Source organism: Lacrimispora amygdalina (assembly GCF_900205965.1).
GTDB lineage: Bacteria > Bacillota > Clostridia > Lachnospirales > Lachnospiraceae > Lacrimispora > Lacrimispora amygdalina_A.
On sequence record NZ_OAOF01000001.1, the window covers coordinates 519,043 to 575,428 of the forward strand.

Annotated in this window: 65 protein-coding genes, 2 pseudogenes and 1 other annotated feature (2 of these 68 running past the window's edge); of the genes and pseudogenes, 6 read left to right on the forward strand and 61 right to left on the reverse strand. The window is 41.0% G+C overall.

Annotated elements, in window-relative coordinates; all coding sequences use genetic code 11:
• On the forward strand, window positions 1-257 hold the final stretch of the coding sequence (locus tag CRO04_RS02460) for a GntR family transcriptional regulator (protein ID WP_097002635.1). The gene continues 421 nt to the left of window position 1, outside the view; only the last 257 of its 678 coding nucleotides appear in the window; its start codon lies off the left edge, out of view; it ends in the stop codon at window positions 255-257.
• 435 nt (window positions 258-692) lie between these two features.
• Here the strand turns inward: CRO04_RS02460 and prfA are convergent, their stop codons facing one another.
• The 6 genes from prfA to CRO04_RS02490 all read right to left on the reverse strand — a co-directional run bounded on the left by prfA (window position 693) and on the right by CRO04_RS02490 (window position 7,138).
• The gene (gene prfA, locus CRO04_RS02465; protein ID WP_097002636.1) at window positions 693-1,766 is read right to left on the reverse strand and encodes a peptide chain release factor 1; all 1,074 of its coding nucleotides are present in this window, start codon (window positions 1,764-1,766) and stop codon (window positions 693-695) included.
• 38 nt (window positions 1,767-1,804) lie between these two features.
• Window positions 1,805-2,668: a peptide chain release factor N(5)-glutamine methyltransferase gene (prmC, locus tag CRO04_RS02470; protein WP_097002637.1), complete on the reverse strand. Its 864-nt coding sequence runs from the start codon at window positions 2,666-2,668 to the stop codon at window positions 1,805-1,807.
• Window positions 2,665-3,609 (reverse strand): DUF1385 domain-containing protein, encoded by a 945-nt coding sequence (locus tag CRO04_RS02475; RefSeq protein WP_097002638.1) that lies wholly within the window; start codon window positions 3,607-3,609, stop codon window positions 2,665-2,667. Before CRO04_RS02475 ends, prmC begins: the two co-directional genes overlap by 4 nt.
• Window positions 3,610-3,690: 81 nt before the next feature.
• Window positions 3,691-3,897: a 50S ribosomal protein L31 gene (gene rpmE, locus CRO04_RS02480; RefSeq protein WP_097002639.1), complete on the reverse strand. Its 207-nt coding sequence runs from the start codon at window positions 3,895-3,897 to the stop codon at window positions 3,691-3,693.
• Between the two features lie 134 nt (window positions 3,898-4,031).
• Window positions 4,032-5,654, reverse strand: a complete 1,623-nt coding sequence (rho, locus tag CRO04_RS02485; RefSeq protein ID WP_097002640.1) for a transcription termination factor Rho — start codon at window positions 5,652-5,654, stop codon at window positions 4,032-4,034.
• Between the two features lie 164 nt (window positions 5,655-5,818).
• On the reverse strand, window positions 5,819-7,138 hold the full coding sequence (locus CRO04_RS02490; RefSeq protein ID WP_097002641.1) for a replication-associated recombination protein A: 1,320 nt from the start codon (window positions 7,136-7,138) through the stop codon (window positions 5,819-5,821).
• A 227-nt stretch (window positions 7,139-7,365) separates the two neighbouring features.
• On the opposite strand from CRO04_RS02490, the gene CRO04_RS02495 reads away from it, so the two are divergent.
• The gene (locus CRO04_RS02495; protein ID WP_097002642.1) at window positions 7,366-8,484 is read left to right on the forward strand and encodes a glycoside hydrolase family 5 protein; all 1,119 of its coding nucleotides are present in this window, start codon (window positions 7,366-7,368) and stop codon (window positions 8,482-8,484) included.
• A gap of 76 nt (window positions 8,485-8,560) precedes the next feature.
• On the opposite strand, the gene CRO04_RS02500 is transcribed toward CRO04_RS02495, so the two are convergent.
• Together CRO04_RS02500 and CRO04_RS27235 are read right to left on the reverse strand one after the other, a co-directional pair.
• On the reverse strand, window positions 8,561-8,917 hold the full coding sequence (locus CRO04_RS02500; protein WP_097002643.1) for a heavy-metal-associated domain-containing protein: 357 nt from the start codon (window positions 8,915-8,917) through the stop codon (window positions 8,561-8,563).
• 85 nt (window positions 8,918-9,002) lie between these two features.
• Window positions 9,003-9,197: pseudogene (locus CRO04_RS27235) on the reverse strand (peptidoglycan N-acetylglucosamine deacetylase); the annotation flags it as partial.
• Between the two features lie 231 nt (window positions 9,198-9,428).
• Here CRO04_RS27235 and CRO04_RS02510 point away from each other — a divergent pair.
• Window positions 9,429-11,426: a methyl-accepting chemotaxis protein gene (locus tag CRO04_RS02510; protein ID WP_097002644.1), complete on the forward strand. Its 1,998-nt coding sequence runs from the start codon at window positions 9,429-9,431 to the stop codon at window positions 11,424-11,426.
• A gap of 229 nt (window positions 11,427-11,655) precedes the next feature.
• Here the strand turns inward: CRO04_RS02510 and CRO04_RS02515 are convergent, their stop codons facing one another.
• From CRO04_RS02515 to CRO04_RS02610, 20 genes and pseudogenes are all read right to left on the reverse strand, one after another.
• Window positions 11,656-12,159: a pyridoxamine 5'-phosphate oxidase family protein gene (locus CRO04_RS02515; protein ID WP_097002645.1), complete on the reverse strand. Its 504-nt coding sequence runs from the start codon at window positions 12,157-12,159 to the stop codon at window positions 11,656-11,658.
• 42 nt (window positions 12,160-12,201) lie between these two features.
• Entirely contained in the window at window positions 12,202-13,173 is a 972-nt protein-coding gene (gene pta / locus CRO04_RS02520) for a phosphate acetyltransferase (RefSeq protein WP_097002646.1), read from the reverse strand.
• A 103-nt stretch (window positions 13,174-13,276) separates the two neighbouring features.
• Window positions 13,277-13,771: a YcxB family protein gene (locus CRO04_RS02525; protein ID WP_097002647.1), complete on the reverse strand. Its 495-nt coding sequence runs from the start codon at window positions 13,769-13,771 to the stop codon at window positions 13,277-13,279.
• 64 nt (window positions 13,772-13,835) lie between these two features.
• On the reverse strand, window positions 13,836-14,294 hold the full coding sequence (locus CRO04_RS02530) for a SufBD protein (RefSeq protein ID WP_242974312.1): 459 nt from the start codon (window positions 14,292-14,294) through the stop codon (window positions 13,836-13,838).
• Entirely contained in the window at window positions 14,278-14,745 is a 468-nt protein-coding gene (locus CRO04_RS02535) for a VOC family protein (protein ID WP_097002648.1), read from the reverse strand. The genes CRO04_RS02530 and CRO04_RS02535 overlap by 17 nt, the downstream gene beginning before the upstream one ends.
• 84 nt (window positions 14,746-14,829) lie before the next feature.
• Window positions 14,830-15,297, reverse strand: a complete 468-nt coding sequence (locus tag CRO04_RS02540; protein WP_097002649.1) for a hypothetical protein — start codon at window positions 15,295-15,297, stop codon at window positions 14,830-14,832.
• Window positions 15,298-15,313: 16 nt separating this feature from the next.
• Entirely contained in the window at window positions 15,314-15,625 is a 312-nt protein-coding gene (locus CRO04_RS02545; protein ID WP_097002650.1) for a hypothetical protein, read from the reverse strand.
• A gap of 43 nt (window positions 15,626-15,668) precedes the next feature.
• Window positions 15,669-16,097, reverse strand: coding sequence for a GNAT family N-acetyltransferase (locus CRO04_RS02550; protein ID WP_097002651.1), 429 nt, complete (start codon window positions 16,095-16,097; stop codon window positions 15,669-15,671).
• A complete protein-coding gene (locus tag CRO04_RS02555) occupies window positions 16,087-16,608 on the reverse strand; it encodes a GNAT family N-acetyltransferase (protein ID WP_097002652.1) in 522 nt (173 codons plus the stop codon). Before CRO04_RS02555 ends, CRO04_RS02550 begins: the two co-directional genes overlap by 11 nt.
• Before the next feature lie 44 nt (window positions 16,609-16,652).
• On the reverse strand, window positions 16,653-17,198 hold the full coding sequence (locus tag CRO04_RS02560) for a dTDP-4-dehydrorhamnose 3,5-epimerase family protein (protein ID WP_097002653.1): 546 nt from the start codon (window positions 17,196-17,198) through the stop codon (window positions 16,653-16,655).
• Window positions 17,199-17,231: 33 nt separating this feature from the next.
• Entirely contained in the window at window positions 17,232-17,468 is a 237-nt protein-coding gene (locus tag CRO04_RS02565; RefSeq protein WP_097002654.1) for a DUF3781 domain-containing protein, read from the reverse strand.
• 19 nt (window positions 17,469-17,487) lie between these two features.
• Window positions 17,488-18,240, reverse strand: a pseudogene (locus CRO04_RS02570) (class I SAM-dependent methyltransferase).
• Between the two features lie 27 nt (window positions 18,241-18,267).
• Complete coding sequence (locus CRO04_RS02575) at window positions 18,268-18,771, reverse strand: DsbA family protein (protein ID WP_097002655.1); 504 nt, start codon at window positions 18,769-18,771, stop codon at window positions 18,268-18,270.
• Window positions 18,772-18,792: 21 nt separating this feature from the next.
• Window positions 18,793-19,242 carry a GNAT family N-acetyltransferase gene (locus CRO04_RS02580; protein ID WP_097002656.1) on the reverse strand — a complete coding sequence of 150 codons (450 nt, stop codon included), beginning with the start codon at window positions 19,240-19,242 and terminating at the stop codon, window positions 18,793-18,795.
• Between the two features lie 106 nt (window positions 19,243-19,348).
• Window positions 19,349-19,936, reverse strand: a complete 588-nt coding sequence (locus CRO04_RS02585; RefSeq protein ID WP_097002657.1) for an NAD(P)H-dependent oxidoreductase — start codon at window positions 19,934-19,936, stop codon at window positions 19,349-19,351.
• A 19-nt stretch (window positions 19,937-19,955) separates the two neighbouring features.
• Window positions 19,956-20,732: a GNAT family N-acetyltransferase gene (locus tag CRO04_RS02590; RefSeq protein ID WP_097002658.1), complete on the reverse strand. Its 777-nt coding sequence runs from the start codon at window positions 20,730-20,732 to the stop codon at window positions 19,956-19,958.
• A gap of 10 nt (window positions 20,733-20,742) precedes the next feature.
• The gene (locus CRO04_RS02595) at window positions 20,743-21,132 is read right to left on the reverse strand and encodes a hypothetical protein (protein ID WP_097002659.1); all 390 of its coding nucleotides are present in this window, start codon (window positions 21,130-21,132) and stop codon (window positions 20,743-20,745) included.
• Window positions 21,133-21,145: 13 nt separating this feature from the next.
• Window positions 21,146-21,985, reverse strand: a complete 840-nt coding sequence (locus CRO04_RS02600) for a GNAT family N-acetyltransferase (RefSeq protein WP_097002660.1) — start codon at window positions 21,983-21,985, stop codon at window positions 21,146-21,148.
• A 129-nt stretch (window positions 21,986-22,114) separates the two neighbouring features.
• Window positions 22,115-25,204: an efflux RND transporter permease subunit gene (locus CRO04_RS02605; RefSeq protein WP_097002661.1), complete on the reverse strand. Its 3,090-nt coding sequence runs from the start codon at window positions 25,202-25,204 to the stop codon at window positions 22,115-22,117.
• Window positions 25,201-26,412, reverse strand: a complete 1,212-nt coding sequence (locus CRO04_RS02610; RefSeq protein WP_097002662.1) for an efflux RND transporter periplasmic adaptor subunit — start codon at window positions 26,410-26,412, stop codon at window positions 25,201-25,203. The genes CRO04_RS02605 and CRO04_RS02610 overlap by 4 nt, the downstream gene beginning before the upstream one ends.
• A gap of 160 nt (window positions 26,413-26,572) precedes the next feature.
• On the opposite strand from CRO04_RS02610, the gene CRO04_RS02615 reads away from it, so the two are divergent.
• Window positions 26,573-27,136: a TetR/AcrR family transcriptional regulator gene (locus tag CRO04_RS02615; protein ID WP_097002663.1), complete on the forward strand. Its 564-nt coding sequence runs from the start codon at window positions 26,573-26,575 to the stop codon at window positions 27,134-27,136.
• A gap of 41 nt (window positions 27,137-27,177) precedes the next feature.
• Here CRO04_RS02615 and CRO04_RS02620 read toward each other — a convergent pair whose 3' ends face one another.
• From CRO04_RS02620 to CRO04_RS02640, 5 genes are all read right to left on the reverse strand, one after another.
• The gene (locus CRO04_RS02620) at window positions 27,178-28,182 is read right to left on the reverse strand and encodes a recombinase family protein (protein ID WP_330400761.1); all 1,005 of its coding nucleotides are present in this window, start codon (window positions 28,180-28,182) and stop codon (window positions 27,178-27,180) included.
• On the reverse strand, window positions 28,149-28,655 hold the full coding sequence (locus CRO04_RS02625) for a recombinase family protein (RefSeq protein ID WP_097002665.1): 507 nt from the start codon (window positions 28,653-28,655) through the stop codon (window positions 28,149-28,151). The genes CRO04_RS02620 and CRO04_RS02625 overlap by 34 nt, the downstream gene beginning before the upstream one ends.
• 218 nt (window positions 28,656-28,873) lie before the next feature.
• Complete coding sequence (locus tag CRO04_RS02630) at window positions 28,874-29,902, reverse strand: hypothetical protein (RefSeq protein ID WP_097002666.1); 1,029 nt, start codon at window positions 29,900-29,902, stop codon at window positions 28,874-28,876.
• Window positions 29,903-29,929: 27 nt separating this feature from the next.
• The gene (locus CRO04_RS02635; protein ID WP_097002721.1) at window positions 29,930-30,373 is read right to left on the reverse strand and encodes a single-stranded DNA-binding protein; all 444 of its coding nucleotides are present in this window, start codon (window positions 30,371-30,373) and stop codon (window positions 29,930-29,932) included.
• A gap of 353 nt (window positions 30,374-30,726) precedes the next feature.
• Window positions 30,727-31,347: a polysaccharide deacetylase family protein gene (locus tag CRO04_RS02640; protein WP_097002667.1), complete on the reverse strand. Its 621-nt coding sequence runs from the start codon at window positions 31,345-31,347 to the stop codon at window positions 30,727-30,729.
• Window positions 31,348-31,526: 179 nt separating this feature from the next.
• Here CRO04_RS02640 and CRO04_RS02645 point away from each other — a divergent pair, with 179 nt between their 5' ends.
• On the forward strand, window positions 31,527-32,123 hold the full coding sequence (locus CRO04_RS02645; RefSeq protein ID WP_097002668.1) for an AAA family ATPase: 597 nt from the start codon (window positions 31,527-31,529) through the stop codon (window positions 32,121-32,123).
• A gap of 97 nt (window positions 32,124-32,220) precedes the next feature.
• On the opposite strand, the gene CRO04_RS02650 is transcribed toward CRO04_RS02645, so the two are convergent.
• The 20 genes from CRO04_RS02650 to CRO04_RS02745 all read right to left on the reverse strand — a co-directional run bounded on the left by CRO04_RS02650 (window position 32,221) and on the right by CRO04_RS02745 (window position 49,270).
• Complete coding sequence (locus CRO04_RS02650) at window positions 32,221-32,424, reverse strand: cold-shock protein (RefSeq protein ID WP_013271149.1); 204 nt, start codon at window positions 32,422-32,424, stop codon at window positions 32,221-32,223.
• A 258-nt stretch (window positions 32,425-32,682) separates the two neighbouring features.
• Entirely contained in the window at window positions 32,683-33,054 is a 372-nt protein-coding gene (gene rplL, locus CRO04_RS02655; protein ID WP_097002669.1) for a 50S ribosomal protein L7/L12, read from the reverse strand.
• A 119-nt stretch (window positions 33,055-33,173) separates the two neighbouring features.
• Window positions 33,174-33,668 carry a 50S ribosomal protein L10 gene (gene rplJ, locus CRO04_RS02660; RefSeq protein WP_097002670.1) on the reverse strand — a complete coding sequence of 165 codons (495 nt, stop codon included), beginning with the start codon at window positions 33,666-33,668 and terminating at the stop codon, window positions 33,174-33,176.
• Window positions 33,669-33,756: 88 nt separating this feature from the next.
• Window positions 33,757-33,900: a sequence feature (ribosomal protein L10 leader region), on the reverse strand.
• Between the two features lie 40 nt (window positions 33,901-33,940).
• Window positions 33,941-34,636 carry a 50S ribosomal protein L1 gene (gene rplA, locus CRO04_RS02665; protein ID WP_097002671.1) on the reverse strand — a complete coding sequence of 232 codons (696 nt, stop codon included), beginning with the start codon at window positions 34,634-34,636 and terminating at the stop codon, window positions 33,941-33,943.
• Between the two features lie 72 nt (window positions 34,637-34,708).
• On the reverse strand, window positions 34,709-35,134 hold the full coding sequence (gene rplK, locus CRO04_RS02670) for a 50S ribosomal protein L11 (RefSeq protein WP_097002672.1): 426 nt from the start codon (window positions 35,132-35,134) through the stop codon (window positions 34,709-34,711).
• Window positions 35,135-35,218: 84 nt separating this feature from the next.
• On the reverse strand, window positions 35,219-35,734 hold the full coding sequence (gene nusG / locus CRO04_RS02675; protein ID WP_097002673.1) for a transcription termination/antitermination protein NusG: 516 nt from the start codon (window positions 35,732-35,734) through the stop codon (window positions 35,219-35,221).
• A gap of 23 nt (window positions 35,735-35,757) precedes the next feature.
• Window positions 35,758-35,961 (reverse strand): preprotein translocase subunit SecE, encoded by a 204-nt coding sequence (gene secE, locus CRO04_RS02680; protein WP_097002674.1) that lies wholly within the window; start codon window positions 35,959-35,961, stop codon window positions 35,758-35,760.
• 19 nt (window positions 35,962-35,980) lie between these two features.
• Entirely contained in the window at window positions 35,981-36,130 is a 150-nt protein-coding gene (gene rpmG, locus CRO04_RS02685) for a 50S ribosomal protein L33 (RefSeq protein WP_013271142.1), read from the reverse strand.
• Between the two features lie 231 nt (window positions 36,131-36,361).
• Complete coding sequence (gene rfbD, locus CRO04_RS02690) at window positions 36,362-37,207, reverse strand: dTDP-4-dehydrorhamnose reductase (RefSeq protein WP_097002675.1); 846 nt, start codon at window positions 37,205-37,207, stop codon at window positions 36,362-36,364.
• A 25-nt stretch (window positions 37,208-37,232) separates the two neighbouring features.
• A complete protein-coding gene (gene rfbB / locus CRO04_RS02695) occupies window positions 37,233-38,255 on the reverse strand; it encodes a dTDP-glucose 4,6-dehydratase (protein ID WP_097002676.1) in 1,023 nt (340 codons plus the stop codon).
• Window positions 38,256-38,267: 12 nt separating this feature from the next.
• Window positions 38,268-39,149: a glucose-1-phosphate thymidylyltransferase RfbA gene (gene rfbA / locus CRO04_RS02700; RefSeq protein ID WP_097002677.1), complete on the reverse strand. Its 882-nt coding sequence runs from the start codon at window positions 39,147-39,149 to the stop codon at window positions 38,268-38,270.
• An 85-nt stretch (window positions 39,150-39,234) separates the two neighbouring features.
• A complete protein-coding gene (locus CRO04_RS02705) occupies window positions 39,235-40,425 on the reverse strand; it encodes a MerR family transcriptional regulator (RefSeq protein ID WP_097002678.1) in 1,191 nt (396 codons plus the stop codon).
• A 29-nt stretch (window positions 40,426-40,454) separates the two neighbouring features.
• Complete coding sequence (locus CRO04_RS02710; RefSeq protein WP_097002679.1) at window positions 40,455-40,946, reverse strand: GNAT family N-acetyltransferase; 492 nt, start codon at window positions 40,944-40,946, stop codon at window positions 40,455-40,457.
• 53 nt (window positions 40,947-40,999) lie between these two features.
• Entirely contained in the window at window positions 41,000-41,710 is a 711-nt protein-coding gene (locus CRO04_RS02715) for a ComF family protein (RefSeq protein WP_097002680.1), read from the reverse strand.
• A gap of 69 nt (window positions 41,711-41,779) precedes the next feature.
• Window positions 41,780-44,005 carry an ATP-dependent RecD-like DNA helicase gene (locus tag CRO04_RS02720; protein WP_097002681.1) on the reverse strand — a complete coding sequence of 742 codons (2,226 nt, stop codon included), beginning with the start codon at window positions 44,003-44,005 and terminating at the stop codon, window positions 41,780-41,782.
• 121 nt (window positions 44,006-44,126) lie between these two features.
• The gene (locus tag CRO04_RS02725) at window positions 44,127-45,128 is read right to left on the reverse strand and encodes a rod shape-determining protein (RefSeq protein WP_097002682.1); all 1,002 of its coding nucleotides are present in this window, start codon (window positions 45,126-45,128) and stop codon (window positions 44,127-44,129) included.
• Window positions 45,129-45,539: 411 nt separating this feature from the next.
• Window positions 45,540-47,096, reverse strand: coding sequence for an ABC-F family ATP-binding cassette domain-containing protein (locus CRO04_RS02730; protein ID WP_097002683.1), 1,557 nt, complete (start codon window positions 47,094-47,096; stop codon window positions 45,540-45,542).
• Between the two features lie 160 nt (window positions 47,097-47,256).
• Window positions 47,257-48,354, reverse strand: a complete 1,098-nt coding sequence (locus CRO04_RS02735; protein ID WP_166432448.1) for a tyrosine-type recombinase/integrase — start codon at window positions 48,352-48,354, stop codon at window positions 47,257-47,259.
• 200 nt (window positions 48,355-48,554) lie between these two features.
• Entirely contained in the window at window positions 48,555-48,776 is a 222-nt protein-coding gene (locus CRO04_RS02740) for a hypothetical protein (protein ID WP_097002685.1), read from the reverse strand.
• 218 nt (window positions 48,777-48,994) lie between these two features.
• Entirely contained in the window at window positions 48,995-49,270 is a 276-nt protein-coding gene (locus tag CRO04_RS02745; protein WP_097002686.1) for a hypothetical protein, read from the reverse strand.
• Window positions 49,271-49,651: 381 nt separating this feature from the next.
• Between CRO04_RS02745 and CRO04_RS02750 the strand changes: the two genes are divergently transcribed.
• Entirely contained in the window at window positions 49,652-49,867 is a 216-nt protein-coding gene (locus CRO04_RS02750) for a helix-turn-helix domain-containing protein (protein ID WP_097002687.1), read from the forward strand.
• A gap of 489 nt (window positions 49,868-50,356) precedes the next feature.
• Here CRO04_RS02750 and CRO04_RS02755 read toward each other — a convergent pair whose 3' ends face one another.
• The 8 genes from CRO04_RS02755 to CRO04_RS02785 all read right to left on the reverse strand — a co-directional run.
• The gene (locus tag CRO04_RS02755) at window positions 50,357-50,641 is read right to left on the reverse strand and encodes a hypothetical protein (RefSeq protein ID WP_242974313.1); all 285 of its coding nucleotides are present in this window, start codon (window positions 50,639-50,641) and stop codon (window positions 50,357-50,359) included.
• A 1-nt stretch (window position 50,642) separates the two neighbouring features.
• Window positions 50,643-50,906, reverse strand: a complete 264-nt coding sequence (locus tag CRO04_RS02760) for a hypothetical protein (RefSeq protein WP_097002688.1) — start codon at window positions 50,904-50,906, stop codon at window positions 50,643-50,645.
• Between the two features lie 687 nt (window positions 50,907-51,593).
• A complete protein-coding gene (locus CRO04_RS02765; protein ID WP_097002689.1) occupies window positions 51,594-52,472 on the reverse strand; it encodes a sigma-70 family RNA polymerase sigma factor in 879 nt (292 codons plus the stop codon).
• A gap of 24 nt (window positions 52,473-52,496) precedes the next feature.
• A complete protein-coding gene (locus CRO04_RS02770) occupies window positions 52,497-52,796 on the reverse strand; it encodes a hypothetical protein (protein ID WP_330400754.1) in 300 nt (99 codons plus the stop codon).
• Between the two features lie 98 nt (window positions 52,797-52,894).
• The gene (locus CRO04_RS02775) at window positions 52,895-53,107 is read right to left on the reverse strand and encodes a helix-turn-helix domain-containing protein (protein ID WP_097002690.1); all 213 of its coding nucleotides are present in this window, start codon (window positions 53,105-53,107) and stop codon (window positions 52,895-52,897) included.
• A 99-nt stretch (window positions 53,108-53,206) separates the two neighbouring features.
• Window positions 53,207-55,906, reverse strand: a complete 2,700-nt coding sequence (locus CRO04_RS02780; RefSeq protein WP_097002691.1) for a phage tail protein — start codon at window positions 55,904-55,906, stop codon at window positions 53,207-53,209.
• Between the two features lie 97 nt (window positions 55,907-56,003).
• Window positions 56,004-56,141, reverse strand: coding sequence for a hypothetical protein (locus CRO04_RS26065; RefSeq protein ID WP_166432449.1), 138 nt, complete (start codon window positions 56,139-56,141; stop codon window positions 56,004-56,006).
• A 1-nt stretch (window position 56,142) separates the two neighbouring features.
• A protein-coding gene (locus CRO04_RS02785; RefSeq protein ID WP_097002692.1) for a hypothetical protein crosses the window boundary here: on the reverse strand, window positions 56,143-56,386 show its final stretch. Its footprint extends 260 nt past the window's final position; the window shows 244 of its 504 coding nt (coding positions 261-504); its start codon lies off the right edge, out of view; the stop codon is at window positions 56,143-56,145.

The window sequence follows — 56,386 nt, forward strand, 5'->3', positions numbered from 1 at the left end:
TTTTGTTTCAGTCTGTGAACAAAACCAAAACTTTTGAAGTGATTAAATCTCAGATGGTTCATTTTGACCGGATCCGCACCCTTTCCTTAAAATCAACCAAGCCTACCAGGATTGTGGAAGATCATGAAAATATTTTATATGCCATAGAGCGCAGAGATTCGGAGCTGGCAGAGATTCTCATGACCAGGCATATCAACAGACATCAGATGGAAAAGTCCGAACTTATAGCGTCATTCCCCGATTATTTCATCCATTAACCCAAAATCCCTCTCAGACAACGACTATGTCCGAGAGGGATTTTTCAGATTTTTTGATTTTTTATTGGTATATTTACAAGTTGAATCATATAATTATACTGGCAGGTACAAACTGCTGGCAATCGTGTATAGGGTGGTAGGCCTCGATTCTACATAGAATGGAGGTGTTGCTTATGAAGAATTATGACTTCAAGGACTTAATGTCTTTTGGTATGTTCCTTCTGGCACTGCTGACATTCGTCTTTATGACGTGTCATTAACCGCAAAAAGCCTTCCCTGTACTTTGGTCGGTCGGGAAGGTTTTTGCATTACTTTTCTTATCAGCCAACCACCCTGTGGCGATTGCCCTTCTTTATTATATTATAACTGCCATTTAAAATATTACAAGTACAGGCATTTATTTTAAAATATTTCCAGAAATTTCTAGCAATCTCCTTAATTTTCATTCAGCCTGGCAAGTTTCTCGGCCTGGTCTGCAGCAATCAGGGAATCTAAAAGTTCATAAATGTCTCCATTCATGATGGAATCGATCTTATAAAGTGTCAGCTTAATCCGGTGATCTGTTACACGGCCCTGGGGGAAATTATAGGTTCTGATCTTCTCAGACCGGTCACCAGTACCAATCTGGCTTCTGCGCTCCTCTGCCTCAGAATTCTGTCTCTTTTCCAGCTCAATATCATAAAGCTTGGAACGAAGCAGGCGGAATGCCTTTTCTTTGTTCTGAAGCTGGGACTTCTCCGTCTGAGAGTAAATCACAATCCCTGTAGGCATATGAGTCAGACGAACTGCTGAATCGGTGGTATTAACACACTGTCCGCCGTTACCGGAAGCACGCATGACATCGATTCTCACATCCTTATCCTCAATCACTACATCCACTTCCTCCGCTTCTGGCATAACTGCCACAGTGGCTGTTGAAGTGTGGATTCTTCCGCCGCTCTCTGTCTCCGGTACACGCTGGACACGGTGAACGCCGCTTTCGTATTTCATTTTGGAATAAGCACCTTTTCCGGTGATCATGGCAACTACTTCCTTGAACCCGCCGATACCGTTCTCATTCACGCTGATTAACTCTACCTTCCATCTCTGGGCTTCTGCATAATTCACATACATACGATACAGCTCAGAAGCAAAAAGCGCGGCCTCATCTCCGCCAGCTCCTGCGCGGATTTCCAGAATAATGTTCTTATCATCGTTGGGGTCTTTGGGTAAAAGAAGTATTTTCAGCTCCTGTTCCAGCTGTTCAATTTTCTTTTTGGCATCGGATAATTCTTCCTTTGCCATCTCCCGCATCTCCTCATCACTCTCTTCTTCCAGAATTGCCAGACTTTCCTCTACCGTCTGTTTTTCTTTCTTATACTGGGTATAAGCCTCTACCAGATCTGCCAGATCCGCCTGCTCCTTCATCAGCTTCCGAAACCGGTTCTGATCCTCTGCAACAGACGGATTGTTAAGCTCCAGCATCAGTTCTTCATAATGAATTAATATATCATCTAATCGATCAAACATTGGTATCCTCCAAAATCTCACCAAAAGGGCCATGCCCATTATTTTTCATAAACACCACTTACTACCCGGTCCAGCCCCGCCGCATCACACCATGACCGGATCTTCGTAAAACCAGCTTCCACAAGCAGTTTGCTGACTGCCTCTTTCTGATCATAACCTGTTTCAAAATATACTGTACCGCCAGGATTTAAAAACTTCCTGCTCTCTTCTGCCAGTCTCCTGTAAAAATAAAGACCGTCTTTTTTTCCGTCAAGGGCCAGCATAGGCTCATGGTCCCGCACCTCCGGCTGCAGCTTACGGATCTCTTCTGTCGGAATGTAGGGCGGGTTGGAAACGATCACATCAAACCTTTCATCTGTCTCAAAAGCATTAAATAAATCGCTTAACAGAAACGTGATATGATCTTTGCCTAAAATTGCCTCCCCATTCCGTTGTGCCACTTTTAGTGCTTCCGAAGAAATGTCTGCTGCTGCCACCGATTGGAAACCGCCAAGCTTTGCAAGACTTATGGCAATACATCCGCTTCCTGTGCACAGATCAAGAACTCTGGGATTCTTTCCTTTGTAATCCTTTAAAACCTGTTCAGCCAGAGTCTCCGTATCCTGCCTGGGAATCAAAACATGCTCATTGATGAAAAAGTTCAGACCCATAAATTCCATGTTTCCAGTTATCTGCTGAAGGGGAATTCTGGCTGATCGAAGCTCAAGCATCCGGTAAAACTCACGGACAGATCCGTCGGATTGTGCTTTTAACTCTCTGTTCCGTTCTATGAGAAAATGAGTCAGGTCTGTATGAAATGCCTCAAGCAGCAGATATCTGGCATCAAGAGCCGCTTCATCCACTCCGGCTTTCAACAGCCTGTCAGTTCCTTCCTCCAATAACTGATTTAACGTTAAACTCATGATTTCTTCCCCGGAAAGCTTTTTTCAAGAAATTCTCTCCAGTCAAACACAGCTTCTACGGAAGCGATCCCAACTTCAATCATGGAATCATCCGGTTCACTGGTTGTCAGTCCCTGCATCCACATACCCGGTCTGCTTAAAATATCTACCAGCTTTGACTCACTTCTGCCTGCAATGCGAAGAAACTCGTAAGACACTCCTGCGATCACCGGGATCAGAACAATACGGCTTAAAATCCGAAGGGGAAGAGTCTTTACCTGTATTACCATAAAAAACAGGATACTGATAATCATAACAATCAAAAGAAAACTGGTTCCGCAGCGCTTATGTTCCTTAGAGCTGTTTCTTACGTTCTCTACATTCAGCTCCAGTCCGTGTTCCAGACAGTTAATACATTTATGTTCTGCTCCGTGGTACATGAAGGTACGTCTTATGTCCTCCATGCGGGAAACAAGCTTAATATAAGCAATAAAGATACCAATACGTATGATACCTTCCAATACAGCCATCACAGTCTGCGATTTTATAAAATAGTGAAATATATTAGCCAGAAACATGGGAAGTACCATAAAAATGCAGATAGCCATAATTACGGAAAATACCATTACCATGCTCATCAGAGCTTTTTCCATCTTTTCACCAAATATCCGCTCCAAAAGCTTCTCAAATTTCGAGGGTTCCATATCCTCCTCATCATCTTCAAAAAAGCTGGCAGAAAAGGTGAGGGACCTCATACCCAGTATCATGGAATCAGCAAAGCTGAAAATACCTCTGAAAAACGGAAGAGAAAACAGCTTCACTTTCTCCCCCAGGCTGACATACGTATCTTTTTTCACTTCAATGGTTCCGTCCGGTTTCCGTACTGCTGTGGCATACTCATCCCTGTTTTTCATCATAACGCCTTCAATCACGGCCTGACCGCCGATTCCTGAATACTTCATACGCCAACCACCTCTCTCTAATCTCAAAAAAGGTTGAGCTAAAGTGTTTCCACTAAACTCAACCTTTTCTTTGCTCCAAACTTATTCAGCCTTAACGCCATATTTACGATTGAATTTATCAATACGTCCACGAGCGGAAGCAGCTCTCTGCTGACCGGTGTAGAATGGATGGCATTTAGAACAAATTTCTACGTGGATGTCATCCTTTGTAGAACCAGTTACGAATTCATTACCACAGTTGCAAACAACCTTTGCCTGGTAGTAATTTGGATGGATTCCCTCTTTCATTATTTTCACCTCGCATACTTTGATTTCTATTAAATCGCGGTTTGTAAACCGACTTTGTCTAATAAACAGCTTGTATAGTATAACATAGAAAAAATCTTAATGCAAGCATTTATTTATATAAAAGATCACAGCCATTAGAAAAAGCGCATCTTTTTGGATGTTTCTACAAATTCCCGATTGCTCCTTGTTTTTGAAAACAGGTCCAGAATTTTTTCAACTGCATCTTCCGGTTTTAATGTATTGGTTGCCTTACGTACAACATCCACAGCCTCTGCTTCTTCTCTGGTAAGCAGCAGATCGTCTCTTCTGGTTCCGGATTTTAAAATATCAATCGCAGGGAAAATTCTCTTCTCTGACAGCTTCCGGTCAAGCACCAGTTCCATGTTGCCGGTACCTTTAAATTCTTCATAAATCACGTCATCCATGCGGCTTCCCGTATCAACCAGTGCAGAAGCAAGAACGGTAAGGCTCCCGCCCTCTCTCATGTTTCTCGCAGCACCAAAGAAACGCTTGGGCATATGAAGGGCTGCGGGGTCAAGACCACCGGAAAGCGTTCTTCCGCTGGGTGCAACCGTTAAGTTATAAGCTCTTGCAAGGCGGGTGATGCTGTCCAAAAGAATTACAACGTCTCTGCCATGCTCTACAAGACGTTTCGCTCTCTCAATCACCATCTCCGATACTCTTTTGTGACGATCAGGAAGTTCATCAAAGGTGGAATAAAGTACTTCCACATTATTGCCCACAATAGATTCTTTGATATCGGTAACCTCTTCCGGACGCTCATCAATGAGTAATATCATCAGATGAATCTCTGGATGATTGACTGTAATTGCTTTTGCAATCTGCTTTAACAGGGTTGTTTTTCCTGCCTTGGGAGGAGATACAATCATACCTCTCTGTCCCTTTCCGATGGGGGCCAATAAGTCCAGCACCCTCATGGCTGTGGTATTCTTTCCGCCGTCCGTCTCCATATGAAGGCGCTTATCCGGGAAGATCGGGGTCATATTCTCAAAGTTTGGCCGGCGCTCCGCCATATTGGTAGGATATCCGTTAATTTTCTTCACATATAACAGCGCTGCAAATTTCTCTGCAGCAGTTTTTACTCTGCGGCTTCCATGAATAATGTCTCCGGTTTTCATGTTAAAGCGGCGGATCTGGGAAGGTGCTACATAGACATCATTCTCACCTGGAAGATAATTCTCGCACCGGATAAAACCAAATCCATCAGGCATGACCTCCAGAATGCCATGGGCATCAATTCCGCTGTCAAGCTCCTGAAGCTCCGGACTGGGCTGGAAATCTACTTTAGGTTCTTCAGCTGCATATTCCTGCTTTGCATATGATTCATTCCTTCCGGAATTCTCATATCTGCCATTGCCCTCAGAGCTTCCTCCCCCTGTCGGGCGGTATGGTCTTTGCTGTGAATCCTGGCGGTAAGAGCGGACAACCGTCTTCTTGGTGCTGCTTTGCACCGGTGTGTTCTGCTGGGTCCCACCAGACTGCTGAGGCTGCGAAGCGGACATGGCTGGTCTGTTCGTTTCTTTCTCAGGCTGTTCATTTTTTTGTTCTTTGACTGTTTCCCTGCTTTCTGCCGTTACACTCCCAGCCGAAGCTGCGAAATCAGAAGTTTCTCCTTCCTTTTCACAGAGTATATTTATAATATCGGGCTTTCTCATGGAACTGTAGCCCTTTATTCCCTGGGCTTTTGCAAGCTCCTTTAACTCCGTTAACGGCAATGTCAGTAATTTTTCACGCATATTAATCTCCTTCATGATTCCTTATACCAGTTGTTTCGTAATCTTGGGAATGATCTACGATAGAATATCGCAAACAGACGACCGGAATAATCTTCCGGTCCTAATCATGTTGAATCAGGTCGTACGATATGTTTATTATAAACCTTAATAAATAAAAAGAAAAGTCATTTTTTTAGAAAGCTTAAGTGTTCCCTGATTTTTTTCTCATACCCGTTCTCTGTAGGCCGGTAAAATTCTGTACCTTCCATGCCATCCGGAAGATATTGCTGCTTTACATAATGATTCTCATAATCGTGGGCATAGAGATATCCCTGGCCATGGCCAAGCTTAGCGGAACCTTTATAATGGGAGTCCTGTAAGTGGACAGGTATGGGCATGGTCTTTTTATTTCTCACTGCTTCCTGTGCCTCGAATACAGCGACACATGCCGCATTGCTTTTTGGTGCACATGCCACATAGGTAACTGCCTGAGACAAAATAATCTGAGCTTCCGGAAGTCCGATCCGCTCCGCTGCCTGGGCGGCCGCCACTGCTACGACAAGAGCCTGTGGATCTGCATTGCCCACATCCTCTGACGCACAGATCATGATTCTTCTTGCGATGAATTTAATATCTTCCCCTGCATAGAGCATCCGCGCCAGATAATAAACCGCTGCATCAGGATCTGATCCCCGCATGCTCTTAATAAATGCGGAGATAGTATCGTAATGGTTATCTCCGTTTTTATCGTATCGGACTGCACGTTTCTGAATGCATTCCTGGGCCACTTCCATGTTAATATGGATTTTTCCGTCATGGGGGTCCCGTTCTGTTGTCATGACGCCAAGCTCCACCGCATTTAAAGCTGCCCTTGCATCACCGTTTGCCACATCTGCCAGAAAATCCTCTGCTTCCGGGTCAATGACTGCATTATAGGCACCCATTCCCTTTTCTTTATCGTAAACCGCACGGCTGATCAGTTCCTTAATATCGTCTTTTTCCAGTGTCTTCAGCTCAAATACACGGGAACGGGAAAGAAGCGCACCATTCACCTCGAAATAAGGGTTTTCCGTGGTTGCGCCGATCAATATTAATGTTCCATCCTCTACAAAAGGCAGAAGATAGTCCTGCTGCCCCTTATTAAACCTATGAATCTCATCAACAAAAAGAATGGTCTTCTTACCATACATTCCAAGAGAATCTTTGGCCTCTTTTACAATCTCTTCCATATCTTTTTTCCCGGCCACCGTTGCGTTAATCTGTCTGAAATCCGCACTGGTGGTATTGGCAATGACTCTTGCCAGAGTGGTTTTCCCGGTTCCGGGAGGTCCGTAGAATATAACTGATCCCAGCTTATCCGCTTTAATAGCGCGGTAAAGAAGCTTATCCTTTCCGATAATATGCTGCTGCCCCACCACTTCTTCCAAAGTGGACGGGCGAAGCCTGGAAGCAAGAGGGGATTCTTTTTCCATGGTATTCTCCCTCATATAATCAAACAAATCCATAATTTACTCCTTTATCCGTTATCGTGTATCCAGTCAGATAAACAGAGGATATGCTGATCCCTCTTTCTTTATTATGGGCAGTCCGCGGTCATTTGTCAAGAACATTTGTTCTCTTTTTCTCCCGGTTTTTTATCAGATTTTATTGCATTAAATTTCATTTTAAACAGATATAAAACGTGCTATTCTCTAATTGTAACAAAAAAACATTTTTTTTAATAGGAGGGTATATGAGTACAAAGAACATGAAAACAACAAGTATTATGTCTGAAGAGACAGGTCTTATGAATGAGACCGCCGCACAAAAAGCAAGCAGTCCTTTTTCCATCCGAAATATCTCTTCCACTGAACTGGTAAGGGAAATCCGTATTGGCTGGAATTTAGGAAATACCATGGATGCAACCGATGGTTTCGGTCTTTCTTCCGAAACCTCCTGGGGGAATCCAAGAACTACGAAAGCCATGATTGATAAGATCAGGGAAGGAGGCTTTAACACCTTAAGAGTTCCAACTACCTGGGAAAAACACCTGGGACCCGCACCGGATTACACCATTGATCCAGCGTGGCTTAACAGGGTTGTGGAGGTTGTAGATTACGGCATCAATAACAGGATGTTTGTTATTTTAAACCTTCATCATGAGGAATGGCATTTTCCATCTTACGCTAATGAAGCTGCCGCCACCAGGATTCTTACAAAAGTATGGACTCAGATTGCGGAAAGATTTAAAAATTATGATGAGCATCTGATCTTTGAAGGTCTGAATGAGCCACGGCAAAAGGGTACGGCGGACGAATGGAACGGCGGCAACAGAGAAGGTCAGGAAGTCGTAAACCGTTTTAATGCTGCTTTTGTAAGGACCATACGAAACTCCCTCGGGAACAACCCGTTAAGGCATTTAATGATTCCGCCTTATGCTGCTACTTCTTCCACAAATGCCTGGGATAACTTTGTTATACCAAGGGATAATAAAATCATTGTCTCTATACACGCTTACACACCTTATGACTTTGCCCTGAATACTTCAGGAACTTCGGAGTGGCGCCTTGATAACAGCGCAGATACCGGGGCCATAACCTATCTGATGGACAGTATTCACCGCTATTTTATTTCCAAAGGTTATCCGGTCATAATTGGTGAATTCGGTGCAATGAATAAGAATAATTTAAGACAGCGTACCAACTGGGCTAATTTCTATGTAAAATCAGCCAAAGCCAAAGGAATTCCCTGCATCTGGTGGGATAATGGTGTCATAAACGGTGACGGCGAGCTCTTTGGACTGCTGGACAGAACAAATTGTACCTTTTATTATCCCGATCTGGTAAATGCAATGATGAGAGGGATTCAATAATTCAGTCTGAGCTGTTGCTCCACATGTGACTAATCACCTGTGAAGCAACAGCTCCTCTGCGTCAAAAATATTAAGGTTAAACGAACCGGCCCGGGAGATAACCAGCCTTTTTTACAATGTCTTTTATATCACTTTCTGCCATCTTCTCTTTCATATGAACTGTAACCTGTTTCTTTTCAAAATCCGCCACTGCATAGATTCCGTCAAGGCTGTTAAACGCATTCTCCACCTTTTTTCTGCAGTTTTCACAGGTCATTCCATCTACCTGAAGAGTTGTGACGTGGGGATAATGGAATTTATTTGTGTCTGCTGCTTTCACTTTCTTCACTACCTCACCGCCGCCGCAGCATCCCTGCTTAGTCCGTTTAATGGAACTTTTCAAACCAAAATAACAGATTACGATTAAAATCACACTGATCACAGCTGTTGACATATCAACTCCTCCTTTTCTGCAAAATGATGTTCTATCAATATTATAAAACGAAAACGCAGATATGGAAGAGTTTTTATTGATACTTTTAATCAATTAATAATTCATCCGCTGTTACAAACGTATATCCCTGTTTGGTCAATACATCAATTGCCTCAAGTGCAGCTTCCACAGATGTGGGAAATACATCGTGGAGAAGTATAATATCTCCGGGTTCCACGTTCTTTACTATATTACGGACAATTTTTTTCGTATTCTGGGTTTTCCAGTCCAGGGTATCCTCATTGCATAAAGCTGGAAAAAATGTCTTTTTCCCCTTTGCTCTGTAACCCCAACAGTATTATTGTTATTTTTTTATCATTCTGTATCGATTTATTTTGTCGAATTTTGTCGATAACTATTTTTCATTTATTAAAAGTTTTAATTTTCATTTTTGTATAATTATAATAAAATTTAATCATAATCAGTTTTTTTATTGTTACATTTAACAACGAAACATGAAAAGGAGAAAAATATGGAAAACAACAAAATCCAAAAAGTGACAACAATTAAAAAAAAGATACGATCTATGATTATGGTAACAGTTTCGGCATCGCTTCTCTTTGTGGGTTTTTTAACATGTTTGCTCAACTTTTCGTCAACAATCCATATCTTGAAAAATAATTTAAAAACAACTGCTACAGTGGGTGCAGGTCAGGTAGAATATCGTCTGAAATCTACTATGAATATCGTAGAAACTTTAGGCACAGTCAAAGAGTTATCAGTGGATACAGTCAAAGATTCTGAAAAGTTGGAAATATTAGAACATTATAAAAAATCATATAACTGGAACAGTGTCTATTTATTTGATAAAGATGGTGTTAGTCTTGCAAATTCAGATTTAAACGTTTGTGACAGACAATACTTCATATCTGCTCTGGCAGGTAAATCAAATATCAGCGATCCAATTTACAGCAGAGACACTGGAGAATATATATGCGCTGTTGCGGCTCCAATATGGAAGGACGGCATCCAGAATTCAGAAGTCATCGGTGCTGTTATGGCATGTATGGATGTAAGTTCTCTCAACACCTTGGTTTCTTCAATAAATGTCAGTAAGAATGGATATGCCTACATAACTGACAGCAAGGGAACGATGATTGCACACCCTAACTCTGAATTAATTAAAAATCAGACAAATTATATAGAAGAATCTAAAAAAGATCCCCAGTATGCATCTTTGGCCGCGGTTCTCAAAGAAATGATCTCCGGAAAAAATGGTTTTGGATCTTACAAATATCAAGGACAGAATAAATATCTTGCTTATGCTCCTATTCAGGAAACAAACGGATGGAGTATTGCAATCAGCGCACCGGTTAATGATTTTTTAAATGGGACTTTCCAGAGTATCGCAATGACCATCGCAGTAATTATACTTGCTCTTATTATAAGTTTTCTATCTGCTGCTAAATTAGCAAATTCCATCGGGAAACCGATTCAGATATGTACAACCCGGCTTCAGCAGCTTGCAGAGGGGGATTTCCACAGTACTGTAGCAGATATTAAGACTAATGATGAGACAATGCTATTGACGCAGTCAGCAAAAATATTAACAAGTTCTCTTCAAACTATTATTGAAGATGTAAAATATCTTCTTGGAGAAATGGCAAGAGGCAACTTCTCAGCAAAACCTCAGATACCAGAAAGCGCTTATGTGGGTGATATGCGAGAAATTTATACCTCCATCACCTATATGATCAATAATATTACAGGCACTTTACATCAGATTAATATTGCCTCCAGTCAGGTAACCTCAGGGGCAGAACAATTGGCTGCAAGCGCTACAGGACTGGCTCAGGGCGCTACCGAACAAGCCTCTTCCGTTGAGGAACTGGCAGCATCATTTGATGAAATTTCTTCAAGGACCAAATTAAATACCTCCAATGCAGCAGCTTCAGAAAAGTACATGTCAGAACTGGGGGAAAAAATCAAATTCAGCAACAATCAGATGAATAGTCTTATTTCTGCAATGAAGGAAATAAATATCACCTCTGCCGAGATAGGAAAAATAATAAAAGTGATAGAAGAAATTGCTTTCCAGACAAATATTCTGGCCCTGAATGCTGCGGTAGAAGCTGCACGCGCAGGGAGCGTGGGCAAAGGATTTGCAGTTGTTGCAGACGAGGTAAGAAGTCTGGCAGCTAAATCCAGTCAGGCCGCCAGCAGTACAACCGCTCTGATAGAACGATCCATTCTCGCGGTAGAAGAGGGGTCACGTATGGTTGATGAAACAGGTTTATCATTGAAGGATGTTGTGGAAAAAACAGAGATAGCAGTAAGAAGTATGAGAGAAATAATTATAGCTACAGAGCAAGAATATGATGCAATCAATCAAATGCTCATTGGTGTTGATCAAATTTCCAATGTTGTACAATCTAATTCTGCGGCTGCAGAAGAAAGTGCTGCTACATCAGAAGAATTATCTGCACAAGCTGTGTCATTAAAATCACTGGTCGAATCATTTAAATTTTAAATTGCAAAGCTTTATTTACATAAAAGGGAAGTTCGTATACAAAATGTTTATGAACTTCCCTCTTATGTTTCAAGTGATAGAAATTGCTACCGCATTATCAGCTTGTGACGTTAACTGACCATGTCTAAGATCTGAATTAATGGAAGCCCCAGTCAATTACAAACCTATTACCTCTGGCTGAGGAATTAATATGCAGCAACAGACAATTCCCTAATTCAATTGCCTCACTTTATTCAATTGTTGATTTTCTTTTAGACTTTATTAATTCAATTGCCTCTTTCCCACTCATATATTCAATTTCAAGTTCTAACATACATACGTTCATCAACCCTCTATCAATTGCATGTGAGCGCTCTGCTTCTTCTATATCAGGTGAGTATCTTGCTGTTAAGATTTCAAGAGCTTCCCTTTTTTTCTCTTCCTCCATAACATGGGCTCTGCCAAATACAATGACACTGCGAAAATATGAGGTATATTCATCCTGCACAACCTGATCCTGATCAATCACACAAAAAGAAACTTTTTCATTTCTTTTAATTCCATCTAATTTATGACCTGCTTTCGCTCCATGAAAGTAAATCTTATTATTATGGTATACATAACTTAGGGGGACCGCATAAGGATAATCATCATCACCTGATACAGCCAGCACTCCTGAAGTTGCGCGATTTAAAACCTGAACGCATTCCTCTGATGACAGTACCTGATTTTTACGCCGCATTTCTCTAAACATATGAACTCCTTTCATGAAGACAGTTAAATGTCTGTTTGTAAGCTATATAAGAGCTGCTGTAATAATAGACATTTTATAAACCTCGTCTGCATTACAGCCTCTGGAAAGATCATTTATAGGCGCATTTAATCCCTGCAGGATCGGTCCAAAAGCTTCAAATCCGCCTAAGCGCTGTGCAATTTTATAACCGATATTACCGGCATTGATATCTGGGAAAATAAAGACATTGGCCTTTCCTGCAACTGTTGATTCCGGGGCCTTAGTTTTTGCCACAACAGGAGAAAATGCCGCGTCAAACTGCAGTTCACCGTCTGCCGGGAAATCCAGATTCATGGTTTTCAATCTATCAGCTGCCTTTCTTACCTTATCAACCGACTCTCCCTTTCCTGATCCCAGTGTGCTATAGGACAGTAATGCAACCTTAGGATCCATGGAGAAACGTCTGGCTGTCCGGGCTGTCTCACATGCGATTTCTGCCAGCTCCTCGTCGCTGGGCTCAAGGTTAATCGCACAGTCACCCATGGCATACATCTCATTCCCATTTTCCGTTTTCCTGGAAAGAATAAAGCAACTGGAAACAATTTTACTGCCTGGCCTGGTTTTAATCAGCTGCAGGGCCGGCCTTACTGTATCTGCAGTGGAATAAGTAGCTCCTCCCAAAAGGCAGTCCGCCTTTCCCATTTTAACCAGCATGGTTCCAAAATAGTTGGGCTTTTTCAAAGCTTCCCGGCAAGCAGCCTCATCCATCTTGCCTTTTCTTAATTCTACCATTTTTGATACCATTTCATCCAATTCTTCATAAACCAGGGGATCTATTTTCTCAATTTCATTAACCGGCCAGTTACACGCTGAGGCAGCGGCCTGAATCTCATCTGGATTCCCTAAAAGAACTGGTGTCAGAATTCCTTCGCCATGCAGACGATTGGCTGCTTCTAATATTCTTGGATCAGTACCTTCTGTAAAGACGATCCGCTTATTCTGCTTTTTCAATGCGGCAATCATTGGTTCAAACATGCTTTCTACCTCCGTAAGTCATTTTTATGCAGTTTTTCCATATTTCCATTTTATATTACGTTATCTATTAAAAATCAATTACATACTATTAATAATATAATTTTCAATTAGTACATTTTGTTCTGATAAAATCTTTGAATTCATGATAACTACCTACGGTGAAGCCGGCCGGATCAATAATAATTCCATTATTTTTAGCAAACATCAGAACAAATGTATGTTTTAATTCATATGTCTTAATAATCTGGGAGTATTCAATTGTCAAAGAAAATGTCCCCTGAGTTATGGAAATATGCTCACCAAACTGTATAACTGCTACAGGCTTCTTCCCATTATGCAGCCTGTAATCAATTTCTTTCAGTTGTCTTATTGTCATAGGAGGGGTGATTAAAATTGTACTGGTAATAATTAACAGACAGACCCCTAAAACTGCAGTCATGATGTAATTTTGTTCACTCAGCGTAATTCCAATCATAATAAGCGCAATGGGAATAAATACAGCTCCCATGAAATAGATTCTTCTGCATAGCACCTTATGTACATACTCTGATACCATGGCATCATCAGAATCATATCTGTTTTCAAATTGTATATTCATTTTTTACTTTTCCTTCTTCATAATCGGCAAACGCTTCCAAAAACACCTGATATATATGCAATATTTACTGTCCTCCTGTGATTTTATCTATACACTTTAAGGCTTTATTAATATCTTTATCAACCAGTGTCTTCATACTGTCCTGATACATATAGGTCTTGGCATTACGCAAGGCCCATATGATATCACTTGTCAGATGTGGTTTATACCGGGCCACTGACGGCAGCACCTTTATGCATTGTCTGGCTGTAATTGGCTTCTCATCTTCCACGTGTTTAAGAAGCTGATCGATGATTTCATCAATTTTATTTTCCCTGTCCCATTTTGCATTTGCCGCAATTAAAATAATTGCCCTGGTTCTGAAATATGAATTTGTACTATCTAACAACTCCGCAAAAATATGAAAATAGGGATATACCGTATCAGATCTTATGCTTTCAGACTCCAGTTGTTTCATACACTGATACGCATATTTATTATTTTTATCTTTTAGTCCGCATACCATTTCAAGAATATGATCCAAAATGTTCCCTCCAGCTTTGTAGTTCTATTATATTCCCTTCTGGGTCCCTGGCGTAAATAAAAACAGCCTGCATATTATTGGGATATTGTGCAGTTACTAACTCCCCAACCTTGCTTCCTCCGGCTCGAATCACCAACTCAAGAGTTGTCTCTACATCGTCCACTTCAAACGCAATATGGGCAATACCAGAACGGTTAACTTCTCCTATAATGGTCTCTCTTATTGAATCATAGGAAAAGATTTCCAAGGTGGGGTGATCATCCCCGTATCCTGGCAGCAAAAGATGTTCTCCAACTATATGGGCGTTATTTAATCCTGTCAGTCTGTCAAGCCACGGCCCTTTTAAATCGCGTACCTCCCCGATTGATTTGCAGTGAAATACTTCTTTATAAAAGTTAATTAGTTTTTCCGGATCTTTCGCTATAATATTCGTATGTACATATCGAAACATCTTCATTTTCCTTTCATATGGACAAATACTCATCAACCAGTTGAAATATCATAAATCTTTAATTTGTGAGCCTACAGAATGGAATTAAAATCTGGACTTTTCATAGTTATAAGGAATACTGGTACCCACAACCACATCTCCAATCTGCTCAATAATCAACCAGTCATCCATATTCCCCTGATGATCAAAAGGCAGAGGTGGTTTGATCTGCTGCACTCCTTCAAAATCAACCAGGCACAGACATTTCTTATGCCAGCGTTCCTTCTGTTTGTCCGTTAAATTCAGTTTGTCCTGATTCTCATTTAATATCTTTGATATTTCCTCGTCTGCCAGTTTTATATAATTCTGAACCGATTTTATAGTTGCATATGCAGAGATTTCAGCCGTTCCCTTTTCCATAAAATAAATGGTTTCACCTTCAAACACTCTGCTGTGAGGGATCTTTCGTCCAGCTGCCCCTCTAACCACCATAGTTTTCGTACCGGAGTTAATCTTATCTAAGACACGCTCTCCCTTTTTTCCCTTATTATCACAGTATACCAAATGTACCATTGAAACTCCCCCTTTATTATGGATAGACAAGCCTGCAATTTTCCAGCTCGTCCGTATCTTTTTCAGAAATATATAGTTCCGCCGACAAAGAAAGATCATTCCCCATAAAGGTTTCTTCCCGAAACAGCTTTACAATTGCCGGATAAGCGCCCGCTGCATTCTCTGTTTGCATCCAAAGTGCCAGCGCATTTTCCTCCAGATAATCATACCCATTATCCTGAACCACCCCATCAGTTATCTCCTCTATACGTTCCGGAATATAGTAACGTAAGTCTAAATCAGCATTTTCAAGCTTTTCCGGAAATAACCGGATAATAATCGTTTGCATACCATACCTTCCTTTTTGGATCATATAATTTAAAATCCTATATTTACGAATGAACGGGTAATATAATTTCCATTCCAGACCCTCTGTTATCACTTGGCCGGATATGAAATCCCTGTTTCTGATAGAAACCCTCTTTTCCTATAGCTGCAAAAAGTCCCAGAGTTATATTGGTATCCGTGATTCCCTGCCCTTTTACATAGGAAACAAGCCTTTCTAAAATATATTTTCCTATACCTTTGCCCTGGTATTCTGGTAATATAACAAGATCCTGGATATAGCAGATATAACAACCATCCCCTACCAGTCTTCCCATTCCAATAACCTGTTCCTGATATTTGACTGCTGTTGTAAATAATGAATTTCTTAACGCAGTTTCAATCTGCCGCTCTGGTAACTCACTCCAGCCTGCGGATGCTCTAAGTCTTTGATAATCTTTAACAGTCAAACCGTTATCCAGCATCTCAAATTCCATTATTTTTTCCTCTTTTGAACTCTTTTCTCATTTTATCACATAATAAGGTCATGCCACTCTCATTTACTTCAAACGTTTCAGATTTTATGAAGCCATGGCTTATGTAAAAATTAATTGCACGTTCATTGGATGATAATACTTCCAGTATACAGCACTCACATTTCTGCCGTACCATTTCTTCCTCTATTCTCTGATAAAATGCATGTCCCGCCCCTATACCAATGTATTGGGGTAAAAGATAGAATGCATGCCACTGAGCATGAGTTTCTTCGCCATCTAAAACAGTTTCGAATACGGTACTTCCTATAATGTTTCCATCACATTCTGCAATTAGACACGTGCCCCCATTTCGTATACTTTCCTGCAAAACCGGTTCCCAATGATCAGTTTTTAGAGATGATAAATACTCATGATCCATAAGTCCTTCGTATGCGGACACGTAGCTCCGATTAATTTGTTCACTCACTTTTTTCATATCACCCAGTGTTGGAATACGATACGTAATTACCATTTAAACCTCCTGCGTAACAATTTATTGTACAGGCACTTCTCCATTTATAGATTTAAATCACTTTCTCCTAATATAGGAGCATTAATGTCATGAGGCGCTAGTATTGGATTGTTAATAGGATATCTAATTCCAATCTCAGGATCATTATATGCGATTTGACGCGAGAACCGGCTATCAAATGGCTCATCGAAACGCATCACATTCATGGTTCCATCTTCAAGTGATAGAAAAACATGACCAAAACCTTTTGGTATGTAGATCTGCTTTTTATTTTGAGCACTTAATTCTACTCCAACCCATTGTAAATACGTAGGAGAACTTTTTCGTAAATCAACCGCATAATCAATTCCTCTGCCTTTAATACAATATAAAAGCTTGGCCTGGGGTTTGGGATTATTCTGAAAATGTATGCCGTAGATTGTACCTGCTTTTTCCGAAAAATAGACCCGTTCCTCTATGTACTCGAAATTAATATCAGCCTTCTCTAATTCGCTTTTATTATAGATACAGTATGAAAATCCTCTGTTATCAAATCTGGTATCATATTCAATAATTTTAATATCTTTAAGTTTTGTACTTTCAATTCTCATTTTAACCAGCCCATTTTCCCATTCAGATCTTAATTACTTTTTATGTGCAGTAATTATAGTGAAGCTAAATGCATTTATTGTTAAAATGCAATCATCAACAGACACATACCAGTTCTTTCCTTTTCTGCTTATGCTGTCCGCACGTTCTACGCTATCTTTGCTCCATGCTATTAAATCAGGTATATCCAGTTTCAGATTCCTCCTGATTCTTTGAACACCCAATTCTGTTGTATGTATTTTATCAAGATTCTTTATTAAATCGTTTTCCATAAGATTGTTTTCATCTCCTTTATAATTTAGTTGCTTTTGCAATAAAGGAAAGAGGAATTAATTTTGCACGGCTAGGCGCATAGTAGCCATCAGAGAACTCAAATTCTTGTTCTAATATATTTTGACTGGTTTCCTCAACTATTTTCTCTATTTTAAATCCTTCCTCTGCCAATGTGTTAATCCACGTAGACATTTTCCGGTTTTGTAAAGTTACGGGATTTCCACGCAGTTCAAAAGAAAATATATCGTCTGCAAGATAGTTACAGCCTTCTAAAAAGATTTTATTATCACTGGCTTCCACACAACGCATCAGAGGGTGATCCCATGAAAAAATCAGAGTACCGCCTGGTTTGGTACAATCGGAAATATTACGTATTGTTTTTGGCAGATCCAGAGTCCAGCCTAATGCATAGACAGAATATATGACATCAAAATACTTCCTGGGCATTTCCCCCATTTCTTCCATAGGAGAAGCAGACAGCATTGCTTTATAACCATTTTGTTTCAAATATGTATCCGCATTATTAATCTACTTTGGTGACAGATCAATTCCCCATAGTTCTGATGCACCGTTATCACCGCACCATTTTAAAGAATGTCCGCTGCCACAGCCGATATCCAATACCTTTTTGCCGTCAAGGTCAGGAAACAGCTTTAATTCTGTTTCTGTAGGTGCGAGGCACCCATATACCGGTAAAGCCGTTGCTCCAAACCATGTATCAGCCATAGAATCCCAGCTTTTTCTGTTTTTATTTATTACTTCATTATACATGTAATCCCCCCCCCTATATAATCCCGATTAATTGAATTTATTTAAAAAATCCCGAATCTGTTCTTTGGTAATTCCAATATTTTCGGCTGCATCAAGTTTTAATGTTCCCATTCTATATGCCGGAACCACCCAGACTTTCGAATGTTCAAATGCAAGTTTATTAGACTCCGCAAGTTTCTCAAGGAAAGTTCCCTGCTGCAGAGACTGTTTAAAGCTGACAGCATCAACCAGATCACTGACATATTCACTAAGAGCATCAATATTCTCAATATTAACATGATCTTTAAAGGTTGCCTGGTACATACGGTCGTGATAATCCAAAACATCCATACCACGATCAAGAGCGTAAAAATAACCCTGTATGCACAGATCACTATGAGGCCCAAACCGCTCTGGTCTGGGATGAGATTCACAGGGATGCCATTCAATATTCAGATCCGGATGTTCCGGAAGGAGTTCTTTTAAATAGTTATGTGCTTTCAGGCAATAGGGGCAAATATAATCAAAAAAAAGATGTAAATTATTTTTCATCGTTGGTCACCTCATTAATTATTAATAATCTTGTAAATGAAACCGATAAATACATTTTTCCGTTTCACCGATTTTCCTCATATCATTATCATCTGGTATCTGTACAATTTTCTCCAATGTTCCGCCTGCATATTCACAGGTTCTCCTTGAAGCATCGTTATCGGGATTGCATGTGATAATAAGATACTCCATCTTATGTTTTTTAGCTAACTGAAACAGTAGCAGACAGGCCTTTCCCGCATAATGGTGTCCCCGATAATTCTCATCTATGTGATATCCAATGTTACCGCCATAGTAAACATTTTCATTATGTCCAACTCGTAAATCGCACCCTCCCACTTCGTTTCCCTGTCTATCATATATCTCAAAATGATATGCAGGAAGCCAGCCTTTACGGATATTGCCAACTGTTTTTTTAACTAACTTAAGAAAAATCTCGTCACTCTTTAAAAAGTCTATACTCCTAAACATAAATTACTTCTCCAGACATCTATTTTTTATTCCAAATTTTTTTTATCCTCATATGCAAACCTCACAATTCATGGCATCTAATACTAATTCCCCGTATTCTGCCGTCTCAGAAATTAAGCCCTAACTTATATGCATTTTTAAGATGCCCGTCTATTCGTTCCTTTCGTTGTGCCTCATCCCAATGGGTAGTACCGTCAAATATAATCATTTCTTTTTTAAGAGCTCTGTTTCTGATCCTGTCACCCAGCATTACTATTCTCATCGCATTGGATTCGCCGGTTTCTTCTAGTGATTCCATTGTTTTTCCTGCAGATATCATAAATAATGCCTTCTTAAGTATTTTTATTTGAGGATTTGGATTATATGCAAAACCGCTCGTCCATATCCGGTCAAACCAACCTACTAATTTCGCAGGCGCCTCCGTCCAAAAAACAGGGTATATGAATACGATTGCATCAGATTCCTGAATTTTACGCTGTTCTTCCATGACATCTTCCGCTACTGTAATATCAGTTCTATAATACGCTTCTCTCTCATATTCATTTTCAGACATCTCAGCATTAAAATTCATTTCATATAAATCAGATACAATAAATTCATGATTTGCATTATTGAGTCCCTTTAAAAACTCCTGCATCATCTCATAAGTAAAGCTCTTTTTGCTTGGATGGCAGTATACAACAAACACTCTCATAACTTTGTCCTCCCTGGTCCTATGGCAACTCCCCATTCATTTCAGCAATAACGCGGTTCTTCTTTGCCGTAACCTGCACCCAGGCCGGACGAAACCCGCTTTTTATTGCATTGCGTGCAGATTTCAAATTTGACCATGCACAGCAATAAAACGGTACAATTTCTCTGTCCAGGATTTCTATTGCTAGCCTGCTTGTAAGACAGGAAGCAATGCCCTGCCTTCTATATTCTGGCAGTACATCAATACCAATCTGCCACATGGTATCACAATCTGCTGAAGCTCCCGCAAGCCCAACCAGCTTTCCATTGTGGAATGCGCCTACAGCCAGACGGTCCAATTCTTTACGCTTTTCACATAATGCATTGCTCCATTCAGGTGTATAATATTTTGCAAAATATTCAGGCTCCATAACTCTTGTCTCGTAATTGCAGGAGCGCAGCTTTAATTCTTCCATATCTGGTAAAAAATATTCTGCCATAAAACAGACATTCAGATCATAAGGTTTTAGTTTTTCTATTAATTCATGTAGATTGGGTGTCTCAAAACAATGCTCAACCGGATACTTGGTAATATACCACTCAACCTCTTTTAATAGTTCTCCCGAAACAGATGCAACTATGTTGTTGCCATAGGATGTTAAATCACAGAAAAATGGAAGATTTAAATATCTTCTTGCATTAGAATTTGTTGCAGAAATTACAACCTTATTACTGGCACTGCAGAAATCTTCCCTATTGCAATTACTGTCAAATGCTGATTGCTGCATGGCTATCTCAATAATTTCTTTATTATTCATAATACTCCCTTTATTGTTTCTTTACCAGCCACTCTTTTGCCTGTTCCAGATCATCCATGCAGATCATCAAAAAATTTGTGTTTTCACTCTTCTTTTTCATGTATCTTTTCATTTGTGCATTTAGTCCCACAAACGCAACCTTACGCAGCTGCTTTTTCAGTTGGCAAAACTCAGTCAGAATCCAGTCCAGACAATCACTGTTAACATTGGAATCATCCATAATTACTACAACATAAGAACTGGAAGACGGCTTTTCAATATGTATCAGATCCTGTTTAAATTTCTTCTTTAGCAGCTCTTTCTGATCATAAAGTGAATCCAGATGTTCACACCAGATTTCTCCTCCGTTAAAGTACAGAGAAAAAGACTTTTTCTTTAAGCCAAGTTCATATTTTTCCATACATTACCCACCTCTAAATTTTATGTTCCATGCAAACGGAATCCTCCATTCCTTCATACTGACCGTAATTAGGAATCATCTGATAACCCGCTTTTTTATACAAGGCATTTGCCGCTTCTAACATTCTTCCAGTCTCCAGAATACACCATCTATAACCGCTCATCTTTGCCTTAGCCTCTAATCTCCGGATCAATTCTGCACCCAATCCCATATGACGGTGAGCAGGATCAACAAAGACTCTCTTTATTTCTGCATGATTATCATCAAACAGCTTAAACGCTCCACACGCCACCGGTTCTCCATCATGATATGCGACAACCACATCATGAATGCTGTCTCTCTGATTAAACTTATCATACTTGCTTCTTTGATATTCAATCCCAACAATCTCATCCAGCGCACGGTCCAGTTTGCCGCAAAGCATTGCAAAATCAGGATCCTCTCCATTGGTATCCCGAAACTCCAACAAAGACAGGCTGCGTAATTTCTCCTTATCTTTTTTACTTAATTTATTTATTACAGTCTCATAAGCTTCATCAATCATCTGAAACAATAAATCCTGATCAGAAAAAGAATCTAAATCAATGGTATTCCAATGCGGCTGCTGAACGGGAGGGCAATGATATCCTCTTACTATGATTCCCGGATAAAGCTGACGATAGAGGTATGCTTTTTCCGGGACGCATTTTAAAGTCATCTTATAGAAATTTTCCTGTGGATTAAACTGGGCAAATATCTTCCCCATTACTTTATAACAGATCGGATACTCCCCAAACGGCCTGGTTTCATAAGCGCCAGGGTGCCTGCGACAGTATTCATTTATGGTATCAATTATTTTTTTATGATTTTCCATAGTCCCTCCCTTTTTCAAATATTTACAATATAATAACATATTTTATAAATAAATATAAGAACTACGACTATATTTCTGTATATAAAAAGGCTTTGTTCCTAAAATTTCGAACAAAACCTTTTAACATTTTTATTTTACACGCCTGGAAGCTATTAATGCATAGACACAGGGAATCACGATCATGGTTAAAACCGTGGACAGAATCATACCAAATATAACTGCAGTAGCCATAGGTGCCCACAGGGGTCCCCCTGAAATCATAAGAGGAAGAAGCGAGAAAACTGTAGTTATCATCCCAATCATTATGGGGCGCATACGCGTTTCACAAGCCTTAACAATGGCATCCTGAATGCTTTTGGACTCCGGTATAAGTACCTTTATATAATCCAGAAGAACAATGCCGTTATTTACAACCACTCCCATAAGGCTGATCGCCCCCAGAAGAGCCATGAATCCAATGGGATAACCCATCCATTTTAATCCCCAGATAATTCCGATAAAAGACAAAGGAATCGTACCCATAATAATCAGCGGCTCCAGAAGATCTCCAAACTGGAATACCAGTATAATATAGATCAGAATCACTGCAATGACAGTGGGCAGCATCATGGAAGAGAAAGCATCACTGCTGTTCTCGCTTTCACCTCCATATTCCAGTGTGTAACCGTCCGGAAGAGGAATACCTTCCATGCTTTTTTCCACGTTTTGCATCACTGCTTCGGTGTTATATCCTTCCTCTACATAACTGCCAATGGTAATGGTACGCTGGCTGTTCCGGCGGATAATCTGGTTTAAGGAAGACTGAGTCTGTATGGTGGCAATCTGGGTCAGCGGCACATTCTTTCCTGTGATCTGTGAAGTCAGAAAAATAGTATTTAATATTTCCCGGCTTGTTTTATCTTTATCAGAAATTTTGGCAATAACAGGAAGAGAATTTTTCTCCAGATCCTTCTGCTTCATTTTTAATATTTCTAAACCATTTACAGCCATTCGAACAGTACTGGCTACATCGTAGTTGGTAATTCCTACAAGATTGGCCTTTTCCTCATTTACATTCACATTTAAACGATAACTGTTATCCCCATAGTTATCCTCAATATTGCGTGTCCCAGGAACAGTACGGCACCGCTCCTCAATCTCGGCTGCAATGCTGCGTAGTTGTTCAATATCATCACCTGATATCCGCACCTGAATGGGATAGGTGAGAGGAAGGCTGATTTCTAAATATTTAAGGGTGGTGCTGACTCCAGGAACCTCTTTAAGTATTTTCTTTTCTACAGCTGCCGCCTCCCCGCGGGTTCCATTAATCAAAAACTGAGCTTTATTGGTCGCCTGCTGTTCCGGTTCAAAGGTTACATAATATTTCATAAAACCATCACCCGCAGTACTTGCAAATGATTTTATGGATTTTTCCTTATTCAGCACAGCCGCTACCTTTTCGCATTGAGCCAGAGTCTTCTCCAGGGTACTGCCATCCTGGGTTGTTACGTTCAGCACATACTGGTCACGCTCCACAGGAGGAAACAGCTGTACTGACAAAGTCGGCACTACCAGAGAGGAAAACACAAGCAGAGCAGCAAAAAACAGAAGGACAGCACGTGGTTTTTTCAATGAAAAATTCAACAGACGGCCATATATTTCCTTGCCTTTTGCTAGTAACTCTTTTAAATGCAGCTTCTCTTCTATTTTTTGTTTCCAGACAGTAAATTGGGACTGTTCCGTTTTCACAGGCCTGTCCTCGGCCGGCTTCCGGTAAAGAAGATGTCCCAGCGCCGGAACAATAGTCAGAGAAGTTATATAAGAGCCAGCCAGGGCCACACTGACCAGAATAGGCAGTGTTTTTACAAATTTTCCTGCATCTCCGTTCATCATTGCCAGAGGGAGAAAGGAGGCGACTGTGGTCAGAGAGGAGGTTAAAATAGGGATGCCTACTTCTTTTACACCATTAATACAGGCATTTGTAAGTGTCTCACCTTTGGTCAGATAAACGTGAATGTTATCGTTGGCAACAATCCCGTTTGCAACCATTAAGCTCAGTGATATCATGAGTGAAGCCACAGCTACCTGGTGCAGGGGTATTCTTGTCAGATACATATAACCAAATACAAAAATACAGATAATCGGTATGGGGATAGAAACAACTGCAGCAGACCGCACCCCCATGGCCAGCAGAACAACCACAAAAACCAGAAGAATTCCTTCTATGAGATTATCTGCAAACATATCAATGGAATCCTTTACAAAACTGGCCTGATTGTTTAATTCTGTCAGTTCCATTCCAACATACAGCTTCGTTTTTTCAAATTCATGGATTTTGTCCTGAAGACGCTTCTCCACATTTAATATATTGATCCCATCCGCATATTTTACACCAATCAGCACTCCCTGGCTTCCATTGACAGATACCTGTTTTTCCGGTTTTACTGGTGTCTGAAGAACTTCAGCAACATTTTTTAAATACACCGGAGTGCCGGAATCTGTTGATACGGATACAATTGTATTTTTTATTTCCTCCATGGATTGATATTCCCCGGAAACCTGCACCGGAATCTTAGTGCCTGTGAGTTCCAGATTTCCGCCAGGAATGTTAATGTTACGGGCACCCAGCTGTGTGGCTACCGTAGCAGGAGAAATTCCGTACTGCTGAAGCTTAGACATGTTTAAATGAATTTCGATCTGCTGTTTTTCATCTCCCATGATATCCACAGTCTTTATGTCGGAATCCCTGGAAAGTATATTTTTTATCTGCCTGGCCACATCAGCCATCTCCTGATTGGTGTTATCCGCTCCGGAAAGTCCTAAAATCAGTCCGTAAGAGCTTGAAAAGTCTGTTTTTATGACAGGTGCCTGCGCATCAGAGGGAAGCTCTGGTTTAATCTCATCAATCTTTTCCCTCAGCTTATCCCATTTTTTATTAATTTCACTGTCACTCATATCTTTCAATGTAATCTGAATGACTCCTGCAGAATCTACAGAATAACTATCCAGCCTCTTGATGCCTGAAATGGTATCGATTTTATCTTCAATCGGCTTAACTATCAGCTTTTCTATATCTTCCGGACTTGCTCCTGGATAGATACAAGTGACGGAAGCAACCGGGCTGGTCACTTCCGGATTCTCCTGCCTCTCCATTACGATATAAGCATAAATACCAAGTATTATAAACAGACCAGTCAGCAGGGCAAGAATACTCTTATGCTTTACGCTCCACGCAATCATGACTGAACCTCCCCTGCTAGCTGAACAGAATCTCCGTCATATAATAAAAACTGGCCTTCTGTTACAATCTGATCTCCAAATTCCAATCCGGAAAGAATCTCAATGGCATTGCCCCGGATTTCCCCGGTTGTAACAGTTCTTCTGTTTACTGTCTTGCTGGCAGCGTCATACACAAATACCACTGATCCATCAGCACGCTGCAGAACACTGTCCAAGGGAATCAAAACTGCTTTTTGTGAACCGGTGTAAAGTATGACACCGGCAATCATTCCCGGCTTTAATTCACCTGTTGGATTTTTCACCCGGATCTTAACAGTAAAGGTCCGGGTATTGCTGTCTGCTAACGCACCGATCCCTGAAACGCTTCCTTTAAACGCCGTATCAATGCCGTATACGGAAATATCAGCACTCTGTCCGTGTTTAATCTGGTTGATCTGCTCATCCGGAACACCAACTTCTATGTAAACCTCATCTGTTCTTCCGATCACAACAACCGGATACCCTGCGGCGGCTGTCTCACCGTCATTCATAAGCTTTTTTAATATCACTCCCCTCATGGGGCTGTTCAGCGAAGTATCCTTAAGATCCCTGACTGCCTTATCCGCAGCAGCTTCTGCCTGGTCTTTCTGGGCTGCCGCTGCCTCAAGCTGCGCAACTGCCATGGTTTTCCCTTCCAATGCCTGGTTATACGTCTCAGAATCTGCCGCAAGCTTTGCTGAGATTTCATCAAGGTCGCTTTGGGATACTGCCTGCGCTTCATACAGAATCTTTACTCTGTTATAAGTTTTCTGAGTGAGCACAAACTGTGCCTTAGCCTGGGCAATTTTTGACGGTGCATCTGCATCCAGCTGCATCTTTGCTGTTGCATACTGCGCCTCAGCCGCACGCAGCTGGGCCTGGGCAACCCGGACCTGCAGCGAATAATCTTCCATGGAAAGTTCCGCCACCTTCTGGCCCATTTCCACTGCGTCTCCTTCCCTCACATATACTTCCTTCAGTTTCCCATCCAGCTTAAAAGACAGATTAGCCGTTTCAACCGGAGTTACATTCCCGCTTACATTCAATGTGTCCGTATAAGCCGCATCACTCACAGTTGCAACAGAAATACTTCTCACCTCTTTCTTTTCCTGCCCCTTGTCACTGCAGCCAGTAAGGAGCAATGCACACAAAACAGCTGCCCATATAGATATTCTCTTCCTCTCTATCATCACCTGTCTCCTTTATCATTGCTGGTTTTTCTTATCGGTTTTCTGTTTACACTTGTTGGTTTGCATGATATTATTTTTTAAGAGAAAAATCAAGAAACAGATTTTGTAAAGTGTAGCCTAAACTACAGTTTTTCAATAAGTGTAGATTGGAGAACTATCCATGAAAGACCAGACAATTGACCTGCGTATGCAAAGAACATACCAATTTCTTAGTGATGCCCTTTTTGAACTGGTATTGAAGAAACCGTTTGAAGAAATCACCGTGACCGATATCTGCAAAAAAGCAATGGTTCACCGCACTACATTCTATAAGCATTTCGAGGATAAGTACCAGCTATTGGAGACAATGTTTTCAGAAGAACAGAGAAAATTTATAGAACTGCATATTGAGGAGGGAGAATCAGAACAGGAATATTATCGGCGTATCATCCGCCAGATGTTTGAATATGCCAGAAATTATAAAGATTTTTTTGTCCAGAGTGCTTCTCATATTAAAAATGACTTTATGGCCGACCTTTTAAGAAATACGGTCAGCACCTACCTTGACCGGTGTTTTCGTAAGGACGAGATGCGCTTAGGCGTTCCCAATCCCATTCCCATTGCCATCATGTCGGAATATTATACGGGAGCCGCCATTGCTTTAATCATGTGGTGGTTGCAAAATGGTATGAAGATTTCCATTGATCAAATGGTGGATTATATGAGTTCCATGATTGTGTGGTAAGAAGCGCAAAGAAGCATCCACAGTTTATTTGCTGCGGATGCTTACTTTTTCCAGATTAAACTGATAGAATCTTCATAAACCACCACCGTTTCCAGATAAGAAAAAGCCACCGCCCGTTTGTCATTTTTATTTAATGCCGAAAAAATAATTTTGGGAGGAAATATGGATTCTCTGTTTATATTTCTTTTTTCCTCCATTAATTTTTTCTTCGTTTCCGTCAGTTTTTCCAGTTCCTGATTAATATAACCGACCGTTAATGTACTCACTTTTTGGGTCTTAAGAACCTGCATTAAATTTGTAACGGATTCATCAATCCGGATGAGTTCAAGTTCCAGTTCATTGGTCTCATTTGCATTATTAAAAGGCGCAGGCTTACAACGTTCCAATAGTTTTTCCAATTCGTTCTGAACTGAACCTTCAATCTGTTCAATCCTCATCTGAGGTTTTATATTACAATCAAGAAAATCCTTTCCGCGGCACCGTAAGGTCCGAACTGTTTCTCCATCAGATTTACGCTTGTATTTTCGAACCATAACTGATCTACCGCAATCTCCGCATTTCATCAGTCCCGTCAGCCAGCTGTTGCGCGGTCCATCATTTGAGGCTACCTTCTCATTGGTATCCAGCTTTTTCTGACAGCCAAGCCATAATGCAGAATCAATATATCCCGGCCAGTTACCGATAGCAAAAGTAGCGCCCTTAGAATCCAGTGCTCCTTTTGTCACCGCTCCCTTTTTCCCCACCAGCATACCGCCATGCTCTCCATTAAAATCTTTAAGAGGATTGATGATATTTACTCCCAGATTTTTAAAATATTTATAAACAGCATGGTCACATTTCACGCTGGCCGGATTTCTGATTACCCTCCCAACAGAGCAGGGAGACCATTTGCTGCTGTTTGGTCCTGGACATTGCTTTGCCGTCATCATTCGACCGATGTCTCCAAGACTGGTAGTCGGATATGCGTAAACCCTCATAATCTCTTCTAAGTTCTTTATATTGTTCTCTAATTTCAGAGATGATACCTTTTGGTCCCCCTGTGTGATTGTTGTATTACTGTAACCATAAGGTGCAGGTCCTCCCGGCCAGCGCCCAGTTCAATCCTGTCATAATAATTGTCATAGACTCTCTTAGAAATCTGTTCCCTCTCCATCTGGGCAAATACAGCCATTATAAATATCATCGCCTTCCCAATAGGTGTTGAGGTATCAAAATTTTCCGTAACGGAAATAAATTCCACCTTATATTTGCTTAAGTATTCCCAGGTATTTGTAAAGTCCAGAAGGGAGCGTGTAAAACGGTCCAGCTTATAAACAAGGATTCTGTTGATAGTCCCTTTCTTAATGTCGTTTAACAATCTTAAAAATTCCGGTCTGTGCACCACATCTTTCCCTGATATCCCTCTGTCAATGTACAATTCCGGCTCACCAATTGCCATGCTTTTTGCAAAACTCAATTGCGTCTCAATAGAGAGACTGTCCTTTTTATCAATCGACTGTCTGGCATAAATCGCATCCATATGACTTTATAAATTTCCCTTCTTTGCATCTGAAGAACAATTTTTTTCGGATTGTGATTTATGAAATAGAATGAGTTGAAGTTCATTATAAACCTTCTGTACAGCTTCCTCTCTTTCGTGATTGCTTTTGTAGACAGGATAAATATTTTCTACCCGCATACAGTACGATTTCACCTCAATCATATATACTTGTTTCAATATATGACAGGCAATAATAATTAATCCTTAGAGACAGGCTTCTTTTTCTTTTTAATAACAATCAATATAACGAATAAGAGCAGTAAAAAGACAGTCAGTGCAACAGTAATTGTAAGAAGGTATGTGAATATCTTTCGAATTCCTGTACCGGTCTGTGGTTCATAGACAGCCGTTACACTCTTTTTATAAACCATATGGCCAGTTTTGTTCTCCACCCCCTCTTCCACATAGATCCCCCGATATATCTTTGCCTGTACGGCAGGAAATGTCACATTTCCTCCATAAATACCTCTAATATCCTTCACTCTTTTCCTGCCACTGGCACGAGCCCTGCGAATCGTATCCTCATGATATTTCTCAGGTTCACCAACCCATGAAATGCTTGTTATGTCATAATAATCCTGAGGTAAATTTAAATAATTCAAAAAATCTACTGTATAGTCAATCAGGGAAGCTCCCTTGGGTATTTCCCTATTACCCAATAAATAGGAATTCTCCTGATAGCCGGTAACCGTTATAGGAAAGGTAAAATCATACGCCCAGTAATCCCTTTCTTCTTCATAGGAAACTGCAGGCAATTTAACTGTCATCTCCAGCTTTAAGTCATTCTTTTTTACCTGAACCTCTGCTTCCTCCGGCAGACGGTCAATATATTCCACACCTTTATAAAATACAGAAGATTCCGTATATTCCGTTATTTCTTCTGTAGTAATGTCCAGTACCTCACTGGCAGTTAAATGATATTTTTTTCCGTTCTCTTCTAGTGTCTCACGAGGTTCACGCCCTTTTGGACTACCTGTAAACGGTGCAGAATCAATCGTTATGCGGGCTGCCGGATTAATTATCTCCACATGGTCCGTATGCAGGGATTTTAACTGGTATTTTATTCCCTCTTTCTCAATATTCTTTTCAAACCGGCTGTTCCCGTCATCATCCTTAAGTGTTGTCTGAAATTCTTTCTTTATCTCAACGGTTCTTTCTGCCCCATAGGACTGGTTAAAGTAACCTGCCAGGAATAGGGAGACGGTAAAAAAAATAGTATTAATCATAAGTCTTTTCATTCTAACCAATACGATTCAGCTAAATGGCAGATCCGGATCATCAAGACCATTCGGAATATTCATAAAACCATCCCCTATTGCACCGGCAGGTTCCGGCCTTTGAAGGGGCTGTCCGCTTCCCGCAGCATCATTCTTACTATCTGCAAACTCCTGTTCATCGACAATAACTTCAAACGTATACACTTTTATACCGTCTTTATTTATGTAACTTCCCGTTTGAACTCTTCCAGTAACCAATACTCTCATTCCCTGATGAAAATATTTTTCCGCAAATTCTCCTGTTTTATCAAACGATACACAGTTAATAAAATCCGCTGTTATCTCATTGCCGTCCTGACTTTTACGCCCTCTGCGGTCGACAGCAAGCGTGTATCTGGCAATTGCCATTGTACGTTCGCCTTGTGAATATCTCACTTCAGGATCTCTGGTTAATCTTCCCATTAAAATTACTCGATTCATATTCTCCTCCATTCGTTCTTTAAACATCAATTATTCCGCTTAAATGTTTATCTGACTTCATTTCATTGACTGTCTTAACACCTCCTTTCCAGTATGCGGTAATATTCCTACATGCTTTTTCACACCAGGGATTAAAATTAAAAAACACAAAGAAACAGGAAAAGACCGCCATTCGCCTTAACCCTTAAGAATAAGAGACTTATACCTTTATAATGGAAAAATGGAAAACACCGAAAAATGATACTGCAATAGATAAAAAGAAATACTAAAATAAGTTAGTGAAAAATAATTTAAATAATTTGGATTATAAAACAGATAACACAATCAAAGAAATGAATTAGATTTAAGCAATATCATTCTATCAAATATATAACATTAAGTAAAGCCCCTTTTATAAATCTTATAGGTGTACTCCAAATTAATTTTCCAGGCGTATCCAACGTATCCATATTCCACAGTACCACCGTCATGTTGGATGTGCACTCCAGCTTCTCATTCCACGACCCATAAGGCGGCCTGAGATACTGGGGCCTGACTCCCGTAATTGCCTCTATCTGACGATTGTTCTCTTCAATCTGCTCACAGGCATTGGATAACTCCTCCTTATTCATCTGAACGTGACTGTACCCATGATTCCCAATTAAATGCCCATCCTCCTGCATCTGCTTCACAATGGCTTCTTTACCGACTACATTTTCTCCCAGAAGGAAAAAGGTAGCATGGACACCCCTTTTACGAAGACCGTCCAAAAGTAACGGCGTATAAACAGAATGTGGTCCATCGTCAAACGTAAGTGCAATCTGCTTGTTCCCGGAAAACTGTTCACGAACTTCCTCCCTTGCCTCTCCTCCGGCATCCACCGGAAGAAACAGGATCTGCCGTGCCTCACTATAGTTATAATATAACGCTCCTGCAATAATGATATCCAGGACAATGACCACCAAAAAACAAGCCACTTTCCATTTTATTTTCATAAACCCACAAGCCGGCTTTCTGCTTTTATTAATCAATCTATGGTCATAGAGGGGAAAATAATACCAGAATATTACTGTTTTTTTCTATCTTTTCCTTCTAAAACGCGCTATAATTAAGATATATTAGAAGTATATTTTTAAATATTGTGTACAATCCCTAAGGGAAGGAGCGGATTTAAATGGAGCACAGGATCATTGCGATCGGGCGCCAGTTCGGCAGCGGAGGACACGAGATCGCATCCAGACTTTCTGAGGAATTGGGGGTTTCGATGTATGACCGGGATCTGGTAGAAATGGCCGCCGAAAAGCTGGGACTTTCGGAAATTACCGTTGAAGCAGTAGATGAATCAATTTTTAACACTTTTCTCTCTGCGTACCGCTACAACGGTTTTGCCCCAAGAAGAATTCCATTAAATGACAGCACGTTCGAGACACAAAGTAAAATCATTGAAAATCTTGCAAAGAAAGGGCCATGCATCTTTGTAGGGAGATGCGCCGACTACGTACTGCGGGATAATCCGCTATGTTTGAATCTATTTGTCTATGCATCACTAAAAGACCGTACAGAGCGTATTATGAAACGTTATCATATCTCCAAAAAAGAAGCGGAAGCTTCCATTAAAAAAATGGACCGGCGGCGAAAGCAGTATTACGAAACCTATACGGATCGAACCTGGGGAAGCATTGAATCCCACAAAATATTGTTTAACATCAGCCAGCTGGGAATTACGCAAACCATAGACACAATCAAACACCTTTATAACAACCCGAATTAAATCCAGTTAAAAACTGATTTACATATGCAAAAAGGGCTGCCATTCCACAAAAGTGGAGGCAGCCCTTAAAAGGCTCATTTAACAAATGAAGTCCTGATTATGCCATGCAAACATTAACTGCCTGCAGACCACGGTTTCCTTCTGTTGTTTCATAAGTTACTTTCTGACCTTCTTCAAGAGTCTTGTAACCATCAGCAACGATTCCAGAGAAGTGTACAAATACTTCCTCGCCTGTTGCATCATTTACGATGAAACCATATCCCTTAGCACCATTAAACCATTTTACTGTACCGTTGTTCATAACGCGTACCTCCTAATAAATAAAAAATAATTTGCTATATCGCCTGAAACAAAAAATCACATATTTTTGTAAACCATCATCCGAAAATAATGACTTACAAAAATATGTGAAATCATAACTCCATTCGATATTACACGTACATTCTACCCCGAAAATGCAAAAATGTCAAGACTAAACTAATATTTACATAAATCAAAAACAGGGTCCTGTCCCTGTTTAAAAAGGTATGGACCCTGTAAATATTGGCGGAATAATAAATTACTTTAAAGTAACTTTTGCGCCTTCTGCTTCTAAAGAAGCCTTGATCTGATCTGCTTCTTCTTTGGAAGCGCCAGACTTTAATACCTTAGGAGCGCCGTCAACTACGTCTTTTGCTTCCTTTAAGCCTAAGCCAGTAGCTTCACGAACAACTTTGATAACTTTAACCTTGTTAGGACCAACCTCTGTTAATTCTACGTCGAATTCAGTCTTCTCCTCAGCCTCTGCTGCAGGACCTGCTGCTGCAACCACTACGCCTGCTGCTGCAGATACACCAAATTCTTCCTCACATGCCTTTACTAATTCATTTAATTCTAATACAGATAACTCTTTGATCGCTTCGATAAATTCAGCTGTTGTTAACTTTGCCATGATAATATACCTCCGTAATTAATATGTTTTTTTTAATGGAAGTTCGGTTCGCCTTTGGCTCACCGAACGGCTGATTTACTAAATTCAGGCTGCACATTCGTTCGCCTTCATTAAGTAAATCATGCCTCTGCGCCCTGTCCGTCTGCAATCTGCTTGAGAACACGTACAAAGTTTGTAATAGGAGACTGGATGCTTCCCAGTAACTTTCCAAGAAGGATCTCTCTGGAAGGAATAACAGAAATCTTCTGCATACCTTGTGCATCATAGAATACGCCTTCTACAACACCGCCCTTGATTTCAAGAGCTGGAGCTGTCTTAGCGAATTCAGCCAGGATTCTTGCCGGAGCTGTCGCATCTGTCTTGGATACAGCAATTGCTGTAGGTCCTTCCAGAACTGGATCCAGACCTTCAAACGCTGTTCCCTTAGCAGCAAAACGGATCATGGTATTCTTATATACCTTGTAAGAAATTCCAGCCTCTCTTAATTTCTTACGAAGTTCTGTATCCTGAGCAACGGTGATACCACGGTAGTCTACAACAACTGCGGTCTCAGCGCCGTCCAGTAATTCCTTAATCTCGTTTACTACTGGCTGTTTTAATTCAACTTTTGCCATTATGGTTTACCTCCTGTTTAGTCTAAGCTCTGCAGCTGCCTGCAAAAGCCTGTTCGTATAAACTGCAAAGGAAGTCCGATTAGCCTGACGGCTAAAAGAAAAACCCCTCTGCCAAATAGACAGAGAGGTTTACAATTCATTTATTAAAAATGATTCTTGCATATTCCTCGGCAGGCGTTATCACCTTATGCCTTGCGGCACCTGCTGTCTTCGGCAGTTAATACTTGGTTAGTATAACATTATTTATAATGCATGTCAACCACAAAGCAAAATTAGCCCATTAACTTTGCTACATTCAGCTTTACGCCAGGTCCCATAGTGGAAGCAAGTGTAACGCTCTTTAAATAAGCACCTTTAACTGTACTTGGTTTTGCTTTGACGATTGCATCAACAAGCGTCTGGAAGTTGTCCGCTAACTGTTCTTCTGTAAAAGAAGCTTTTCCAACTGGCACGTGGATAATATTTGTTTTATCAAGTCTGTACTCAACCTTACCAGCTTTGATATCATTGATTGCTTTTGTTACATCCATGGTAACGGTACCAGCTTTTGGGTTTGGCATTAAGCCCTTAGGTCCAAGGACACGTCCTAAACGACCAACTACACCCATCATGTCTGGAGTAGCAACAACTACATCAAAATCCAGCCAGCCTTCGTTCTGGATCTTCGGAATTAATTCCTCTGCTCCAACGAAATCTGCTCCTGCAGCCTGTGCTTCATCAGCCTTTGCACCCTTAGCGAAAACTAAGATGCGAACAGTCTTACCTGTACCGTGAGGAAGTACTACGGCACCACGGATCTGCTGGTCTGCGTGACGTCCGTCACAACCGGTTCTGATATGAGCTTCAATGGTTTCATCAAATTTAGCACTTGCATTCGTCTTAACTAAAGAGATTGCTACTGGTGCATCGTAGAGAACAGCACGATCTACTGTCTTAGCTGCCTCTGCGTATCTTTTTCCTCTTTTCATTCTAAATAACCTCCTAGTGGTATTGTCGGGGATTTTCCCTCCCACGTTACAAAACGTCGATTGCTAAGAAACTTAAGCCTCAACCGTGATACCCATACTTCTTGCGGTACCAGCGATCATGCTCATAGCTGCTTCAACAGATGCTGCGTTTAAATCTGGCATCTTTAATTCAGCAATCTTCTGTAACTCAGCCTTGGAAATGGTAGCTACTTTTGTCTTGTTCGGAACTGCAGATCCTGATTTAAGCTTGCAGGCTTTCTTCAGTAATACAGCAGCTGGCGGAGTTTTGGTTATGAAGCTGAAGCTTCTGTCCGCATAAACAGTAATAACAACCGGAATGATTAAATCTCCCTGGTCAGCAGTTCTTGCATTGAATTCTTTCGTAAACTGTACGATGTTAACACCATGCTGTCCAAGTGCCGGACCTACAGGAGGAGCTGGTGTAGCCTTTCCTGCTGGAATCTGCAATTTGATATATCCCGTTACTTTCTTTGCCATAATTAGGCACCTCCTAATAAATGTGGTATTGTCGGGGATTTCCCTCCCACGAGCCTATACAACCGTATAAGCCGCTTTTACTTGTTACATCTTCTTTATCTCGCTGAAATTGAGTTCTACCGGAGTCTCCCGGCCAAACATCTCAACGTTAATGGTGATGGTCTTTTTACCTTCGTTGATGGACTTGATAGCACCAACGGTATCCTTCCATGCACCGGAAGTTACCACTACGGTATCTCCCACTTCAAAGCCAACAATTACTTCTTCATTCTTGAATCCAAGTTTTTGCATCTCTTCTTCTGTCAGAGGAACCGGTTTTGATCCAGGACCTACAAAGCCTGTTACACCACGGGTATTACGTACAACATACCATGTATCATCATTCATGACCATGTGAATCAGTACGTATCCGGGGAACATCTTTTTATCGGCCTTTTTTTCCACGCCATTTTTCAGTTCGATGACGGATTCAAGAGGAACCGATACTTCCAGAATCTGATCCTGCAAGTTTCTGTTTTCGATTGTTTTTTCAATGTCAACTTTTACTTTGTTTTCATAACCTGAATAGGTATGGACTACATACCAATTTGCTTCTGACATAAATTCACCTTAACCCTTACGAATTATAAGATAAAACTGAGACCAAACTTGATGATAAGATCAAGAAGCGCAGTAATCAGTCCTAGAGCAACCGCAGATGACATAACAGCGATTGTTTCTTTCGTTATGGTATCTTTGTCAGGCCAAACGATCTTGGAAAACTCGGCTTTCAAACCATCTACAAAACTTTTTTTCTGAGTTCCCTCGTTGTTCACTGTATCTCCCATAATCTGCCTCCTAAACTAATTACTTCGTTTCTTTGTGCATTGTATGGCTCTTACAGAATCGGCAATACTTCTTAGTTTCCATTCTGTCCGGATGAGTCTTCTTATCCTTGGTCATGTTGTAGTTACGCTGTTTACATTCAGTACATGCCAGTGTGATTTTTGTGCGCACGACTTCCACCTCCACTTAAATTATCGTTGTTGTGTTTTCAGTCCCTTTTTTCTGCTTCAAGAAATTTTGAGCATAAAAAAAAGACCTAAGCTCTTCCATTCGCCCAATTACTATAACACACAGGACTGGATTCGTCAATCTTTTTTTAGAAATACCTGCTAAATTGTAGGATTCAGCCATTATAACACGGGAAACCGGAAAAAGCAAGCCCAAAGTTTCCCGTGTGTGTGTCTAATTCTCGATTACTGTCAGATACCGCCTTAATGCATCCTGCCATGATGGAAGTGGCTGAAAACCATTTTCCTTCAGCTTATCCTTACTCATACGGCTGTTCATAGGACGCTTTGCCTTTACCGGAAACTGGTCGGAGGTCACTGGTTCAACCGCCACCTTCATGCCGGCCTGCTTAAAGATTTCACAGGCAAAATCATACCAGCTGCAAAGTCCCTCATTGGTAGCATGATAACGGCCGTATTTTTCCGTTTCAATCATATCCACCAGAAGGCGGGCAAGGTCAAAGGTATAAGTGGGAGAACCAATCTGATCGGCAACAACATTCAATTTATCCCTGGTTTTCCCCAGATTCAGCATTGTCTTTATAAAGTTCTTGCCATTTACACCGAATACCCAGGCTATTCGCACGATGAAATACTTCGCAAGTTTTTCTTCTACTTCCAGTTCTCCTTCATACTTCGTCTGCCCATAAACATTTAACGGCTCTCTGTGATCATCCGGCTCCCAGGGACGGGTTCCCTGACCGTTAAATACATAATCGGTGCTGATATACATCATTCGGATATCCAGTTCTTTGCACACTCTGGCGATGTTCCCGGTTCCTCTGGCATTGACCTTCCTGCAGATGTCCTCATTATCCTCTGCAGCATCTACTGCTGTATAAGCGGCACAGTGAATCACTGCATCCGGAGCAGCTTCCCGAATCACCCGGTTTACGCTTTCCCCATCTGTAATATCCATCTCTTCGATATCTACACCCACTGCCTCATGGTTCCGTTTTTTCAGCTCATTTACTACATCATATCCAAGCTGGCCCTTTACGCCAGTAACTAATACTTTCATCGCTGCCTCACTTTACGATTGGAATTTATAAACGTTTTCCGTACATGTTGTCGAAATAATTCTGATATTCTCCGTTTATAATATGTTTCCACCAGTCCTCATGATCCAGATACCACTGGATCGTCTGGCGGATTCCGGTGTCAAAGTTATATTTGGGCTTCCAGCCAAGTTCTGTCTCCAGTTTCTTCGGATCAATGGCATAACGCCTGTCATGTCCCGGACGGTCTGTTACGTACTTGATTAAGCTTTCCGGTTTGTTCAGTTCCTTTAAAATGGTCTTAACGACTTCTAAATTGGTCCGCTCATTATGTCCGCCTACATTATAAACTTCTCCCTCTCTTCCCTTGTGAATAATCAGATCAATGGCTTCACAGTGGTCAGATACATGGAGCCAGTCTCTTACATTCTCTCCGGTTCCGTATACAGGAAGTTCCTCATCCGCCAAAGCACGGCTGATGATAAGCGGAATCAGCTTCTCTGGAAAATGATATGGTCCGTAGTTGTTGGAGCATCTGGATATAGTAACAGGAAGCCCAAAGGTTCTCTGGTATGCCAGAACGAACAGATCGGCACTTGCTTTTGATGAAGAATAAGGGCTTGATGTATGAAGCGGAGTCTCTTCTGTAAAGAATAAATCCGGGCGGTCAAGAGGTAAATCACCGTATACCTCATCTGTGGAAACCTGATGATACCGCTTGATTCCATAGGTGCGGCATGCATCTAACAGCGTGGTGGTACCCATAACATTGGTTCTTACAAAGCTTTCCGGATCTGTAATGGAACGGTCCACGTGGCTTTCTGCCGCAAAGTTCACCACTACATCCGGTTTCTCTTTTTCGAACAACTCGAAAATAAAGGCTCTGTCTGCAATATCTCCCTTGATAAAGCGGTAATTGGATTTGTCTTCCACAGGCTTTAAAGTCTCTAAATTACCTGCATAGGTTAAAAGGTCCAGATTAATAATCTCATAGTCCGGGTATTTATTTACCATATGATGTACGAAGTTTCCGCCGATGAATCCGGCTCCTCCGGTAACGATGATTTTCATTGATTTACTCCTTTACTTATCGATATATTTTCCTGCAAGTACATCCATCAGATACTGGCCGTACTGGTTCTTCTTTAACGGTTCAATACTCTTTTCCAGCTGATCCTTTGTGATCCAGTGGTTTAAATAGGCGATTTCTTCCAGACAGGCAAGCTTTCTGTGCTGATGGGTTTCCATCGTCCGTACGAAATTAGTGGCATCAACCAGAGACTCATGTGTTCCTGTATCAAGCCAGGTAAAGCCCTGACCCAGAAGCTCCACATCCAGCTTTCCTTCTTCTAAATAGATGCGGTTTAAATCCGTAATCTCCAGTTCCCCGCGGGCGGAAGGCTGTAAGTTCTTTGCATATTCCACAACCTTATTATCGTAGAAGTAAAGACCGGTCACACAGTAATTGCTCTTGGGCGAAGACGGCTTCTCTTCAATGGAAACAGCCTTTCCTTCCGAATCAAACTCCACAATTCCAAAGCGTTCCGGATCATCCACATAGTAACCGAAAACAGTCGCTCCATCCTTCTTATTTGCAGCATGAAGAAGACGCTTTGTAAGACCATGGCCTGCAAAAATATTATCCCCTAGAATCATGGCAACGCTGTCGTCTCCGATAAATTCTTCTCCAATGACAAATGCCTGGGCAAGACCATCGGGAGAAGGCTGCACTGCGTAGGATAACCGGATACCAAACTGCGCACCACTGCCCAAAAGTGCCTCAAACCGAGGCGTATCGTCGGGAGTGGATATAATCAGAATATCCCGGATCCCTGCATTCATCAAAACAGACAGCGGATAGTAAATCATAGGTTTATCATAGATGGGCAGTAACTGTTTGGACGTTACCATGGTCAGCGGATACAGCCTTGTGCCGGACCCCCCGGCAAGTATAATTCCCTTCATTGTTTGTTTCCTCCATATTCATTCATACTGCTATCATAAAGGGTGACGTAAGGTCACGGTCAAGACTTTTTCTATTACGTTTTTCTTATTTTGTACAAATAAATACACCTGCACGCTTGGTAATATGAATATATCCCTTCTTTTCCATCTTCTTCTCTAAGTATTCACGAAACTCCTCATACCGGTCACTTAAAAACTCCTGCTGGTTTCCATGACAGGATAAAATATATTCCATCAGAGCACCTGCATCACTGACTTCCAGATGATCCTTGTATATTTCTTTTCTAACAGACTTAAAATGATGTTCTAAAATCTCTTCTCCATTCTCAAGGCCAAACACATCATAAAGGTTTACTTCAGAGAGAGAAATTCTGGAATCAAATTCCAGCACAAGCTGCCGGATCTCCTTCATATGCTCCCTGCCGTAGGTACTGCAGTAAAAAACTCCATCCTTTTTTAAGACCCTGTAAACCTGAGTCAGGACAGCATCCAGATTGGTTAAATAAAACAGAACATGATTGGCAGCCGCAGCATCATAGCACTCCTGAGGCTTATTTATCTGACGGCAGTCCAGAACTTCAAAGGCAATCTGCCCCGGGACCTGTTTTAAATTTTCCTGGGCATCCCGAACCATTCCCTTAGAAACATCTGTCAGGCAGAGGGCAGTATCTGACGGTATCCGTTCCTTATTTACACGCCAAAGCTCACCGTTTCCGCATCCCAGCTCCAGAATACGTTTTCCATTCATAGGTTCCATCTGCTTGAAAAGCCACTGAAACCAGCCTTCCGGATTGGTTGCGTATTTTTTATGAAGCCCAATCCGTATACCTACATTGGCTGCATCCTTGTACTGCTCAACCAGAGTCTTTTCCATATTTGTAATATGGATCAGGTGAAGGATTTTATTCCAGTCTACGGACTGATGATCCGACACCAGCTTTGAGGTCTCTGTTAATGTCTGCTCCACCAGCTTTAAATGCTCGATTCGCTTCCGGATCAAATTCAGCTGAAGCTTAATTGACTCACCTACATAATCATGGTCCTTATCATTAATCGTAATAGAACGGATCTCATCGAGAGAGAAACCGAGATATTTTAGAGAGAGTATCTTCTGCAGCTTTGCAAAATCGGAATCAGTATAAAGCCGGTATCCGCCAGCGCTCATACCCGCAGGCTTTAACAGCCCCTGTTTATCATAATACCTGATTGTCCGAATGGAAACACTGGCTTTTTTTGCAAATTCTCCTGAAGTATAGTACCCCTCTATATGGCTCATATCCTCTTCCTTTCTCTTTTATCTCTATCTTACAATATAATCTGGTAGTTTTCTATATCCAGAATCTGTCCAAATTTTTTTCCCACTTCGCGAATTGTTCCACAGTGAATAAATCCCAGCTGCTCATGCAGCTTAACACTGGCCTCATTGCCTCCTGTAATTACGGAAATAACCGTATGAATATCATCTCTTTCCCTTGCCATGTCAAGAATGACTTTTGCCAGTTTACCTGCGATCCCTTTTCTCCTGTAATCCTTATCAATGTATATGGAAAGTTCCACCGTTTCTTTATAAGCTTCTTTCGGCCGGTACGGAGAAAGGCTTGCATAGCCTACTGCTTTCCCATCTACCTCCGCAACAATCAGGGGATGATTTAATACATTGTGTTCCCGAAACCAGACCATGCGCTCCTCCATGGATTTTGGAGTAAAATCAAAGGTAGCAAGCCCATGCTCAACCTCATAATTGTAAATATTCAAAAGCTGCGGCATATCTTTTTCTTCTGCAGTCCTGATGTTCATTCCCATTCCTCCTGAGTCAGTCAATATTCGTTATTTATGTATCATACATCAAACTACTGCCCTCGTCCAATACAAATTGTTAATAAATACACCTTCTCTATTCCCGATTTTTTCAGCACACGGGTACATGCTTCTACTGTACTTCCTGTCGTATAAATATCGTCGATTAAAATCACATTCTTAAGTCCCGGAATCAGCTTACCAGGCAGAAAAGCTTCCTCCAGATTTTTTAAACGTTCTGTAGGATTCAGCGCTTTCTGCGGCATGGTTTTCTTATTTCGTACCAGCAGTTCGGGAAAAACCGGAATATTAAGATTTGCCTCAATTCTGCGTGCAAGAAGCTCTGCCTGGTTGAATCCTCTCTCCCTTTTTCTTGAAGGATGAACTGGTACCGGAACCAGACCATCAGCCTCCATACGCCTGATGATCTTCTCATAACGCAGACTTATGGCATCTCCGTAAAAATCCAGATATTCCCGTTTGTTTTTATATTTTATCTTAGCTATAGAATTTCTGGCATATTCCTCATAGTTAACCAGAGCTCTGCCAAATTCATAACTTCGTTTGTGTTTCATGCAGTCAAAGCAGTATTCTATATCGTTGCTTAAGACTTCCTTTCCACATTTTTTGCATACAGGATCTTTTACAAAAGAGAGATTTTTGATACAATCCGGGCAGATCAGTCTGCCCTTTGGGACGACGATGCTGTCGCAGACCGGACACCTTCTGGGAAACAGAAGGTCAATAAAAAAAGAGGATTGCATAAGATTTGAAACTCCTTTTAAGAATTATCAGACAGGCAGACGGGTAGAATTTCCATCTGCCCAAAGAATTTAAGGCAGCTTGTTTATTTCACAGATACGTTCCTTTAAGCCGGAGTATCTGCGCTGTTCCATTTCGTTATTTACCATATCCTGAAATGTACCCGGCATTCCCACCAGGCAGACACAGGTTTTTGCGCGTGTAACCGCTGTATAAATCAAATTTCTCGTCATCAGCATTCTTGGACCTGGGAAAACAGGAATTACCACTGCCGGATATTCACTTCCCTGGGATTTATGAATCGTTATGGCATAAGCCAGTTCCAGTTCCTCCAGCTGTTTATAGCTGTATTCCACCAGACGTCCCTCATCAAATTCCACAGTAACAAGCTCCGCAAATGAATTCATCTCACGAATGATACCGATGTCCCCATTATAAATACCAGTTCCCTTTTCCACCGGAATCCCGTACTTGTTTCGGACTTCCCATTCCATATTATAGTTATTCTTGATCTGCATCACCTTATCGCCGGTCCGGTAAATCACTCCTGCCGACTCCCGCTCCTGTTTTGATTCGGACGGGGGATTTAAATACTCCTGAAGAATGCTGTTCAACCGTTCCACTCCCATGACCCCTTTTCTCATCGGAGTCATAATCTGAATGTCATAGGGGTCCGCCTTCACATATGCGGGAAGCTTATTCTGAACCAGAGTAATCATGGCATTGATGATGGCATTAGGTTCATCCCTTCTGATAAACAAAAAGTCATTGCTCTTTTTACCGAGAGGGACTGCTTCCCCCCTGTTGATCATATGGGCATTGACTACGATATCGCTCTGGGTTGCCTGCCGGAAGATTTTCGTCAGCATCACTACATTAAAGCATTGGGAATCAATTAGATCTCTCAGTACATTGCCAGGCCCCACGCTTGGAAGCTGGTTTACATCACCCACCAGTATCAGCCTTGTTCCAGGGTTAATTGCCTTTAACAGGGACTGCATAAGATGAATATCTACCATGGATGTCTCATCAATAATTACAGCATCCGCATCCAGGGGATTCTCCTCATTCCTCTCAAAATGCATGGAAACAGAACGTTCGTCTCCAGGAACGCCTGTCAGTTCTAAAAGGCGGTGTATGGTCCGTGCTTCATAGCCTGTTGCTTCTGTCATTCGCTTTGCTGCTCTGCCGGTCGGGGCTGCCAGTAATATCTCCATCTCCTCGCTTTCAAAAAAGCGGATAATGGTATTAATGGTTGTGGTCTTTCCTGTTCCAGGTCCGCCCGTGATGATTAAAAGTCCGCTGTTTACAGCTTCCACCACTGCCATTACCTGTTTTTCATCCAGTTCAATCTGCTCCGTTTCCTGAAGCTTTATAAGCCTGGTTCTGATCTCTTCCTCAGGCATGGTTCCCCTGATATTCAGATCATGGAGCATCTTTCCAACATTTAATTCCATGTAATAATACTGGGCTGCATAAACGGTCCGTTTCCCGTCTGTCTCGCGGATAATCAGGCGCTTGTCCAGCTGCATATCCATCAGGTGTTTTTCGATGGATTCCTGCTCCACCTTTAACAGCTCAGAAGCAGCAGAAAGAAGCTCCTCTTCCGGCAGATAGGTATGACCGTTGGTTGTTGCCTGCAACAGGGTATAAAGAACTCCGCTTTTGATACGAAAATCCGAATCTGTAAAAATCCCTGCTTTTCTGGCAATCTCATCTGCCATTTTAAAACCGACTCCGGATATGTCATCTGCCATCTGATAGGGATTTTCCTTAATGATGCTGTAAAGCCTGGGACCATATTCCTGATAAATTTTCACAGCCAGATTCATGGAAATACCATATTCCTGAAGGAACATCATGGCCTGACGCATCTCTTTTTTCTGTTCTACCTGATTGGAGATGGACATGGCAAGCTTTTCGCTGACGCCCTTCACCTCGGACAGGCGTTCCGGCTCTTCTTCCATAATCCGGAAGGTATCCGCTTTAAAACGGCGGACAATCCTTGCTGCCAGTGCAGCACCCACACCTTTAATTGCTCCGGATCCCAGGTACCGTTCCATGGCTGCGGTATCTTCAGGAGCTTTGATTTCATAGCTTTCCACCGACAGCTGCTCTCCATATACCGGATGCTCCGTTAGGATCCCTACCGCTTCGATCCGTTCACCTTCGCTGACGTAATGGAAATTGCCCACCAGCGTATATTCTTCGCCATCCTCGGAAAGGCTCAGCACCGTATAACCGTTGTCTTCGTTCCTGTATTTAATTTTTTCTACAAATCCGCAGACTGTTGCCATGTTTCCTCCGTAAGTACAAAGAGACTGCCGTTAAATGAGCCCTGCCGGGATCTTTTGATACCGCCAGGGCCGTTAAGAGCAGTCTTGTTAATCACCAGGACTCAATACAAACGTTCCCTGATTAAAATTCTGTTTTACTGTTTCCGCCATGAGTAAACTCAATAAATTTACCGGTTCCAATTGCAACTGCAGTCAGCGGATCCTCTGCAATCATAGTAGTAATGCCTGTCTTCTCTTCGATCAGGGCGTCCAGACCGCTTAATAAAGAACCGCCTCCTGTTAAGACAATCCCTCTGTCAAAAATATCGGCAGCAAGTTCAGGCGGAGTTCTCTCCAGAACGTTATGAACCGCATCCACAATCTGCATTGCAGGCTCTTTTAACGCATCAAGGGTCTCGTCCGAAGTGACAACAATCGTCTTAGGAAGCCCTGTTACTAAGTTTCTTCCTCTTACTTCCATAGTTAAAACTTCTGGTCTGCGGTAAGCAGCTCCAATGTTAATCTTGATCTCTTCCGCTGTTCTTTCTCCGATAAGAAGATTGTGTTTCTTACGCATATAACGGACAAGCGCCTCGTCAAAATCATCACCAGCAACCTTAATGGAGGTGCTCACAACAGTACCGCCTAATGATATCACTGCAATATCGGAAGTTCCGCCGCCAATATCCACGATCATATTACCGCATGCCTTGGAAATATCAATACCGGCACCGATGGCAGCTGCCACCGGTTCCTCAATGATAGCCACTTCTCTGGCTCCTGCCTGATAGGTTGCATCCTCAACCGCTTTTTTTTCAACTTCAGTCGCTCCGCTTGGTATGCAGACACTGATTCTTGGTTTTCTTAATGTTTTCTTTCCTACTGCTTTGTTGATAAAATACTTCAGCATCTTTTCCGTTACTGTGTAATCGGAAATTACACCCTGGCGCAAAGGTCTGACTGCTACAATATTACCGGGAGTTCTTCCAATCATCAGTCTGGCTTCTTCTCCGATTGCCTTAATTTTATTGGTATCACGGTCTATCGCCACAACTGACGGCTCTTTTAAAACCACACCCTTGCCTTTGATATAAACCAGTATGCTCGCTGTACCCAAATCAATTCCAATGTCATTCGACATCATAATAATCTTCCTCCTGTTCGCTGTATCCTGTTCCCAGGGCTTCCTTTATCTTCAAATTTATGTTAATTAGTAAATGAAGTCATATTTTCCATCTTATTATATACAATAACCCCACGTTTTGAAAGGGTTTTTTTAATTTTTATTTTGTTTATGTTTTTTTAATGTGTGGTACACATTTTCTTCACATTTATATCATATACTGATAATACGTTATCCGAAAGGATGACGGGCCTTTTGTTTCAAGTAACTTACTTGAAATCACAAAGCTTTTTCATACTCATACCGGACGGTGCAAACCGTCCGGCCCCCCTAAAAGATTATAACCCGTTTCCAATTGATGGAGACGGATTTTTTTTATCCAAAAATGGGACCTGATTATCTTCAAGAATATCAAATCCCATTTTACTATTATCAGGATAACTTAAGTGCCCACTCTCTGCAGTCTATCACCTTCGTGGCAAGTCCATCATAAAATTCCGGCTCATGGCAGATTAATAGAATGCTTCCCTTGTATTCCTTCAGCGCCCTTTTCAGTTCTTCTTTTGCTTCCACATCAAGATGGTTGGTCGGCTCATCTAAAAGCAGAACATTCGTTTCTCTGTTTAACAGCTTGCATAAACGGACCTTCGCCTGCTCACCTCCGCTGAGCACCCGCACCTGGCTTTCAATGTGCTTGGTAGTCAGACCGCATTTGGCAAGTGCAGAACGGACCTGATACTGGGTATAGGAAGGGAACTCTTTCCAGATCTCTTCAATACAGGTAGTCGTATTACCAGGTGCCATCTCCTGTTCAAAATAACCAATGGAAAGATAATCTCCCAGCTCCACGCTTCCATTTAAGGAAGGGATCAGTCCCAGAATACTCTTTAAAAGAGTGGTTTTACCAATTCCGTTGGCCCCTGATAAAACCACCTTTTCCCCTCTTTCCAGGTTCAGATTCAATGGTCTGGACAATGGTTCTTCATATCCGATTACCAGGTCTCTGGTTTCAAAAATAATCTTTCCGGCTGTACGTGCTTCCATAAAATGAAACTCAGGCTTGGGCTTATCCTTAGACAGTTCAATCACTTCCATCTTATCTAACTTCTTTTGTCTGGACATTGCCATGTTCCTGGTGGAAACCCGGGCCTTGTTACGCGCCACAAAATCCTCCAGCTCTGCAATCTCCTGCTGCTGTCTCTTATACGCGGATTCCAGCTGCGCCCGTTTTACCGCATAAACCTCCTGGAACTTATCATAGTCTCCAACATAACGGTCCAATGCCTGATTTTCCATATGATAGATAATATTTACCACGCTGTTTAAGAACGGGATATCATGGGAAATCAGAATAAATGCATTTTCATATTCCACCAGATAACGTTTCAGCCATTCAATGTGCTGAACATCCAGGTAATTGGTAGGCTCGTCCAGAAGAAGAATATCCGGTTTCTCAAGCAGAAGCTTTCCTAACAGAACCTTGGTTCTCTGGCCTCCGCTTAATTCCGTTACGTCCTTATCAAGTCCCATATCACTTAATCCCAATGCTCTTGCTACTTCCTCCACCTTGGAATCAATTATATAAAAATCATGAGCCATTAAAAGATCCTGGATTGTCCCCAGTTCTTCCATCATGGAATTCATGGTTTCTTCGTCCGCTTCTCCCATCCGGTCACAGATATCATTCATCTGTTCCTCCATCTGAAACAGAAAGGCAAATGCACTTTTCAATACGTCGCGGATGGTCATTCCTTTTTCCAAAACCGTATGCTGGTCCAGATAGCCGACTCTTACTCTCTTAGCCCACTCAACTTTTCCTTCATCCGGCTGAAGCTTTGCCGTTATGATATTCATAAATGTGGATTTTCCCTCTCCATTCGCACCGATCAGACCGATGTGCTCTCCTTTTAATAACCGGAAGGATACGTCCTGAAAAATAGCGCGGTCTCCGAATCCATGTGTTAAATGTTCTACGTTTAATATACTCATTAAAAAACTCCTTTATCTATGCGGATACTTTTCATTTTTTCTTAGTGTATTTTATGGTTTGACACCATTTTTACACCATTTTTATTTGGAACATCATAATTTTACATGACAAAAGCAATTAAGGCAAGCAAAAAGCCCACGATTAAGTGAGCCTTATTTATTATGCTTGTCTTTCTAACTTCTTCATTTCTTCAACTTTTGTTTCTTCTGTAACATGAGTGTATAAATCCATTGTCATACTCAAACTGCTATGGCCTAATATTTCCTGCACAGTCTTTGGTTTCATTCCCTTTTCAAATGCTCTGGTTGCAAATGTGTGACGTAATGTATGAGGCGTTATCTTTTCAAATACAGCCGGCTCTCGCCCCTCTTCTTTGGCTTTCCTAATCTCCTGCTTATTAATATGTGAAACTATATATTTGAGATTTTCGTTTATATAACTCTCATATACAGGCTTTCCAAATTTCGTGGTAAATACAAGATTTTCAAATCCTTCCAACTCCTGATAGTTAATTCCCAGTTCAACCCTTTGCGTATTTTGCTGGAGCTTCTGCAACTTTAATACTCTGGTCATCTGAGTAAGCATTGGTATACTTCTTTTTCCGGCCTTTGTTTTTGGTTCCTGAAATTTAGGTAAGCATTTTTCACCTTTTCTTGATTGATAATACAGTAATGTCCTGTTTACAGATATAAGACTGTTTTCAAAATCTACGTCTGCCCAGGTAAGCCCCAGAATCTCGCCTATACGCATACCGGAACATAATGCAACCTTATATACATTTTCATAAGTAGAGCCCTGCATCGCTCCTTCAAAAATCTCCTGTTCTGCCGTTGTCATTACTCTCCGCTTCTTAACTCTTTGCTTCGGTAATGCTATACCAACGCATGGATTTTTAAGGATAATATCATTGTTGAGCGCATAATTCAAAATATCATAGATGATAGAATAAGTTTTCTTCATGGTATTTAAAGAAAGTTCCTTGTCTTTCATCGCATTAAATATCTTCTGAATATGCACATTTTTTATATCTTTAATTTTCAATCTTCCTATTTGAGGCTTGATATACCACTCATAATAATTCCTGTACAGCAAATATGTGGATTCTTTTACAGTATTAGCCTTATACTCTGTCAACCAGATTTCAACCCACTTATCCAACGTAACATTATTTACTTTTCCCCTAATTCCATGCTCTAACTCATATCGCATATCTTCCAGAGCTTTCTTTAGACGTTTTGGGTTATCATCATCATACAAGGTATACCGTTCACCAGCATAGGTAAAGCGCCCCATGTATCTGCCGTCTGAACGCAAGGTGATTCCTTTAGGTAACATTTTCCCGCTTTTATCTAATGCCATATTATTTACTCCTTATAAAGAGTGCAACACCAAAACTGCTATATGCCGCACTCTTTCAACTTTTTTCAACCTCATTGAATCAAAAGATTATTGTTTTCCTATAATTTATATGCCAGTCTTCTCTTTGCTTGAATAGCTATATCTATTATTCGGGTAGCGCAATGTTTTAACGCTTCCACATCCTCTTCATTCTCTAAATTTTTTAAAAGAATGGTTTTTACTACTTCCATATCATCAAGGCTATAATTAACGAATTCCATAGCCATATCTTTAATAAGCTGCTTATCCTCTTCATTCATTCTAAATTCTTCTTTATTCATTTTAAATTACCCTCCTTAGCTTTTGGTTGCAAAGTAATAATTCTATGATATAATCTAATTATCCTTATCGCATTGGTGTGTGATCGGGTATATTTTTTCATTATCCCTGTGCGTTTGCCGATGCACGGGGTTTTTATTTATGGTGCGTTTGGCAGCAGGATTATGTAATTGCCGTTATACGCCTGCTGCCGCAGTTTCATTTATTAATCGCTGTGCACCTACTGTACAGTGAATCTCATGGTCTGTGCAGGAGCCATATACTTTTTGTAAAGTATCGGGTGGTCTGCTGCAAAGGCTTTACTGTTAAACTTATTACTCATTACCGCCTTAAATCTCACGATCCAGTCACCTATTGCTGCCTCCTCTGATCCTCTGGCTTCCAACTCCTTCTTTATTTCTTCCTGCAGGACCGCCATCTGCTTTTCAATAGATTTCTTCTGGATCTCTAATTCTTTCAAGCTATTAACCTTTTTAAGTAACGTTTTCTCCGACATTGTGTGCGCTCCTTCCTCCTTGCCGATTCTTACCGGTCTATTGTTCGCCAGCTTTGGCACCTCCTCACCGGGATTGAATCCTTACACCGTTCCTGTAATCTTCCTGACTATTGGTTTTGCCATTGCTCACTCACAGGTATATTGACTGGAAGTTCATAACCTTTTCGGGGTTATCGGTGCTTTACTGTTTTGTTATCTTATGTACTTATTATACACAAAGTTAAGTGATTGTTCAAGTGGCGTTATGCACAAAATTAAGTGATTATTTCGTTACATTTGTACACTTGTTTTTGTGCACATCAAGTGCTATAATATGCTTAACATGGAAAAGATGCGCCTATTTTATAACGCCTAAATCGACCAGGGAAGGGAGGGAATACATTGGCAATCAGTTATAAGAAACTTTTTATTCTCCTTGAAGAACAAGGATGGACCACATACAGAATTAGAAAAGAAAAGCTAATAGGACAAGGAACTTTAACAGCTCTTAAAAATGGAACTGGCGGACTTGACAGCAAAACTATATCAAAATTATGTAAAGCATTAAGCTGTCAACCCGGTGATTTAATGGAATATGTACCTGACAAGGAAGAATAGGCTTGAAATACCATTGCGTATATGCTATATTAGAATTATAGAAGGAACAACCGCCCACAAGGGGTTGACCCGAATTAGGATAGAGAAGCCACCCGTACCGGTCAAGTATCAGGGTGGTTTTTCTTATGTATTGCTACTTACTAAACGTAAAAACGAATGTAAGTAATGCCAGAACGAAAAGACCAAAGGTCATAAGATCTTTAAAGTCAAACTTCATCAGCACCACCCCCATTCTATCATAGAATGAGGTCAACACACCCTGTAACACGATTGTTCCATGTCCCTATGGTAACATATCCCATTTCAATGTGCAATTACTTTTCCCGGCAGCAGGGCAACTCATTACAACGGAATATTCCGCTCCACTTGCTTTGGATCCTTCCCCAATAAGTTGGGGAAATCAACCAGGAGTAATAGTATTAAAACAGTATGGGTGGCTGTTATGTAATTACAGTGGGATTTCCCATGCTTCATAAAAAACAATATATCTCAGCCGAATTGTCGGCTCTGACCTGCTGCAGCCGTTACAGCGCCTCCGGTTCCCTCTTTAAGCTGGGCTTCCTGCTCCAGCGCTTTCAGAACCAGGTTTGCAGAATAAAAAATTGAATTCGCTTCCTTTGCCGTGATCTCCCCATTCAGTACCATGTTATTAATCTTTGCCAGGGACCGCCGTACTTCTGTCGCGGTATTCCAACGAAGCTTTTTCTTTTTACCGCCATTCTCCTTATCTTTCATTAATAGCGAAAGGCGGTATCTCTCTACAATATCACTCATTTCACAGACCTCCTGTAGCATCTATAACTTTTAAGTCTTGTTTTGGTGGGTACATCTCCGCAATCTGCCGCAGCTGCTTAAACGCAGTTTCCTTGCATTTTGATTGTATCTTGATATCACTTGCCCCATATCTCGCGTGTTCTTTTCCCTTCTCCTTTAACAGCAATATCCCCTCATAGTTCTTTGTCTCTTCCAAATAAAACACTGATGCCATGATTACAAAATATTGTTCTGTTACTCCTGCTTTAATTGTAATGTTTTGCATAATATCACCTCAATTTTTGCTATATTGTATTCTCTGATACCCAAGTAAAATAAAGATTCTCAGCACAGTCCCCCCCCCCATAAAAGCCTATATGTGCTATAACGGCATGCTAAGTTAAAACGACAAGTCTAAAATCATTCCTGCACTTATAAGGATACTCCAAAATGTGGTAACCCTGCAATATCTCAGCTATCGTAACAGCTGATGCATACTTGCTCTGAGTCGGTAAAGCGCCGTGTCAGCTTATTTAATAACAGTGGAATTTACCGCTACAAGATGCCGAACGTTCTATTGCAACATTCGTTTAAAGCGTTCGTTTTCCTTTACAATTATTTATTATTAAAAAAAGCCCTTATTACAAGCAATTACCTGTATACTTCCCATATTCTAAGGCTCATTTTACTCTAGCATTTTCCAGCATTTTGACTAGCATTTACTAGGATCATACAAGGATTTACAAGGGTTTTGTGTCCAGTCTTTTACATACATTTTCTTATCTTCTGTAGCTGTAATAGGAGATAATATAGGAGATCCAACCTTATCAAATGTTAGCGTTCGTTTTGAATTCTAACATTTTCTAACATCTATGTATTTATATAAGCTAAAGGCGTTGCCAATTTGGAAACACCTTTATGGGTTCCAGAAGTTTACTAAAATCTACCAGGAGACCTCGTAAAATACGACCTGTCATGCCTCAAAGCAAAGAGCCGCCCTTTCCGTTGCGCTGGTCCATGTCTGATTAAACCTTTCTACGCCGGTCCCCCTCATACCAATGCTATAGATTATTTCTGCTTCAGGTAAGAACGGACGAAGCTTTCTGTCATTCACAGGCTTACGTAGTTCACGCATTGCTTTTGCTTCATCTCGCCGGACTGCGCTTTTAGGTACTCCGCATTCTTTCCCTATCGCTTCCAGTGTCATATTGTCTTGATAACGTTTGCGAATTACTTCCGGCTGCATTCCTTCTAAGCTGTCTACACACTCCCATATCACCGTTTTAATCTGCTCCTGCTGCATTCCATCAATTATAACTTCTTCCATATCTTCATCAGATGGAATATTGTCACCGGTTGTGAATCCCTCCTCTTCAAATCCCTTTACAGGCGCGTCCAGGCTTACCAAATTAGCCTTATTGGCGTTTTTATGTATATCCCTGACTTGTTCTATACTTAACCCCATAAAGGCGGCAATCTCGTCCTCTGAGGGGTCCCGACCAAATTCTTTTGTAAATGAATCACAGATCTGCTTATATCTCCGTAATCTTCCCTGGATCTGTGATGGAAGGCGCAGGCAGCAGGAATTACGTTCTATGTACCGTTTAATCCCTTGGATAATCCAGTACTGCGCATAGGTGAGAAATTTATTTCCGGTGCTGGGATCATAGCCATTTATGGCATCGTATAAAGAAAGGAATCCCTCCTGCTCTAAATCCTCTATTTCTCCCAATCCACGATACCTTAAAGCGATTGAATAAATAAAGCCCTTAACCTGGTTATACAGAATAAGCATATTCTCTTCCGGGTTTATGCCGGCTTTAATCAAGTTCACAAGTTCTTCGTTGGTCATATCCTGCTGCCTCCCTACTTTCAATCAATTTTCACAGTAATTAACCTTTCCAAATGTATCCAGTATCTTCCCATAGCTTCTTAGGGGATATAAAAAAATCCTTTTGTTACCACTTCGCGTCATGTGTCCAATAGGCAACCACCCATCTTCAATACCCTGTCGTACCCATGTAGGATCTTTTCCGTAAACTTCTGCAGCTGTTACAATTGGAACACCACCAATGCCAAACTCCGGGTATTGAGCTGCGCTTAAAATTATTCGTGCCACTCTATCAGCTATATGTCGAGAGTCTTTTAGCATTACTACTTCTTCTAATACGTCCATTTATCCTCTTTTCTATGCAATATCAAGCCTTGCTTAAGCTATGGATTTAATTATAAGTTTCATAAATATATAAATGGATTTTATGAGATTACCTGGTTTTATTCCTCAGTGCTGCTTTCCATTATTTCTGGATTGTATGCCGGATATTTTTCAATAAATGCTTCAAGGTCAGTCCCCCTGATCTTTAATGCCCCAAGCTTTAAGCCTATAAGTTCTCCTTTACGTATAAAACCACGTACCGTATCTGAATTGACAAGTAATACCTCTGCTGCTTCTTTTACTGTATAAATTTTCTTATATGGCTCTATCATCTTTCGTTCCTCCGCATTTGTATTTGTTTTAGTTAATTATTAGCAATTATTATTGGGGTGGTCCCCTCCCCTTAACAATTGAATCACAATCCAATAAAATCACCCCCCGTTCGTTACCATTCTTACGCCTACGCGCTGTGTCTCGCTGTTGTTCGCCTTATAAACTGCCTGCCCAAACTTTGTACCGTCTAATTCCATTACAACTGTAATCGGACGATTACCGCCAACGCCGCCCATTTCTCCAATTGCATCCTTAAACGCCTGCTTCATGGTTTCAAGTGGGGATACAACCTCATAGTCTTTGTTGTTATCTCCAAGCATTGCAAGGAAGTTACCAGCCTTTGGAGGAACTACAGTGCCAGTTGCAAGCTGTGGGACATAAGAAGAATATGCAGCATAAGGTTTACTCTGATACGATGAAAATGTTCTCCCACCACCTCCATAACCACCGGTTGTACTGGATTTCGCTTTCTTTTCTCCATCATTGAAATAACCAATCACTTTCTCAATCGCTGTAGCAACAGTTTTAACAAGCCCCTCCACAATGTCAACAATGCTGTTAATGATTGTTTCAATAATTGCTTTAATTCCTTTCCATATACCACCAAATATCTCCTTAATTCCAAGCCATGCCTTTTCCCAATCTCCTGTGAAAACTCCAACGATAAAATCAATTAAGCCACTCAGAATATCAAATACAGCACTGACTATGTTTGCTATTCCGCCAAATACATTTAGAAAAACATTTCCTATTGTTTCTATTATGGGTGCTAATATCGGAACCAGTGTTTTAATTAACCATAAAACAAACGGCAGCAGGACTTCTTCCCATAAGAGTTGAATCGCTTTTACTAATTTTCCCAAAAACTTTAATGCGCTGTCAATAGCATCACCAACCGGTCCCTCCATGACTTCCTTGAATTTCTTTGCCAATTTATCCAAGATAGGAACTATGTACTCATTATAGGCCTCTAACAATAATTTTAATATTTTCGATAAACCTTCACGGATTGAAACAAAAAGAGGGTGAATATATTCGTCATATAATTTCATTATACCATCTACGAGCTGACGTACTGTAGATGCTATGGTCTCCACAACGACTTGTATTGGTTCCAATGTTTCACTGATTGACTGTTTGATCAGATCTTTGTTTTCTGTAAATGGAGTAAGCATCATATCAAGTATGTCTCTAGTGAATTTGGCGGCAAGTTCCAGTACACCTCCAAACACATCGGCGAATATCTGAATGACAGAACCGGTTATGTCCTGTGCCGTCTGAGTGGAGAATACGCTAAATACATCAGCGAATGCCACAAAGAAATCACCCAATATCGTGTTGATCTCAGTTCCAATATTAAACATTCTAACAATCCAGCCCTTAATACGCTCGGTATTCTGGGAAAGATAACTTTCCATTCCACCCACCAGATTAGTGGCAATAGTTAATCCTATGCTTGCAATAGATCCGACCAGCTTCCCTACCATGCCAGCAAAAGAGTTTACAAATCGTTCTGCAGCTGCCATCACATCGGCATCGGTAAATATTTCTCTTAAATGTGAACCAATGCTCTGCAAATCGCTAATTAACTCATTTATAATTGGCTTATAATTTCCAAATCCTTCCCAAAATCCAGATTTGAAAATATCACCAATTTCTAATAATCTGGCTTTAATATCATCCAATTTTTCTAAGACATTATTTAAGAATGGAGAATCACTCTGTTCACCTTCAATCGGAATCCCCGGTGTAGTAGTTTCACCATTGTTATTTGTTGTATCCTTAGATTCCTTCTGGATCTGTATTAAATTATCAAACGGAGCCAATGACTTTTTAACCTGCTTATTTGCATCTTTTACGCCATCGGCGAAATCCTCCGCTCCCTGTGCCGCTCCCTCATAACCACTTTGTATATCAGCAACGTTACTAGCTTCCTGTGATATTCCTGTGCTTACGGTAGTTTTTCCCATAATTGTTTCAGTAAAATTTTTAAATGCTGTGGTAGCCACTGACAATTTTTCAAGAAATACATTTATAGATTTGATTATGGGTGTAAACAGATTAATAAAGCCCTGACCAATAGTAGCCTTTAATGATTGTAATCTTAGTTGTAATACTCTGACTTGATTCGCCCACGAATCGGAAGTACGAGCAAAGTCGCCGCTGGCTGCAGATAGCTTTTCCTGCACAAATTGCAGCCGCAATGAGACTTTTTCTTGCTCTGTCATTTTGTCGGTTACTTTTCCAAATCCTTTCGCAAGCGCAAACTGATCCAGGGCATTCTGCGTCATTACTACGCCTAATTCTTTGAGGCTTTCCGTTTCCCCTGTAAATACGCTTTTCAGCTTAGTATAGGCTTCGTCCTGCGATATATTATAAAAAGACGCTACATCTCCGGTTAAGCCGGTCAGAGCCGTTGCCATGTCATAAGCTGCGCTTTCTGAATAGCCAAATGATTTAGACATGGCCCCAAACGTTCCTACATACTTTTTAGCCATTGTTTCAGATAATCCAAAAGAATCGGCTGCGGCCCTAGCAAATTCATCTACTCTTTTTGTCATACTCGGAAATGTCACATCAACTACGTTTTGAACCTCAGCCAGATCAGAACCTAGCTTTAAACACTCTTTTCCAAACTGTACAATCTGTTTTACGGCAAATGCTGTGAAAATAAGGGTCCCAATTCTTTTTACTGTACCGCCTAATTTTGATAGCGAAGACTTTATTTCCCCTACGCCCTTTTCTGCTCCGCTCGAGTTAATTCTTGTATCAATAATAATGCTTCCATCTGGTCTCACTGTTTTGAACCTTTCCCTTCTTGTGGACAGAAAAAGCCGGCAACCTGCATATCATTCACAAGTCACCGGCTCCGTTTAGCCTTTCATAGATACCATTTTATCTATCATTTTGATATTCTATTTTTTTTACTACTTCCAATATAATTACATCATTCCTTCTTCTCTTGATCTCAGCCGTGTTTCCCCTTTCCAGAATTGCTTTAATGGCTTCTATCATTTTCTTATCCGGATCCATATTACACCTGCCCCGCTGTGGAAGTTCTTTTCTTGCTTCCTCCTGCTGCCCTTTTATACTTATCAGTATACTTGCCAATACGCCGTTCACTATCTTTTATAGATTCCTCCAACTTCTCTTTTACGGCTTCCAGTGCCGCTTCCAGAAATACTTCAAACAGGAAACGATTGTCTGGACCAACCAGTGATAAGGGGGACTGCTTCCCGAATGCCGCTTCTGTGACATCCGCATTAAATATGTAATTC

Excerpts from the sequence above, each read along its gene's own strand:
- prfA (WP_097002636.1), bottom strand. The coding sequence starts at position 1,766 with ATGTTTGATCGATTAGATGATATATTAATTCATTATGAAGAACTGATG.
- prmC (WP_097002637.1), bottom strand. The coding sequence starts at position 2,668 with ATGAGTTTAACGTTAAATCAGTTATTGGAGGAAGGAACTGACAGGCTG.
- CRO04_RS02475 (WP_097002638.1), bottom strand. The coding sequence starts at position 3,609 with ATGAAGTATTCAGGAATCGGCGGTCAGGCCGTGATTGAAGGCGTTATG.
- rpmE (WP_097002639.1), bottom strand. The coding sequence starts at position 3,897 with ATGAAAGAGGGAATCCATCCAAATTACTACCAGGCAAAGGTTGTTTGC.
- rho (WP_097002640.1), bottom strand. The coding sequence starts at position 5,654 with ATGCGTGAAAAATTACTGACATTGCCGTTAACGGAGTTAAAGGAGCTT.
- CRO04_RS02490 (WP_097002641.1), bottom strand. The coding sequence starts at position 7,138 with ATGGATTTGTTTGATTATATGAGGGAGAATACCATGGAAAAAGAATCC.
- CRO04_RS02495 (WP_097002642.1), top strand. The coding sequence starts at position 7,366 with ATGAGTACAAAGAACATGAAAACAACAAGTATTATGTCTGAAGAGACA.
- CRO04_RS02500 (WP_097002643.1), bottom strand. The coding sequence starts at position 8,917 with ATGTCAACAGCTGTGATCAGTGTGATTTTAATCGTAATCTGTTATTTT.
- CRO04_RS02510 (WP_097002644.1), top strand. The coding sequence starts at position 9,429 with ATGGAAAACAACAAAATCCAAAAAGTGACAACAATTAAAAAAAAGATA.
- CRO04_RS02515 (WP_097002645.1), bottom strand. The coding sequence starts at position 12,159 with ATGTTTAGAGAAATGCGGCGTAAAAATCAGGTACTGTCATCAGAGGAA.
- pta (WP_097002646.1), bottom strand. The coding sequence starts at position 13,173 with ATGTTTGAACCAATGATTGCCGCATTGAAAAAGCAGAATAAGCGGATC.
- CRO04_RS02525 (WP_097002647.1), bottom strand. The coding sequence starts at position 13,771 with ATGAATATACAATTTGAAAACAGATATGATTCTGATGATGCCATGGTA.
- CRO04_RS02535 (WP_097002648.1), bottom strand. The coding sequence starts at position 14,745 with ATGTTTCGATATGTACATACGAATATTATAGCGAAAGATCCGGAAAAA.
- CRO04_RS02540 (WP_097002649.1), bottom strand. The coding sequence starts at position 15,297 with ATGGTACATTTGGTATACTGTGATAATAAGGGAAAAAAGGGAGAGCGT.
- CRO04_RS02545 (WP_097002650.1), bottom strand. The coding sequence starts at position 15,625 with ATGCAAACGATTATTATCCGGTTATTTCCGGAAAAGCTTGAAAATGCT.
- CRO04_RS02550 (WP_097002651.1), bottom strand. The coding sequence starts at position 16,097 with ATGGAATTTGAGATGCTGGATAACGGTTTGACTGTTAAAGATTATCAA.
- CRO04_RS02555 (WP_097002652.1), bottom strand. The coding sequence starts at position 16,608 with ATGGTAATTACGTATCGTATTCCAACACTGGGTGATATGAAAAAAGTG.
- CRO04_RS02560 (WP_097002653.1), bottom strand. The coding sequence starts at position 17,198 with ATGAGAATTGAAAGTACAAAACTTAAAGATATTAAAATTATTGAATAT.
- CRO04_RS02565 (WP_097002654.1), bottom strand. The coding sequence starts at position 17,468 with ATGGAAAACGATTTAATAAAGAATCTTGATAAAATACATACAACAGAA.
- CRO04_RS02575 (WP_097002655.1), bottom strand. The coding sequence starts at position 18,771 with ATGAAAAATAATTTACATCTTTTTTTTGATTATATTTGCCCCTATTGC.
- CRO04_RS02580 (WP_097002656.1), bottom strand. The coding sequence starts at position 19,242 with ATGTTTAGGAGTATAGACTTTTTAAAGAGTGACGAGATTTTTCTTAAG.
- CRO04_RS02585 (WP_097002657.1), bottom strand. The coding sequence starts at position 19,936 with ATGAGAGTGTTTGTTGTATACTGCCATCCAAGCAAAAAGAGCTTTACT.
- CRO04_RS02590 (WP_097002658.1), bottom strand. The coding sequence starts at position 20,732 with ATGAATAATAAAGAAATTATTGAGATAGCCATGCAGCAATCAGCATTT.
- CRO04_RS02595 (WP_097002659.1), bottom strand. The coding sequence starts at position 21,132 with ATGGAAAAATATGAACTTGGCTTAAAGAAAAAGTCTTTTTCTCTGTAC.
- CRO04_RS02600 (WP_097002660.1), bottom strand. The coding sequence starts at position 21,985 with ATGGAAAATCATAAAAAAATAATTGATACCATAAATGAATACTGTCGC.
- CRO04_RS02605 (WP_097002661.1), bottom strand. The coding sequence starts at position 25,204 with ATGATTGCGTGGAGCGTAAAGCATAAGAGTATTCTTGCCCTGCTGACT.
- CRO04_RS02610 (WP_097002662.1), bottom strand. The coding sequence starts at position 26,412 with ATGATAGAGAGGAAGAGAATATCTATATGGGCAGCTGTTTTGTGTGCA.
- CRO04_RS02615 (WP_097002663.1), top strand. The coding sequence starts at position 26,573 with ATGAAAGACCAGACAATTGACCTGCGTATGCAAAGAACATACCAATTT.
- CRO04_RS02625 (WP_097002665.1), bottom strand. The coding sequence starts at position 28,655 with ATGGATGCGATTTATGCCAGACAGTCGATTGATAAAAAGGACAGTCTC.
- CRO04_RS02630 (WP_097002666.1), bottom strand. The coding sequence starts at position 29,902 with ATGATTAATACTATTTTTTTTACCGTCTCCCTATTCCTGGCAGGTTAC.
- CRO04_RS02635 (WP_097002721.1), bottom strand. The coding sequence starts at position 30,373 with ATGAATCGAGTAATTTTAATGGGAAGATTAACCAGAGATCCTGAAGTG.
- CRO04_RS02640 (WP_097002667.1), bottom strand. The coding sequence starts at position 31,347 with ATGAAAATAAAATGGAAAGTGGCTTGTTTTTTGGTGGTCATTGTCCTG.
- CRO04_RS02645 (WP_097002668.1), top strand. The coding sequence starts at position 31,527 with ATGGAGCACAGGATCATTGCGATCGGGCGCCAGTTCGGCAGCGGAGGA.
- CRO04_RS02650 (WP_013271149.1), bottom strand. The coding sequence starts at position 32,424 with ATGAACAACGGTACAGTAAAATGGTTTAATGGTGCTAAGGGATATGGT.
- rplL (WP_097002669.1), bottom strand. The coding sequence starts at position 33,054 with ATGGCAAAGTTAACAACAGCTGAATTTATCGAAGCGATCAAAGAGTTA.
- rplJ (WP_097002670.1), bottom strand. The coding sequence starts at position 33,668 with ATGGCAAAAGTTGAATTAAAACAGCCAGTAGTAAACGAGATTAAGGAA.
- rplA (WP_097002671.1), bottom strand. The coding sequence starts at position 34,636 with ATGAAAAGAGGAAAAAGATACGCAGAGGCAGCTAAGACAGTAGATCGT.
- rplK (WP_097002672.1), bottom strand. The coding sequence starts at position 35,134 with ATGGCAAAGAAAGTAACGGGATATATCAAATTGCAGATTCCAGCAGGA.
- nusG (WP_097002673.1), bottom strand. The coding sequence starts at position 35,734 with ATGTCAGAAGCAAATTGGTATGTAGTCCATACCTATTCAGGTTATGAA.
- secE (WP_097002674.1), bottom strand. The coding sequence starts at position 35,961 with ATGGGAGATACAGTGAACAACGAGGGAACTCAGAAAAAAAGTTTTGTA.
- rfbD (WP_097002675.1), bottom strand. The coding sequence starts at position 37,207 with ATGAAAGTATTAGTTACTGGCGTAAAGGGCCAGCTTGGATATGATGTA.
- rfbB (WP_097002676.1), bottom strand. The coding sequence starts at position 38,255 with ATGAAAATCATCGTTACCGGAGGAGCCGGATTCATCGGCGGAAACTTC.
- rfbA (WP_097002677.1), bottom strand. The coding sequence starts at position 39,149 with ATGAAGGGAATTATACTTGCCGGGGGGTCCGGCACAAGGCTGTATCCG.
- CRO04_RS02705 (WP_097002678.1), bottom strand. The coding sequence starts at position 40,425 with ATGAGCCATATAGAGGGGTACTATACTTCAGGAGAATTTGCAAAAAAA.
- CRO04_RS02710 (WP_097002679.1), bottom strand. The coding sequence starts at position 40,946 with ATGAACATCAGGACTGCAGAAGAAAAAGATATGCCGCAGCTTTTGAAT.
- CRO04_RS02715 (WP_097002680.1), bottom strand. The coding sequence starts at position 41,710 with ATGCAATCCTCTTTTTTTATTGACCTTCTGTTTCCCAGAAGGTGTCCG.
- CRO04_RS02720 (WP_097002681.1), bottom strand. The coding sequence starts at position 44,005 with ATGGCAACAGTCTGCGGATTTGTAGAAAAAATTAAATACAGGAACGAA.
- CRO04_RS02725 (WP_097002682.1), bottom strand. The coding sequence starts at position 45,128 with ATGATGTCGAATGACATTGGAATTGATTTGGGTACAGCGAGCATACTG.
- CRO04_RS02730 (WP_097002683.1), bottom strand. The coding sequence starts at position 47,096 with ATGAGTATATTAAACGTAGAACATTTAACACATGGATTCGGAGACCGC.
- CRO04_RS02740 (WP_097002685.1), bottom strand. The coding sequence starts at position 48,776 with ATGAATAAAGAAGAATTTAGAATGAATGAAGAGGATAAGCAGCTTATT.
- CRO04_RS02745 (WP_097002686.1), bottom strand. The coding sequence starts at position 49,270 with ATGTCGGAGAAAACGTTACTTAAAAAGGTTAATAGCTTGAAAGAATTA.
- CRO04_RS02755 (WP_242974313.1), bottom strand. The coding sequence starts at position 50,641 with ATGAGTGATATTGTAGAGAGATACCGCCTTTCGCTATTAATGAAAGAT.
- CRO04_RS02760 (WP_097002688.1), bottom strand. The coding sequence starts at position 50,906 with ATGCAAAACATTACAATTAAAGCAGGAGTAACAGAACAATATTTTGTA.
- CRO04_RS02765 (WP_097002689.1), bottom strand. The coding sequence starts at position 52,472 with ATGACCAACGAAGAACTTGTGAACTTGATTAAAGCCGGCATAAACCCG.
- CRO04_RS02770 (WP_330400754.1), bottom strand. The coding sequence starts at position 52,796 with ATGGACGTATTAGAAGAAGTAGTAATGCTAAAAGACTCTCGACATATA.
- CRO04_RS02775 (WP_097002690.1), bottom strand. The coding sequence starts at position 53,107 with ATGATAGAGCCATATAAGAAAATTTATACAGTAAAAGAAGCAGCAGAG.
- CRO04_RS26065 (WP_166432449.1), bottom strand. The coding sequence starts at position 56,141 with ATGGATCCGGATAAGAAAATGATAGAAGCCATTAAAGCAATTCTGGAA.